This is a genomic window from Pseudomonas sp. AC016 (genome assembly GCF_979253365.1).
In genome coordinates this window covers 5,157,627-5,215,297 of the sequence record NZ_CEEDCC010000001.1, presented here as the reverse complement: position 1 = coordinate 5,215,297, position 57,671 = coordinate 5,157,627, and the positions used below count along the sequence as shown (strand labels likewise).

The window sequence follows — 57,671 nt, the reverse complement described above, 5'->3', positions numbered from 1 at the left end:
CAGGTGCCAGATCCCGACGAGCAGGCCGGGATGGGTTCAGAGGTTCGGATCAAGCGATCAGGGGGAAGGTGCAGCGCGTGCCCGCGGGATCAATGTGCTGTCGTGCGTGGACACAGATTGAACGGCGAATGAGGGCAGACCTGCAGGAGACGCGTGAAAGCGTGGCTCGCGAGCAGCTGAGGTACGGGAAGGGTCTATGGCGAGGTTGGTCGCGAGAGCCCTGAAGCTGGAGAATGCATACCGCGTGACCACTTGAAACCTCATCTTTCGTTTGAGGGTCAACGACGGGGAATGGCCTGCGCAGGGGTGTCAGCGCCTGGGTTGTCCCGATCGGCTGAGATTGCCCGGCTTGTAGTCATGGCAATCCTTGGCCCGGGTTCGTGACCCGGAGCGCTGGCGATAATAACCATGGATTTAAACGCGAAAGCAAACAAAAAGTGACAAATTCGAAAGTCTTCACAACATCACCCGTTAGATGGGTAACAGACATAAGCGTGGCGATTAAGTGAACTAAGCGGTTCAGAAAAATGATGGCAAAACGCCCTGTACACCGCGTGATTCATACACTTTCACAAAACATCGATCAGGCACTTCGGAACGGCTCAACTCATCGGTCTTTCTGTGAACTTCAGTCTATGCAAAGCGCATAGACCATTGCATCGATATTGTCCAACAACAGGACAAAATACGGGAAACCCGCATTAGCGCCTGTTCGATCTGCAAACATGCAGCGAACGCGTTACGGGAATAAAATGCAACTAAAACGCCATCATCCCACTCTCTCCACCTGATCCGAGCCATGGAAATTCGTTCAATAATTCAAGGGCCTATCACGATAAAAAATAATCCATGATGCGTTATTCATATATAAAAAACTTGTATCCATTCTGAAACAATTCTGTTGCCAAGCGAGTAAGTGCGGACTATGTTCTTACGGCGCTCGATAGGGAGCTAATCAGTTTACAGGTGTGCATGGATGCGAAAGTCGAAAGCCGTCAGTGCTGTCCGTTATTCTATTAAACCTGCTGCAACAGGCGCTCTTTGCGCACTTTCCTTCACGTTTGGCTGTTCTGCCTACGCCGACTACGTCGAACAAGGCAGGTTGGGCGATGCTGCCAGTTGGCGGTCTGCCGAGTTCCAGAGCGACTGGGGACTTGGCCGTATTCAGGCCGAACAGGCATATGCCACAGGCATCACCGGCGCAGGCGTGAAGATCGGTGCGCTGGACTCCGGTTTCGATCCTTCCCACCCTGAAGCCAGTCCGTCGCGTTTTCATGCAGTGACCGCCAGCGGCACCTATGTCGATGGCTCGCCGTTCAGCGTTACCGGTGCCATCAACCCGAACAACGACACACACGGCACCCACGTGACCGGCACTATGGGCGCAGCCCGCGATGGCGTCGGCGTGCATGGCGTGGCTTACAACGCGCAGGTCTACGTCGGCAACACCAACAAGAACGACAGTTTTCTGTTCGGCCCGAGCCCGGACCCGCTTTATTTCCGAGCGGTGTATGGCGCGCTGGCCGATGCCGGTGTACGCGCTATCAACAACAGCTGGGGCAGCCAGCCCTCTGACGTGACCTACGCCACCTACGATGGCATGCGCGCCGCCTATGCCCAGCACTACAACCGCGGCACTTGGCTCGACGAAGCAGCCAACGTCTCGCGCAAGGGCGTGATCAATGTGTTCAGCGCAGGCAACAGCGGTTATGCCAATGCCAGCGTGCGGGCGTCGCTGCCGTATTTTCAACCTGATCTGGAAGGTCACTGGCTCGCCGTGTCGGGCCTGGACGACACCAACGGTCAACGTTACAACCAGTGCGGCATCTCCAAATACTGGTGCATCACCACACCCGGACGCCTGATCAACGGTACCGTGCCCGGCGGTGGTTACGGGATCAAGTCCGGTACGTCGATGTCTGCGCCGCACGCCACAGGTGCGCTCGCGCTGGTGATGGAACGCTTCCCCTACATGAACAACGAGCAGGCGCTGCAGGTGCTGTTGACCACGGCGACCCAACTGGACGGTTCGGTCACCCAGGCACCCAACGGCAACGTGGGCTGGGGCGTGGCTAATCTGGAGCGGGCCATGCGCGGGCCGGGTCAGTTGCTCGGCACCTTCGATGCAACGCTGGGCGCAGGCCAGACCGATACCTGGAGCAACAACATTTCCGATCAGGCGCTGATCCAGCGTCAGGCCGAAGACCGCACCGAGCAAGCCACATGGCAACAGACGCTGGTCAGTAAAGGCTGGCAGAACGGCGTGGCCAGCACGGCCAGTCAGCAGGACCAGACCGATTATGCGGTCGGCACCGCACGGGCGGCCGCCGCTGCACAGCGCCAGTACCAGGGCAGCCTGATCAAGTCCGGCGCGGGCCGGCTGATTCTCGACGGTGCCAACACGTATCGGGGTGACACGCTGGTCAATGACGGACTGCTGTCAGTCAACGGCTCGCTGACCTCTGCCGTGCAGGTCAATGCTGGCGGCACACTGGGGGGTAACGGTCAAATCGGCGAGCTGACGGCTCGCAACGGCGGCAGCGTTGCGCCGGGTAATTCCATCGGCACCTTGCAGGTCAACGGCGACGTGGTTTTCGAGCCGGGATCGACTTACGCGGTCGAGCTTTCGCCGACAGCCAGCGACCGTATCGTTGCCACCGACAGTGCGAATGTGTCAGGCGCCAACATGACGCTGGCGCTGGATGAAACGCCCATCGCTCTGAGCGCCACCTCCGGCCAAACGCTGGAAGGTCGTCAGTTCAATGTGTTGCAGGCTGCCAACGGCGTCAGCGGCCAGTTTGGCAGTGTGTCGTCCAGCTATGCGTTTCTGGGTGGCCGACTCGATTACGCCGCCACCGGCATCGCTCTGAATATCGAACGCACCGCCGCGTTCGACAGCGTTGCGCAGACGCCCAATCAGGCCGCCGTTGCCAAGGCTGCCGAGCAACTGGGCGCCGGAAACGCCGTTTACGAAAACCTGCTGCTCTCCCCCACTGCCGCGTCGGCACGCAACAGCTTCCAGCAGTTGTCCGGCGAGATTTACCCGGCGATCGCCACGGTGCTGATCAACGACAGCCGCCAGGTGCGTGACGCGGTTGGCGAGCGTCTGAACGCCAGCGTGTTCGGCACTGACGGCAACACCCCGGCGCAGGACAATGTATGGCTCAAGGCGCTGGGCGCCTGGGGCAAGACCGATTCAAGCGATGACACCGCTGGCTATACGACGTCTATTGGCGGCCTGCTGGCCGGTGTCGATGGAAACGTGGCCGACGACACTCGTCTGGGTCTGGTCGCAGGCTATAGCGACAGCTCGCTGAACATGGGTTCGGGCACACATTCACGTGCCTCGGTCGACAGCTACCATCTGGGCGCTTATGTCGGCCATGAAATCGGCGCGCTGCGTCTGACACTGGGCAGCGCTTACAGCTGGCACCGTATCGATGCCAAGCGTGATGTTCAGGTCGGCGGCGCAAGTGGCAGTGAGAAGACAAAACACGATGCAGAGACTGCGCAGGTGTTCACCGAAGCTGCGTATCGCGTCCGCTTGCAGCCAGTGACGATTGAACCCTTCGCCAACCTTGCCTACGTGCATCTGGCCACTGACGGCTTCACCGAAAAAGGCGACGCAGCAGCCTTGTCGGCAGGCCGCGATAAACGCGATGCCGTGCTGAGTACCCTCGGCGCACGCGCCTTGAAAACCATCTCCCTCACTGACCAGCAGAAACTCGAGCTGTCGGGCAGCCTCGGCTGGCAGCACAACCTGAGCGACACCGACTCGCAGCAACACTTGGCGTTCGCGTCCGGCGGCGCAAGCTTCGGTGTCGAAAGCTCACCGCTGGTGCGCGATGCTGCACTGGTCGGCGCCCACGCCAGTCTGGCGTTGAGCAAGGACGCCCGGGTGAGTCTGGATTACAGCGGCCAACTGGCCAGTCGCGAAAAAAACCACGGTGTCGGGCTGAGCCTCAACTGGCAGTTCTGATGCTGTAACGCCTCTCGCTTCAAAAAAGAACAACGCGCATGCCCATGTATGCGCGCGGGGTTTTGTGTGCGTCAACTAAGGACGGTAGTTTCATGAACGATGCGTTTATCACCCGACAGGCCTCTGTCAATTCTCTTCGTCAGTCCATCAGAGCGATCAATCGCGCCTCGTGCGGCGCACTGGCGGTCTACCTCGCGACCATGAGCATTGCGCAGGCTGCGCCTTACGTGGAGGCCGGACAATCCGGCAATGCCGCCAGCTGGCGCAGTGCCGAATTCAACGCAGACTGGGGACTGGGAGCCATCAATGCCGATCAGGCCTATGCGGCGGGCTACACCGGCAAGGACATCAAGCTGGGCATTTTCGACCAGCCGGTGTACGCCGCTCACCCGGAGTTCTCAGGCACCGGCAAGGTCATCAATCTGGTCACCAGCGGCATCCGCGAATACACCGACCCGTATATTCCGGTGAAGGCTGGCGATGCGTTTCGCTACGACGGCGCACCGACCCTGGACTCCGGAGGCAAGCTGGGTAACCACGGCACGCACGTCGGCGGGATCGCGGGCGGCAGCCGCGATGGCGGGCCCATGCATGGCGTAGCCTTCAACGCACAGATCATCAGCGCCGACAATGGCGACCCGGGCCCCGAGGACGGCATCGTGCTCGGCAACGATGGCGCGGTCTATCAGGCCGGCTGGAATGCTCTGGTCGCCAGCGGCGCTCGTGTGATCAACAACAGCTGGGGCATCGGCATTACTGACCGCTTCGACCAGGGTGGAAAGGATCCCGCGTTTCCACATTTCACTGTGCAGGACGCACAACTGCAGTTCGACCAGATCCGTCAGATCCTCGGCACGCGTCCGGGCGGCGCCTATCAGGGCGCAATCGATGCAGCACGCAGCGGCGTGGTGACGATCTTCGCAGCGGGCAACGATTACAACCTGAACAACCCCGACGCCATGGCCGGGCTTGGCTACTTCGTGCCGGAGATCGCGCCGAACTGGTTGACGGTCGCAGCGCTGCAGGTGAACCCGAACGCCGCCGCTGCGGCGAGTACGCCCTATACGCTCAGCACCTTCTCGTCACGCTGCGGGTACACCGCCAGCTTCTGCGTCTCGGCACCGGGCACGCGCATTTTCAGTTCGGTGATCAACGGCAACAGCCTTGAAAACCTGACCACCGATTGGGCCAACAAGAACGGCACCTCCATGGCAGCCCCGCATGTGGCGGGCAGCATCGCCGTGTTGATGGAGCGCTTCCCTTACATGACCGGCGCACAGGTGGCCGACGTACTGAAAACCACCGCCACCGACCTCGGCGCGCCGGGCATCGACGCGCTGTACGGTTGGGGCATGATCAACCTGGGCAAGGCAGTCAACGGCCCGAGCATGCTGGTGACCGAGGCGGATATTCCAGCCGAATTCCGTATCGACGGCGCTTACGGCGACAGTCAGTTCGTCGTCGATCTTCCCGGCGTCGGTGCCGTGGTCGATGCAGGCAAACCCACCCAGCGCACCTGCAGCGGACCGCAATGCGGGCTGGATGTCTGGAGCAACGATATTTCCGGACATGGCGGCCTGACCAAACAAGGTATTGGTACGCTGATGCTGACCGGCGCCAACACCTACAGCGGGCCAACGCTGGTCAATCAGGGTCGCCTGGCCATCAACGGCTCGCTGGCATCGGCGGTGACCGTCAATGACAGCGGCATACTGGGCGGCAATGGCAGCGTCGGCGCACTGACCGCAAATCGTGGCGGCACGGTCGCACCGGGCAACTCGATCGGCACGCTGCGAGTCGCGGGCGATCTGCTGTTGGCACCGGGCTCCACCTACGCGGTGGAACTGTCCCCGGCTGGCAGCGACCGACTCATGGTCGGCGGTCAGGCTACGGTCACCGGTGCAACCATGGCATTGGCACTGGAAACCGATCCGTCACTGTTAAGCAGCAGCCAGACCAACAGCATCCTCAACCGGCCGTTCGATGTGCTGCAAGCAGCGGGAGGCGTTCAGGGTCAGTTTGGTTCGGTCCTGACCAACACTGCGTTTCTGAGCGGAAACCTGGCCTATACCGGCACGGGGATCACCCTGGCCGTCGAGCGTAACGGCAACAGCTTCGCCAGCGTGGCACAGACGTCCAATCAGCGCAGCGTTGCCTCGGCCATCGAGCAATTGGGCGCCGGTAACGCGGTGTATGAGAGCGTGGCGTTGAGCCCTGACACAAGCACAGCGCTTCGCGCTTTCACGCAGCTGTCGGGTGAAGTGCATCCGGCCATCGCGACCCAACTGATCAATGACAGTCGTCAGTTGCGCGATGCCGTGGGTGATCGTCTGCGGGTCGCGGGCCTGTACGACCAGCCGGCACCGGGCAGCGATGACAACAATGTCTGGGTCAAGGCGCTGGGCGCCTGGGGCAAGAACAGCGGCAGCAGCGACGGCGCCAGTTCGACGTCATCGCTGGGCGGCTTGCTCGCGGGTGTCGACGGTCTGATCAGCGAGCACACGCGACTGGGCGCGATGGCCGGTTACAGCGATACGTCGTTGAGCCTGGGCGATGACACCCATTCGCGGGCATCGGCTGACAGCTACCATCTGGGCGCCTATATCGGGCACGAACAGGGTGCAATGCGTCTGACAGCGGGCGCGTCTCACAGCTGGCACCGCATCGACGTGAAGCGTGATTTGCAATTCGGTCCGTTCTCGGACCGTCAGAAGGTCAAGCGTGACGCGCAATCCAGTCAGGTCTTCACCGAAGCGGCGTATCGTCTGAACCTGCAACCGCTGGCCCTGGAGCCGTTCGCCAACCTGGCTTATGTACACCTGGACAGCGACAGCTTCACCGAGAAAGGCGGCGCAACTGCGCTCAAGGGCGGTGACGATACGCGCGACACCGTACTGTCCACGCTGGGTGTACGCGCAGGCAACCGCTTCAACCTCAACGACACGCAGAAGCTGGACGTTTCGGCAACGCTGGGCTGGCAGCACAACCTGAGCGACACCTCGTCCGATCAACATCTGTCATTCGCCAGTGGCGTGAACACCTTCGCGGTGCAAAGCGTTTCGATGGACCGTGACGCCGCGGTCGTCGGTGCGCGCGCAAGTCTTGCGCTGGGCAAGGATGCACGGGTCAATCTGGACTACAACGGCCTGCTGGGTTCGCGTGACAAGACTCATGGCGTGGGCTTGTCGCTGGACTGGCAGTTCTGATTGATGCCTGGCTCATGAAGCACATCATGAGGGTGTGAAACAACGCTACCTCCGTGGGAGGCGCCACGACCTCTTCGACGTAGCGCTGTCGCGCAGCAAACACGGACCGTAGGAGCGCGCTTGCCCGCGATTGCGTCATGTCAGTCGCTGATTTTCTGTCTTTAAGAACCCATCGCGGGCAAGCGCGCTCCTACAAAAATCGCTTTTCTTCAGTAAGTTACAGGTTGTTTGATAAGAGGCGGCTTGCCGGCGATGAACGATGACGCGATTGTTCTGACAAACCGCGTCGACTGCATCGCCGGCAAGCCGCCTCCCACGGTCCGGTGTTTGCCACGCGATAGCGCTACGACGGTGAGGTCGTGGCGCCTCCCATGACCCGCGATAACTCAGCCTATGCATCACACACTCTGAATTTTACCCGCTGCTCATTACCTCCCTCCTTTTCGAAACACCCGCCTGCCCTGATTATTCGCCCACCCCAAGATGTGAAAATTTTGTTAAGTATTTGTCCGCGTAGGCTTTTTCCCACAGAAACAATCTGTCACACTAACGCGAATCGTTCTTATCAACATTATCATGCAGCCACGGAAGGCGTTCAGGGAGTGTCAGGTCATGTCGGGCCAGCAACTGCAAAGCCGTTTTCGTTTCACGCCATGCCTGTTGGCCATCGGCATCGGGATAGCAACCTGTCATGGCGTTTTCGCCGCAGAGCCTCAACCCGAACAAGCGACCGGCACGCTGGAACTCGGCGCTACCGAAATCAGCGATGACCGTCTGGGCACGACCACGGAAGGCTCCGGCTCTTACACCACCGGTGTCATGCAGACCGCTACCAAACTGCCCCTGAGCATGCGCGAAACGCCACAAGCAGTGACGGTCATCACCCGCCAGCGCATGGACGACCAGGCCATGACCAGCGTCAACGACGTGGTCAGAAATACGCCCGGTCTGTTCCTCAGCCAGGCCAGCGGACCGGGCCGACAGACCTACACGTCCCGCGGCTTCGACATCGACAACATCATGTACGACGGCATCCCCGCCTCGTACTCAGGCTTCACGGCAGGCGTACAGCCGAATCTGGCGATGTTCGACCGCGTCGAAGTGATTCGCGGCGCCACCGGTCTGATCACCGGCGCTGGCAACCCGTCGGCAGCCATCAACATGGTGCGCAAGCGTCCGACGGCAGAGCCACAGGTCACGCTCACCGGCAGTGCCGGAACCTGGGACAACTATCGCGGCGAGTTCGATGCGTCGAGCAAGCTGAACGACAGCGGCACCCTGCGCGGCCGCGTGGTAGGTTCCTATCAGGACGCCAACAGCTTTCGCGACAAGGAAGAGAGTGATCACGGCCTGTTTTACGGCGTGGTCGAAGCTGATCTAAGCGACGCCACGACCGCCACGCTGGGCTATTCGCGTCAGGAAGACGAGACCAACTTCTTCTGGGGCGGCCTGCCGCTAGGCACCGATGGTCACCACCTGGACCTGCCCCGCTCCACCTACCCCGGCTCCGACTGGGAAAAGAAGAAGCTGCAGATCGATACGGTCTTCGCCGAACTGGAACATCGCTTCGACAACGACTGGAAACTGCATCTGGCGGGCACTGCCTCTTCACTGGACGCCCTGTTCTCGGGCACCTACCTGTCGCGCTACAACGGCCCGCTGGAGACCACGGCGTATCAGTCGCGCCCCGAAGAAAAACAGACCGCCTTCGATGCCTTCGCCAGCGGCCCCTTCCAGGCACTGGGCCGCACCCACGAACTGGTCGTTGGCACCAGTCGGCGCGTCTATGACAAGGACAGCAAGGAATACAGCCCCTACGACACTGGCCTGCCGATTGCCGCGCCGAAGCCGAACTTCGTACGTGACGGCAACCTGCACAGCGTCGCCACTCAGGAAGGCGTCTACCTCACCACACGTCTGAGTCTGGCCGATCCATTGACGATGATTCTCGGCGGGCGCCTCGACTGGTACGACTACGATGATCGCACCGGCGATGGCGACTACAAGGTCACCAAAAACGTGACGCGTTATGGTGGCCTGATCTACAAACTGGACGACACCTACTCGGTGTATGCCAGCTACACCGACATCTTCCAGCCGCAGAGTTACCAGGACCTGTCCGGTGCGCAGCTCAAGCCCGTCGTCGGCGAGAACTATGAAGTCGGCATCAAGGGCGAGTACTTCAACGGCGCCCTCAACGCCAGCCTCGCGGTGTTCCGCACTGACCAGACCAATCTCGGAACCCAGACCTCGACTCAGGCTGGCTGCCCGGTGCTCACCTGCTACGACGCGTCAGGCCTGGTGCGCAGCCAGGGTATCGACATGGAGCTGCAGGGCGCACTGACCGAGAACTGGCAGGTGGGCGCTGGCTACACCTTCACCCGCGCCCATTACATGAAGGATGCCGATCCGGCGAACAAGCACCAGCGCTTCGACACCGATACGCCTGAACACCTGTTAAAGGTGTCGACGATGTACCGCTTTCAAGGCCCACTGGAAAAACTGCGCGTGGGTGGCAACGTCTACTGGCAGAGCCGCATGTACAACGACATCGCCCTCACCGACGGCAGCTATCGTCTGGAACAGGGCAGCTACGCCGTCGCCGACCTGATGGCCGGTTATCAGGTCAACAAGCATCTGGACCTGCAACTGAACGCCAACAACGTGTTCGACCGGGTCTACTACGCGGCGATTGGTACCAGTTCGGTGTGGGGTTCAACCGACACCTATGGCGATCCGCGCAACTTCACGTTGACGGCCAAATACACGTTCTGATTCACCCTGTTCCGGGCGGCCATGGATGGCCCATCACTGCTCGCGATAAGGCACCACCTCATCCGGCCCCAGATAAATCGGGACACGCCACCCCACATCACGCAGTGACCGCTGGACCTGATCTTCAACCCCCAGCAGCGACGCAAAGATCGCCATGCGTACGGCAATGCCGTTGTCTGTCTGCTTGAAGATGGCCAGCCGTGAGTCGAGATTCAGGTCGGTGCTCAGATCATTGGCATCGGGGCGGGAGTCCCTCGGCAGCGGGTGCATGATCAGGGTATTGGCACCGCACACCGCGTTGACCAGCGCCTGATTGACCTGAAAGTCAGCGCTGTAACCTTCCAGCGTTTCCTGTTCGGCGAAACGCTCTTTCTGAATGCGCGTCGCGTAAACCACGTCGGCACCTTTCAAGCCGTTGGTCAGATCCTGGGTCTGCTCGACGCGATGCCCCTTGTCCGTCAGGTATTGCACCAGATGCTCAGGCAGAGCCAACGCAGTGGGCGAGACCAGCGTGAAAGTCAGGTTGCGATAGAGCGCCAGTAGCTTGCTCAACGAGTGCACGGTTCGCCCGTATTTCAGGTCACCGACGAAGGCGATATGTGCGCCATCGACCAGTTTGTCGAGCCGTGAAAATTCGCGTTGAATGGTGTAGAGGTCCAGCAGTGCCTGGCTCGGATGTTCGCCCGGACCATCGCCCGCGTTGACCACCGGAACGTGAGTGGCTTCGGCGAACTCGGCGACCGCGCCCAGTTCGGGATGGCGCACGACGATGATGTCGGCGTAGCCGCTGATGACGCGGCTGGTGTCGGCGACAGACTCGCCTTTGGCCATCGATGAAAAAGTGAATCCGGTGGTATCGCACACCGACCCACCCAACCTGGCGAACGCCGAGGCGAAACTCAGTCGTGTGCGAGTGCTGGCCTCGAAAAACAGATTCGCCAGCACAGCACCTTCGAGCACGCGAGTGGTTTTCTGGCGGCGGGCCACCGGTTGCATCATGTCGGCGATACGCAGCAGTTCCTCCACCGACTCTCGGGTGTAGGTCTCGACCGAGAGCAGATGCCGGGCAACTTCCTCATTGCCGTGCGGCCGCGAGTCTGCATGCTGCGAGGCAACTGCACCGCCCTTCAGAATCTCCAGAACAAAGCGTTGCGCGATGTCCGGCATCTTGCGCATTTCGGCGGACTCGTCAGGCAGCAGCCAACTGTCCAGCGCACGGCGTGAGACACCAAGACGCTGGGCGAGCCCGTCGCGGGTGAAATTGAGACGACGCATGGCGTCGCGAAGGAAGACTTGCTGGGACATGAGGAAGACCGATCCGGATATACACGCTGCGTATGCTCAGCTCCTTTCAGACACAAATCAAGCGTACATGCGCATATAGTCGGAAGCGTTGAGTACGCTGGACGCGGAGCGTCCCAAGAGGCATTCCCACGCGGAGCGTGAGGAACGATCACCTCAAACTGATCATGCCCACGCTCCGAGTGGGCATGCAGCCCGGGACGCTCTGCGTCCCAATTGGAACTGGCGACGCAGATGGTTAGCTGGCAGCTTTGAGCACGCTGGACGCGGAGCGTCCCGAGAGGCATTCCCACGCAGAGCGTGAGGAACGATCACCTCAAACTGATTGGCGACGCAGATGGATCGGTGATCAGCGCAAGACCTCAGACAGGAGAGATCGGCAATTCACGTTTGTGGGCGGTCTTGCGGTAAGCCGCTTCGATGATCGCCGCAGCCGACGCCGACACGTCCTTGCCCAGCAGGTAGTTGTCGATGTCGTCGTAGGTGCAGCCGTAGGCCACTTCGTCCAGCTTGCCTGGGGCCAGGTCTTCAAGATCGGCGGTCGGGGCTTTGCTGACGAGGTGGGCCGGAGCACCCAGTGCGCCTGCGATCAGACGGACCTGTCCTTTGGTGAGGCCACTCAGCGGTGCCAGGTCGCAGGCGCCGTCGCCGAACTTGGTGAAGAACCCCATCACGGCTTCAGCGGCGTGGTCGGTCCCGACCACCAGGCCTCCAACGAAGTTGGCAATCGCATACTGCGCCAGCATCCGGGTGCGGGCCTTGACGTTGCCCTTGGCGAAGTCGGTGAGCTCCGGGCTCGGCTCCAGACCTTCGATAGATATTTCGCCCATCACGCTGTCGACCGCACCAGCGATGTTCACGCTGGTGATCAGGTCTGGCTGGATGAAACCGAGCGCCGCCTGAGCATCGTGTTCATCGGCCTGAGTCTTGTAAGGCAGCCGCACGGCGACGAACTTTACTGCGTGCCCAGCTGCTTTCAGTTCGTTGACGGCGAGCTGACAAAGGCGTCCGGTGGTCGAGGAATCCACCCCGCCACTGATGCCCAGCACCAGCGCTTTCGCACCGGACTTGAGCAGCACGCCTTTGATAAAGCCAATACGTCGGGCGATTTCGGCGCTTGCGCTGTCAGCGTCGTTGATGCCTCGGTCAATGCCAAGGGCTGACTGGATCTCGGTTTGCAGAATGGTTTGCGTATTCATGATGTCCTCACTCCTTGACCTGAAAAACCTGCTTGAGGTACGACAGAAACTCTGGCGATTCGCACTGGCTCTTGCCCGGCGCATCGGAAATCTTCGCCACGGGCTGACCTTGGCAGTTGACCATTTTCATCACGATGCTCAGCGGCTTCACGCCCTCGACACCGTTGGTGAGGTCGGTGCCGATGCCGAACGAAACGTTGATGCGCCCCCGGAAGTGACGCAGGATCCGCAGCGCCTTGTCGCCCAGATTCAGGCCGTCGCTGAAGATCAGCGTCTTGGTCTGCGGGTCGATGCGCAGTGATTCGTAGTGCGCGATCATGCGGTCGCCCCACACCAGCGGATCACCCGAGTCGTGACGGCAGCCGTCGAACAGCTTGGCGTAGTACGAATCGAAATCGCGCAGGAAGGCGTCCTGATTGATGCAGTCGGCCAGGGTCAGCCCCGGATCACCGCGATACTCTTTGATCCAGCCATCCAGCGCCGCCTTCTGGCTGTCGACCAGACGCGGCCCCAGTTGCTGGTGCGCCTGAAACCATTCGTGAGCCTGTGTGCCTACTGCGCGGATATTGAATTCGCGGGCCAGTTGAATGTTGCTGGTGCCGACGAACTCACCGGGAAAGTCGCGCATCATGGTGCGTACGACCTCTTCCTGCGCCAGGTAGGAAATCCTGCGACGCGTACCGAAGTCAGCCACCTTGAACGCCGCCAGCTCTTCTGTAGTGGCGTTGACTTTCAACCAGTCGAATTTCTTGTAGAGACTTTCACGCACCTGCTCCAGAGACAGATCCGGGTAGACATGGCGGTTACGGATCTCGCTGACGATGGCCAGAATCTTGACCTCGAACGGCGATACGCCAACCCACGGACCGCGCGCACGGATTTCCAGCTGACCGTCTTTCTCTCCGACTTTCACGAAGCGCGGCTTGAGGCGGAAGTCCTCCAGATAGTCGATGTAGTCGGTGCTGATGTAAGGAATGCCACGCAGATGACGCAGCATGTCCTGACTGCTTTCCAGCTCCTGAAGCTGATCGACTGCCTCGCGGATTTCGTTGATGTACGGCGTCAGATCGTCCTGAGAGCGAACCCGCAGCGCCCATTCGGTATCGGCGCTGGGATAGGCGTGATAGATCGCCTGCCCCATCGACAGCTTGTACATGTCGTCGTCAGTCGGCGAACGAACAATCGGTTTGCTGAAGTCGTAAACACTTTCCATGTCTGTCTCCCAGGCCTCAGGCCAGTTCGGTCAATTCTTGCGGATTATTGGCAATCAGAATGCCGGCTTGCGCCATCTCGGCCAGCGCCGCCAGCGAACCCTCTTCGCTGATGCCCCGGCAGGCAGGCACATAAAGCACCACGACAAATCCGGCTCTGGCCAACTGCAGGGCGGTGGTCTTGACGCAGAAGTCCAGCGCAAGGCCGCCCACGATCACGCGCTCGATGCCGTTGGCTTTCAGGTATTCGATAACGCCTGTAGACAGTTTTTCATCCAGATCATGCCAAACCGCTCCGTAAGGATGCAGATCCGGCTCTACGCCCTTCCAGACGAAGTAATCGTATTCGAGCGGTTGAGGCAACACATCCAGCAACTTGAAGCCTTCGGTGCCCGGTATGCAGTGGCTCACCCAGGTCAGGTCGGCGTGCTTCAGTCCGGTTGGCTGGAGCATGCCTTCATGGGTTTCAACGATCCAGGGTGCATTCACCGCGTGGGCATCCTTGCTGCCCAGACGCAGACGGGCAAGGGTCGCCATGAAGTTGAGCGCCTCACCAATCTGATCGCCCCCGCTGACGGGCAGCTCGTCAGGGCACAACGGCGTGAAGCTTTTTTGAGCATCGACATCGAACGAAGCAGTCTTGATCTTGTTGGCATTCATGGTGTGTTCCTCGTTTGCATGACCACAAAGTACACCTGATGTACTTTTTGGTCAACGCTAATTTCAATTTATTCTCACGTGAGCTTCCTTAATACTTTTGATTGGGATAAGCGAACCGTGCAGATGGGATGCCATGCAAAAACGTCGATTGATCATTAAGTACATCTAGTGTACTTTTTGACTCAAAGGAGAACGCCATGTACGAGATCGCAGTCTATGGTGGAGCATTCAATCCACCCCACGCCGGCCATGCCAATGTCATGATTCACGCCTCCCGACAGGCAAGGTTCACGATGGTGGTGCCGTCTTATCAGCACCCTTATGGCAAGGTCATGGTGGATTACGACCTTCGTCTTCAATGGCTGCGCCTGATTACAGACAACGTTCGCAATCAGTGCGGCGGTGAGCTGTCGGTCAGCGATATCGAACGTGAACTCTTCAGCCAGAGCCCGGGGCCAGTCTACAGTTTCAACCTGCTGACCTGCCTTGCGGACACTACAGGCTGCGCGCCGAAAAGCATCGCACTGGTGGTCGGTCAGGACGTGGCTGACGCCCTGCCCGGCTTTTATCTGGGACCCGAGCTGCTTGAAACCTTCTCGGTGATCATCGCCCCCGAACAGATTGGCGTACGCAGCACTGCCTTACGCAAGCAACTGCTGGAAGGCGCCCCGCTCCCCACGCACTGGATTGCGCCGGGGCTTGATCCGTTAAACTACGACATTTACGCATCAGGTGCCGTTTGACATGAGCCAGACCGAACACGACACCCCGCCGAAAATGGACTATCTGCACACCATCGACCTCGTGGTCCTGCGCTACTGTCGCAAGACCCAGGCGCTTGAGGTTCTGCTGCACAAACGCCCCAGCGAGCCTTTTGAGGAAAGCTGGGCGCTGCCAGGCCTGGTACTCAATGGCGAGGTGCGCGATGTGTCGATGGACGCCGGGGTCAAGCGCCTGATCGAGTCGGAAAAGATCGGCGTCAGGCTTGGCTTTATCGAGCAGGTCGGCACCGTGGGCAATGCGTTTCGCGACCCCAGATGCTGGTCATCCTCGACGTTCTACCTCGCCATTCTGGATCAGGACGCCAACCTGAACGAGCGACAGAAATTCGTGCCGCTTCAAGCGCTGCTGAGCCGTGAAAGCCTGCTGCCCTTCGACCACAACGACCTCATCGACCAGACCGCTGAACGTTTGTATTCGAAGTCGCTCTACTCCAGCCTGCCCCTGCTGTTTCTGGGGAGTGAATTCAGCGCGCCTGAAGCGACAGCCATTTACTCTGTGGCGCTGGGTCGTCCGGTCCTCAAGTCGAGCATGCGCCAGCGGCTGATCAAGCTGACGGAAGAAGGCTACATAAAGGAAACCGGGCGCAAGAAGTCCGGCGAAGGCATCAAGGCGCAGGCCACGGTCGAGAACCTCAAGCCTGGCAGAATCTTCTACTTTGATCGTTCGTTTGCCTGAAAAGACATGATGAGCCAGCCAAGGACATGCACATGAGCGCACCCACGAAAGAACCCGTTGTCACCACCCTGTTGAGCACCCGGTTCTTCGACGTTATCGACGTCAATGACGGAACCCGGCCCGAAGGCCAGGGCTACAAGATCATCAAAGAGCCCAATCCCATCAACGGCGTAGTGGTCGTGCCCGTTCTGCCGGACGGCCGTGTGGTGCTCGCGTCGCTGATGCGTCGCGCCATCGGCCAGATGTCCATCGAGTTCCCGCGCGGCAAGATCGACGATGGAGAAACGGCGGTCGAAGCGGCCGTACGCGAGTTACTTGAGGAGACCGGCATGGTGGCCCTGAAAACCACCGAGATCGGCAAGCTGCACAGCAACACCTCACTGCTGGCCAGCGCCGTGTCGGTGTGCATCGTCGAGGTGTCGGGCGACGTCAGCGGAGAAACCGACGGCGAGGTGGATAACATCATGATCAAGAGCCTCAAAGACGTTCAGCACATGATCCTCAGAGGTGAAATCACCGATGGCCACACGCTGTCAGCCTTGACCCTGCTGAGCTGCCACGCCAATACCTGATGATCACCCTTTCGCTGCATTTCCGGATCCTGCCCGAATGAAAGCACCTCAACGTCTGCGCCTTGTCCTCGGCGATCAGCTGTCTTTCGACCTGGCGTCGCTGCAGGATCTGAACGCAGAAAGCGACACGGTTCTGCTGGTCGAAGTGATGGAAGAAGCCACCCATGTGCCGCATCATCCGCAAAAGATCATCCTGATCTTCAGCGCCATGCGCCACTTCGCAGACAGCCTGCGCGAACGCGGCTTTCAGGTGCAGTACGTCGCCCTTGATGACCCGGACAACACAGGCTCGGTGCCCGGCGAGCTGCGCCGCTGGCAGTCGCTGTTGCAGGCTGACAAAGTGCACATCACCGAATGCGGCGACTGGCGTCTGGAGCAGTCGATCAAGGACACGGACCTGCCGATCCAGTGGCATGTCGATGGCCGCTTCCTGTGTTCGCGCACCGAATTCTCGAACTGGGCACAGGGCAAGAAGCAGCTGCGCATGGAATTCTTCTACCGCGAAATGCGCCGCAAGAGCGGGCTGCTGCTCAATGGCGACGGCACGCCGGTGGGCGGCGCCTGGAACTTCGACGCCGAAAACCGCAAGGCGCTGCCCAAAGGCGTCACCGCCCCCTACCCCGCACGCTTCGCGCCAGACGCCATCACCCGGCAGGTCATGACGCTGGTGAAGGAACGCTTCGCCAGCCACTACGGCGCTGTGGACACATTCGATTACCCGGTCACCCACGCCGATGCCCAGGCGCTCTGGGCCTACTTTCTGGATTTCGGTCTGGCCGCCTTCGGTGACTATCAAGATGCAATGGCCAGCAACGAGCCGTTCCTGTTCCACGCCCGCATCAGCGCCGCACTGAACATCGGTCTACTGGATCTGCGTCAGGTGTGCAGCGATGTGGAAGCCGCTTACTGGTCGGGGCAGATTGCCCTGAATGCCGCCGAGGGCTTCATCCGCCAGTTGATAGGCTGGCGCGAGTACGTGCGCGGCGTGTACTGGCTGAGAATGCCGGAATACGCCACCGGCAACCGGTTCGGCAACACCCGGCCGCTTCCAGAGTTCTACTGGACCGGTGACACGAAGATGAACTGCATGCGTCATGCCATCGGCCAGAGCCTGGAATACGCCTACGCACACCACATTCAACGCCTGATGGTGACCGGCAACTTCGCCCTGATAGCTGGCATCGCACCGACTGAAATCTGCGAATGGTATCTGGCGATCTACATGGACGCCTTCGACTGGGTGGAGCTGCCCAACACGCTGGGCATGGTCATGCACGCCGACGGCGGGTATCTGGGCTCCAAGCCCTACTGCGCCAGCGGCCAGTACATCAAGCGCATGTCCAATTACTGCCGCGACTGCCACTATAAAGTGAGCGAAAGCACCACTGAAGACGCCTGCCCGTTCAACGCGCTGTACTGGCATTTCCTGATGCGCCACGGCGACCTGCTACGCAGCAATCAACGCCTGGGGATGGTGTACAAAAACCTCGACCGTATGAACGAAGCCAAGCTGGACGCCCTTTGGGATCGAGGCCAGACGCTGCTCGCCAGACTGGACGCCGGGGAGTCGATTTGAAAAAGAGCGAGCTTCCAGTCAAGACCTGCGTCGTGTGCGGGCTACCGTTCACCTGGCGGAAAAAATGGGCGCGCTGTTGGGATGAGGTGCGCTACTGCTCGGAGCGCTGTCGACGGCACAAAGCAAAACCTGCCTCGACGGACTGATGAAGATCAGATTGAACCGTCTGGTACAAAGTGGTTCAGAACCTCCATGACTGATCATTCATTCACAGGAGAAACCCCATGACCCAGACCGCTCTGGTTGTTGGCGCAAGTGGCATTGTCGGCAGCGCAATCACGCAATTGTTGCTGGAAAACAATTGGCAGGTTGCCGCCCTCTCCCGTAGCCCTTCTTCCGTGCCCGGCGTGATTCCGGTGGCTGCCGACCTTCAGGATCCGGCGTCGGTGAACGCAGCACTGAAAGACCTCAAGCCGACTCACGTATTCATCACCACCTGGTCGCGTCAGGCCACCGAAGCCGAGAACATCCGCGTCAACGCAGCCATGGTGCGTAACGTGCTGGACGCAGTCCGCCCGGCCAAAAGCATGCAGCACGTGGCGCTGGTGACCGGCCTCAAACACTACCTCGGCCCGTTCGAAGCCTATGGCAAAGGCACGCTGCCCCAGACACCGTTCAGGGAAACCCAGCCGCGCCTCGATATCGAGAACTTCTATTACGCGCAGGAAGATGAGGTCTACGCCGCTGCCGAAAAAGACGGCTTCACCTGGAGTGTGCATCGTCCGCACACCGTGACCGGTGTGGCAGTCGGCAACGCGATGAACATGGCGACCACCCTCGCCGTCTACGCGACCATCTGCAAGGCCACAGGCCGTCCTTTCGTGTTCCCTGGCTCGCGCGTCCAGTGGGACAGCCTCACCGACATGACCGACGCCCGCCAGCTCGCTCAGCAACAGCTGTGGGCGGCGACAACGCCTGAAGCAGCCAATCAGGCCTTCAACATCACCAACGGCGACGTGTTCCGCTGGAGCTGGATGTGGGGCCAGATCGCCGACTACTTCGGCCTGCAGGCAGCCGACTTCCCTGCGCAGCCCGCGCCGCTGGAAGAGCAGATGGCCAATGACCAGAAGGCCTGGACCGACATCGTCAGCAAACACCAGCTCAAGGAAGGCGATATCAATCGCCTGATCTCACCGTGGCACACCGATGCCGACCTGGGTCGTCCGATTGAAGTTGTCACCGACATGTCGAAAAGCCGCAAACTGGGCTTCACGGCGTTCAAGGCAAGTGATGATGCGTTTTTCGAAGTGTTTGAAAAACTGCGTCGTGAGCGTTTGATTCCTTGAACCAAGGCCTGAACCGACACCGGTCGGGCTGACTGTCCGGTGTCTCAAATTAATAGCGCGCTGCCAGTATCGTCATCAATCAAACGGAAGATTAAACTGCCACCACCTTCGACGACCTGCATCAAGGATGAGACATGATTCGACCTTCGTTCTCCAGCGCATGGGCTGCTTCTCAGCGAATATATGATGCCCAGAACTCGTCCGAAAAAGTGGCAACCGTCATCGGCGGTAACGTCGCGATCAACGTCAACAGCCGTGACCCCAAGCGCAGATGGGTAAACACGTGCGCCGTTCGCATGAGTTATATCTTGAATTATTCAGGTTCGCTCATTCCAAACATCGCTGGAGAGACCGTGTCGGGCGCGGATAAGCGCTGGTACTTTTTCCGCGTCAAAAACCTCATTTCCTATCTTGAACGTCAGTGGGGTGAAGCCGAGACCGTTAAATACCCGGCGGCCGATGGAGGCCCACTGGCAGGTAAAAAAGGACTTATCCTCTTTGAAGTATCCGGCTGGTCAGATGCTTTGGGACACGCCACCCTGTTCGATGGCAGCATGTGCTATGACCATTGCTATTTCAACGAAGCGGGGACGAACTATCAGACTGACCGCGCAAACTTCTGGAGCCTGCGTTGATGAGATACGTGTCCGCAATGGTAGTACTGGCTCTTGCGACCATCCCTTTCATCAGCCAGGCCAAGGATGACACGGTCCACGCTCCGCAAGCAGGCGGCCGCACTTATGCGCAGAACTATAAGGACATGGTGCTCGCAGACTGCATTGCTACTGCCTACCAGAACGAACCGCAAGCGGCCAAGGATGCCGGAAGCAGCGCCAGTGCCCTGATGGACTGGACCTACTTCGATCTGGAAAAAGCCCCTACCGCAGGGAAGCCCTTGATTGATCGTTTTCTTGCACGGGATTATCAGAATCCATTGGTGGAGTCCGAGATGAAGGGCGTTCGTTTTGAATTGCTCAAATGCCTGGACCTTTACCACAGCAAGGACTTGGACAACCAAGTGAAGCAACTGGTAATCAAGCCGAGCCATACTTACCGCCAGGATAATCCGCCCTCTGTGGAAAAGAACTGATCCTGGATTTTACACAAAACGTCGGCGTGGGCGTTCAACTAGGGGAGTTACACGAAAAACCATGAGAATCCTTGTAGCCGCAGCCTTTGCGACACTGAGCCTGAGCGCCCTTGCGGCTCAACCCGCACCGACGCTGTCAGGTTGCAACCTTGTCGAGCAGCGTGCACTTGAAGGCAGGACCGGCGGCTCGATCACCGACAGAAATGAAGCACATATTTCGACACGAGCCAGTGTTTTGCAGGCGGACATCGGTAGCCTCTACAGAGCCGGACATCTGCCGCAAAAGCAGGCTGACCAGTTGTACAACCGCATCGAGAAAATTCGCTCCGACAGCGCAGGTTTCGTGAAGACCCAGGGTTTTCTCAGTGCCGGAGAGCGCGCCAGCTATGACCGCGAGCTGGATGCGATAGCGGGCAGTATCTGCAAACCTTGAACGCAACCTAACCTTTCGCTTCCTGCTTGCGCTTGCGAAACTCGGCCACCTTGTGACGATTGCCGCACAGCGCCATGCTGCACCAGCGACGTTTGTGCGATTTGGTGCGGTCGTAAAACATGAGCGAACACTCATGACTTTCACACTTGCGCAGCAGCGATGAGTCCCCTTCAGCCAGCAATTGCGCGGCCCCGAAAGCGATCTCGGCTACAACACGATCCGTGGCATTCGGCTGACAGAAACGGTCCAGCTCAGGCGCCTTTGACGGCTCCCACACCAACTGCGGAACAGCCCTGAGCAGAAAGGCATTCAACCGTGACGGATCCGCAACGCTGTTCTCCAGACGCGCCTGGACAAGCTGTTCGATGCTCTCGCGCAGTTCTCGCAGCTCATCGAGCAAGCGCTCATCAAACGCACCACTTCCCAGACCAACCTGTTCAAGCCATTGAGTCGCCGACGCGTGACTGGTGAGCAGATCGCGGCGCTGCCCATCAACCATCATTCGGGTGTTGAGCAGATCCAGCGCGGGGTGGTCGGCGAGTATCAAAGGGGCCGGAAGCTGGGCGGTCGAGCCAGAGGGGGTCATTACAGTACTCCTGAAATTCTGGCGGCTATTGTAACCGATAAACACCGTACTAATAGTTACAGAGTGCAAATCTGGATTTTGATGAAATCGGCGCCTGATATGATCCTGGCCGTCAATGGCTGAAGCGCAAGACTTTGCGACCCAGTATCAGAACATGCCATGACGCCGTCGAAATTGTTCCGGGACGCAACCGACCTCGCGCTTGAAAAACTTCACGAAATTGGTTGCTTCATCGAATCCAAGTTGCTCGCTGATCGCTGTTATGGTCATTGTTGTATGAGCGAGCAGCCGCTTCGCCTCAAGACTGATTCGGGCAACGACAAATGCTTTCGCGCCAACGCCTGCTATTTCGCGGGTTGTACGCAACAAGGTTTTTTCCGAACAGCCTAGTTCAGACGCGTACGCAGCTACCTGATGACGCGTGGTGAAATGGGCATCCACCAGCCGAGCAAATCGATTGAAGCGGAGTCGAACTTCATCGCGCGCGCCGTCGCGAGGCGAGTGTTGAGCGTGCGCAGCATGCACCCGAAGCAATAAGGCATAAAGTTGATGTCGCAACAAAGGTTCCACTATGTCGCGCGGCAAATCGGATTCCGCATCAGCGTGCATGCGTCCGATAGCACTAGAGACTATGCGCAGTTCACGCGCATTGAGTAAAACATGCGGCGATTCCGAACCCGACGCCCTCCCCATGGAATACACCGTTTCCTCAGTCTCGGAACGAATGAACTCAGGGCGGAAAAATACCATCCATCCATCCCAGTCGGTCTCGCGACCAAGATCGTGAACCTGTCCAGGTCGTAGCGCGAGAAATGTGCCGGCACTGCAGGGTTCGGTTTCAAAATCCACAATCTGTCTACAACTGCCGCGCGTGACGCACAGCAGCATGTGCGCGGTATGACGATGCGCGGTCGAAAGACCGTGCCCCTGAACACGACGACGCAGTACGGATAGCTTGCAGATCTCTATGTCCAACTGGCCGGGCGAGGCTGGTTCATACCAAAGGTCAGGCGGACGGATGACAGGTGAGATCGTTGATCCGTGCGCGCGCCCAGGTCGAGCAAGAGGTGAGCGAGACATCGATTTGTCCGAAAAACACCATGAATTATCGGAATTCTACCGTGCCCTGAAACGGGAAGTGCTGAATAATATTCCCCTACTAATGCGCCATCAGGCGCCCTCACGACGGTGAATTCAGACATGGGTTACGCAACCAGTTTCGACGGCACGCAACTTTGGTTCGATACGTTGGGCACAGTAGGTACGCCGATTCTGTTGATTGCCGGCAATGGGTGCGACCATGATGCATGGCGCATCGCGTTGCCTGAATTGTCACGCGCACATCGTGTCATTTATTTCGACCATCGCGGTACGGGGCGCAGCGATGCGGCTTTTCCTGATGAGTGGTCGACGCGCGATTTCGCGCGTGACGCAGTCACGATTCTCGATGCGCTCGGCATTCAGCGTGCGCATGTCTACGGCCATTCGATGGGGGGACGTATCGCGCAGTGGTTCGCTATCGATTACCCGGAAAGGGTTGGCGCGCTCATACTCGGCGCAACATCCCCCGGCGACAGGCATGGAGTAGCGAGAACTGTTGAGGCGACTGTCGCATTATCCAGTGGTGATCCAGTTTCAATGCAGCGATTGTGCTTCACTGAGTCGTGGATTGGCGCGAATCCCGAGCTTGCAAGGAGCGGTGCGCCAAATCCGCGTGACCGGCGGGCATTTCAGATGCATCTCACCGCATCGACCGAACACGACGCTTGGCGTGCACTGCCGACGATCGTTGCGCCAACGCTCGTCATTCATGGCTCCGATGACACGCTGACATTACCGACCAATGCTGAGCGCCTTATCGACCGCATACCAGGCTCACGGCTGTTGATGATCGAAGGCGCGCGACATATTTACTGGGCAGGTTTTCCTGAAGCTCATCAGGCTGTCTTGCAACTCGTGGATCAGCATCCGCTTTAATGCTCTGCGCTGAGCCTGCGTACATTTCAGCATTGCCTGCAGGCACGCGCAAACGCTTCAGACAGCGGCTGCCACCCATTTCCGGTGCCATTGATCCTTCAACACATTTCGACATGAAAACTCACTGAACTATCGCTTTGGCGGCACGATCCTTTCCTATGCGCAGTCAACGCGACCCCGGCGGCCGGTAAATTCGTGCCGTGACCTGGCCGGGCATCGCTGAACGATAAGGAGCCGCTATGACCGTTACCGCCCATCCCGCTTACCGAAGGACACCAGGCCCGCTTCACGCGATCCTGCTGGCCGGGACCGTGCCGTTGTTTCTTGGTGCATTGTTGAGTGACATTGCCTACTACCAGACCTTCCAGATCCAGTGGGCCAATTTCGCCGCCTGGCTGATCGCCGGGGCGCTGGTGTTCTGTGGTTTTGCGCTGTTGTTCGCGCTGGTGAATCTGGTCCGTGCAGAGCACAAGTCCGGGCGTCCGGTGCTGTATTTCCTGCTGTTGCTGATCACTTGGGTGCTGGGGCTGGTCAACGCGTTCGAGCACGCCAAGGACGCTTGGGCTGTCATGCCTTCGGGCCTGGTGCTTTCAGTCATCGTGACCCTGCTGGCTGTCGTGGCCGCCTGGATCGGACTGACCAACCTGCGTTCGGGAGATGAGCAATGAGACCTCAAATCGCACTGACAGCCTTGAGCATGGCGCTGCTTCTGAGCGCCTGTGGCGGTGAGCCGGACAGTACTCAGGCGCGCGGCCCGGACCCTAAACTGCCGGAACCGCAACGCGGCCTGCTGCCGAGCATGAAGATTGCCGAGCCCGTGGCCTGGGGTGACCAGAAGCCGACCGTACCTGAAGGATTCAAGATCACCGCTATCGCGACCGACTTGCGCATCCCGCGTCAGACCCTGGTCCTGCCCAACGGCGACATTATCGTGGCCGAAGGCCGCGGTGGCAGCGCTGCCAAGCTCAAGCCGAAGGATGTTATCGCCAGCGTGATCAAGGCCGAGGGCAACACCAAGGTCAAAGGCGGCAACCGCCTGACATTGCTGCGTGACGCTGACGGCGACGGTACTTACGAAACCAAGACGGTGTTCGCCGAAAACCTCAACGCGCCTTACGGCCTCGCGTTTGCCGATGGCAAATTGTATGTGGCCAATCAGGACGCGCTGGTGCGTTTCGATTATCAGGAAGGACAGACCCAGGCCAGCGGCGCGCCGACCAAAGTCACCGACCTGCCCTCGGCCATCAACCATCACTGGACCAAAGCGTTAACCGTCAGCCCGGATGGCCGCTTCCTGTACGTCGGCATCGGCTCCAACAGCAACGTCACCGAACGCGGCATGGAAGTAGAGATCGATCGTGCGATGGTGTGGCAGATCGATGCCGCGACTGGCGCGCACAAGCCTTACGCCACCGGCATTCGCAACCCGACCGCGCTGACCATTCAGCCTGAAACCGGGCAGTTGTGGGCCGTGGTCAATGAGCGTGACGAACTGGGTCCGGATCTGGTGCCCGATTATCTGAGTTCGGTGAAGGAAGGCGGTTTCTATGGCTGGCCTTACAGCTACTGGGGCCAGAATGTCGATACCCGCGCCCAGCCGCAAAATCCGGAGAAAGTCGCCGCCGCGATCAAACCGGACTATAGCCTTGGCTCGCACGTAGCCGCACTGGGCGTGGATTTCTCCATCCCGGAAATGGGCGACAAGTTTGCCAATGGCGTTTTTGTTGGCGAACACGGCAGCTGGAACCGCGACAATCCGGTCGGCTACAAAGTGATCTTCGTACCGTTCAGCAATGGCAAGCCTTCGGGCGAACCGCTGGACTTCGCAACGGGTTTCCGTGGCGACGATGGCAAGACCCGAGGCCGCCCGGTCGGTGTGACGGTCGACCCGAAAGGTGCGCTGATCATTGCGGACGACCTGGCCAACACCGTGTGGCGAGTGACGCGTAACCAGTAACCCTCAACGCTTCGGGCCGCTTGAGTTCAAGCGGCTCGAAGACTGTCACCGTTCACAATAACCTCCCCTCGCCTGTCACTAAGATCAATGCGGCTTGATGCCCGCAAGCATCGTCAACACCTCGCCAAACGAACCGTTCGCCTCGGCAAACCGCAGCCCCTTGGCTCGCTCGACAACCAGTTCGGATGGCGTCGGCTTGATCTCGAGCAGACCGAATATCTCATCCAGAAACTCCTCCAGCGGCATCGCGCGTTCGTCATTTTCCTGACCGAGCAGCGACGTGCGCACACCCGGTGGCGCCAGCTCGATGACTTCTACAGAGGAGTCCGCCAGTTGCACCCGCAGGCTTTGCGTGAACGAGTGAACCGCCGCCTTGGTTGCACTGTAGGTCGCGGTTGCTGGCAGCGGTACGAAGGCCAATGCCGAGCTGACGTTGATGATGGTGGCGTGAGGTTGCTTGAGCAGCCGGGGCGTCAGTGCATACACCATGCGAATCGTGCCGAGCAGGTTGGTAGTCACGATGTCTTCGGCCGTGCCGAGGTACGCAGGGTCGGTCAGGTCTTCCCAGTGCATGATGCCTGCGCTGTTGATCAGCACGTTGAGGTCCGGATGGCTGCTTGCGAGCACGTCGGTAGCCTGTTGAATCGACTCGGGACTGCTCACGTCCAGTACCACCGAATCGATGCCGGGATGTTGCGAGGTAATCTCGTCGAGAATCTCTTTGCGTCGCCCGGCAACGATGACCTTGTTGCCCGCCTTGTGCAGCCGAAGCGCCAGACCCAGGCCGATGCCTGACGTACTGCCTGTGACCAGAATCGTGTTACCTGTACCGTTCATAGTAAACTCCGTCATCGCCATAAGCGGACAAATGTCCGCTTGAGCAAACTACCGGACAGTTGTCCGCTTTGCAATACGAAGAAAGGGATTGTCCATGAGTGACGACACGTCAATGCGTTCCGACGCCAGAAAAAACCGGGAACGCATATTGAAGGTCGCCGTGGCCGAACTGACGCTCGACCCTGCGGTTGCACTGAGCGTGATCGCGAAAAAGGCAGGCGTCGGCCAAGGCACGTTCTATCGGCACTTCGCCAGCCGCGAGGACCTGGTGTTCGAGGTCTATCAGTTCGAGATGCAGCAAGTGGCAGCGCTGGCGGAACAGTATCTGGCCGACCGACCACCCGAGCAGGCCCTGCGCGACTGGATGAACAGCCTTGCCGAATATGCGATGACCAAGGCAGGGCTTGCGACCGCCATCCGCCAGGCTGCCGCCACGCGGGAGTTTCCAGGCAAGTCAGGGTACGCACCGGTGCAGAACGCAGCCGAGCTTCTGCTGAAAGCCAACGAAGCGGCCGGAACGATTCGCGCCGGAATCACTACGGATGACTTCTTTCTGGCGATTGCCGGCATCTGGCAGATCGACTCACAGCGAGACTCGCAGTGCGACTGGCGCCCGCGTCTGGCCAGGCTGATGGATTTCGTGATGATCGGACTGTGCGCAGGAAGCCCACGCAGCCTCGGCGAGAAAGACGCTTGAGGCATTCATGAGCACTGTTCACAAGTGCATTCTGGATACAGGCATTATCAACCGCCGCTCTATCCCATAGCCTCATGTTCACAGCATGGGCGGCTTTTCCAACCCAACCAAGAAGGTGGCTGCAGCCAATACACGCGCAAAAAGGAGATGTTGATGAACCCTCGAACTCCATCCGGCGACGGGCTCAGACTGTCGCGGCGACAGGTTCTGATCGGTACGGCAGGATCGGCCGTGACAGCAGCGTTGGCATCAACCGAGTTCGCGCAAGCGGCTCAAGACACCTCTGCAGGGTCAGCAGACGCGCCCGCCAGCAGCCACGTAGCGTTCACGCTCAACGGCAGACGCTACAGCCTGGACGTCGACAACCGCACCACGCTTCTGGATGTTCTGCGCGAGCGCCTGCACCTGACCGGCACCAAGAAAGGCTGTGACCATGGCCAATGCGGGGCCTGCACGGTGATCGTCGAGGGGCGCAGGATCAACGCATGTCTGACGCTGGCCGTCATGCATGAAGGCGACACCATTACCACCATCGAAGGCCTTGGCACCCCTGAACGTCTGCACCCGATGCAATCGGCGTTCGTGAAGCATGACGGCTACCAGTGCGGCTATTGCACGCCCGGTCAGATCTGCTCGGCCGTCGCCATGCTCGATGAAATCAAGGCGGGCATCCCGAGCCATGTCACCCAGGACCTGAGCGCCCCGCTGATCGCTTCCACTGCGGAGATGCGCGAGCGCATGAGCGGCAATATCTGCCGTTGCGGCGCCTACTCCAACATCATCGAGGCGATTGAGGAAGTCGCGGGAGCGTCGGCATGAAGTCATTCACCTACGAGCGCGTGACCTCGGCGGAACAGGCGGTCGCAGCGGCCGCCAGACAGCCAGGCGCGAAATTCATTGCAGGCGGCACCAACCTGCTGGACTTGATGAAACTGGAGATTGAAACACCCCAGCACCTGATCGACGTCAATGGGCTGGGCTTTGACACCATCACCAAAACCGCTGACGGCGGACTGAGGATCGGCGCGCTGGTGCGCAATACGGATCTGGCCGCAGCGCCCGAGGTCCGCCGTGACTATGGCGTGCTCTCACGATCACTGCTGGCAGGCGCTTCCGGGCAATTGCGCAACAAGGCGACCACTGCAGGCAACCTGCTGCAACGCACACGCTGCGCCTACTTCTACGACACGAACCAGCCGTGCAACAAACGTCGCCCCGGTGCCGGTTGTGCGGCACTGGGCGGGGTCAGTCGTCAGCAGGCAATCATTGGCGTCAGCACGTCCTGCATCGCCAGCCATCCGAGCGACATGGCGGTGGGCATGCGTGTACTGGGTGCCCACGTGGAAACCCTCGGCGCTGACGGCCAGGTTCGCAGCTTTCCGGTCGAGGCACTGTACAAGGCCCCGGGCGACACGCCTCATCTGGAAAACACCCTGATGCCGGGAGAACTGATCACCGCCGTCACGCTGCCAAAACCGGTGGGCGGCAGGCACATTTACTACAAGGTACGCGACAGGGCGTCCTACGCGTTTGCGCTGATCTCGGTGGCGGCGATTGTGCAGCCGGACAAGACCGGTCAGATCGCGCTGGGTGGCGTGGCCTACACGCCCTGGCGCAGTGAAGAGGCCGATGCACTCCTGCCGCAGGGCGCACGCGCCGTGGCAGCCCGGTTGCTGGCCAACGCACAGCCGACGCCGCAAAACGCCTTCAAGGTGAAACTCGCGGAACGCACGATCGGCCTGGCACTGACGCAAGCCTCTGCGTAAGCCAACCCGTTCTTAAGCCAGCAGCGTCAGCCCGCATGAGCGGCTGGACGTCAGTCCGTTTGATCAGGAAACCTGACCATGAAATTCGATACGCCTGCCAGCACCAATCCCATCGATCAGCTCAAGGTCATCGGCACGCCTGCGGACCGCATCGACGGCAAGCTGAAGACCACCGGAACCGCGACCTACGCTTACGAGCAGAATGCGGCCGTGAGCAATCCGGCTTACGGCTACGTGGTCGGCGCGGCCATCGGCAAGGGACGGATTTCCTCGATTGATTCGAGCGAGGCGCGCAAGGCATCCGGCGTGATCGCCATCGTCACCCACGAAAACGCCGGCAAGCTCGACCGGGGTGAGTTTTACGTCGACCGTGCATTGGCGGGGCCTCAGGTGGATCATTACCATCAGGCCGTCGCCGTTGTGGTCGCAGAGACTTTCGAGCAGGCGCGCGCCGCGTCCGCACTGCTTCGGGTGTACTACGTTCGCGAACCCGGCTCGTTCGAATTGGCGGCGACGCTGGACTCAGCCAAGCCGCCACCGCCTTCAGGTTTCGGGCCGCCGGCACAGACCCGCATCGGCGATTTCGAGGCGGCATTCAGCGCAGCCGCATGTACGGTCGATGAGCGTTATTCCACGCCTGACCATGCCCACGCCATGATGGAGCCCCACGCCACCATCGCCCAATGGAACGGCAGCAAACTGACGCTCTGGACCTCCATCCAGCAAATGAACTGGGGTGTGCGGGACCTGGCGAAAACGCTGGGTATTCGCAAGGAAGACATCCACATGATTTCTCCCTATATAGGCGGAGGGTTTGGCGGCAAAGGCACCATTCTGTGCGACGTCGTGCTGGCGTCGCTGGCCGCACGCGAGGCCAGACGCCCGGTCAAAGTCACCCTGCCCCGCTCGCTGATGTTCAACAACCTGACCCACCGACCGGCGACCATTCAGCGAATTCGCATCGGGGCGGACAAGGACGGCACCCTCACAGCAATAGGCCATGAAAGCTGGTCCGGCAACCTGCCAGGCGGCAGGCCCGAAGCAGCTACCGCATCCACACGCGGGCTGTATGCGGGCGCCAACCGGATGACTCGCCTGAATCTGTCCGTGCTGGACCTGGCAGAAGGCAGCGCCATGCGTGCGCCGGGCGAAGCGCCGGGGATGATGGCGCTGGAAATCGCCATGGACGAGCTGGCGGATAAGCTCGGCATCGACCCGGTGAAATTTCGGGTCATGAACGACACTCAGGTCGATCCCGAACAGCCCACGCGGCCCTTCTCCAAACGCCAGCTTGTCGAGTGCCTGAACACCGGTGCCGAGCACTTCGGCTGGAACAAGCGCAACCCTGTGCCGGGCAAGGAAGTGCACGACGGCTGGCTGATCGGCATCGGCGTGGCTTCGGCGATCAGGGGCGCGCCAACCACCAAATCAGCCGCCCGCGTCCGGCTCGATCGTCAGGGTATCGTGACGGTCGAGACCGACATGACCGACATCGGAACAGGCACCTACACCATCATCGCCCAGACGGCAGCGGAGATGATGGGCGTGGACATGGACCGCGTGGTCGTGCATCTGGGCGATTCACGGTTTCCGGAATCGTCCGGCTCGGGCGGCCAATGGGGCGCGGCCTCATCAACGGCGGGCGTCTATGCCGCCTGCGTCAAACTTCGAGAAGCTGTGGCCCGCACACTGGGACTCGATCCGCAGAAAGCCGAGTTTGCCGAGGGTGAAGTACGCGAAGGCGACACGCGCCTGCCTCTGGCTCAGGCTGCGGCGCAGGGCGAAATTCAAGCCGAGGACTTCATGGAATACGGCACCTTGGCCAAGGACTACGCTCAGCAGACCTTCGGTGCGCACTTCGTCGAAGTCGGCGTCAACGCGGCGACAGGCGAGGTACGGATTCGCCGCCAGTTGGCGGTATGCGCAGCGGGCAGGATTCTGAACCCCAAGACCGCCCGCAGCCAGATCATCGGCGGGATGACGATGGGCGCAGGTGCTGCGTTGATGGAAGACTTGGTCGTGGACCACCGCCTGGGATTCTTCGTCAACCATGACCTTGCGGGCTACGAAGTACCAGTGCATGCCGACATCCCGCATCAGGACGTGATCTTTCTCGATGAAGTGGACGTGTACGCAACGCCGCTGAAAGCCAAGGGCGTGGGCGAGCTGGGCATTTCCGGCGCTGCTGCAGCGATTGCCAATGCCATCTACAACGCGACCGGCGTGAGGGTTCGGGACTACCCGATCACCCTGGACAAACTCATCGATCATTTGCCCGAAATCGTCTGATCCCTCACCTCGCCCATGGAGTCCTGAATGCAACTGAGCCGCGCAAATCTGGCAGACATCGTCTATTTCCTCGCCATTGCGCGACATCAGAGCTTCAGCAAGGCGGGCCTTGAAGTCGGCATCAGTGCCTCGGCCCTCAGTCATGCGATGAAAGGGCTTGAGGCGCGACTGGGTGTGCGTCTGCTCAACCGCACCACCCGCAGCGTGACGCTGACGGTGGCAGGCGAAGAACTGCAGGGACTGATCAGTGCCCCTGTGCATGATATCGGGCAGGCACTGGAAGCGCTGAATCGCCTGCGTGACGAACCCGCCGGACGTATCCGCCTGAATGTCCTGAGCGATGGGGCCGAATTGCTGCTGGGGCCGGTCCTGCCGGTCTTCATCGAACGCTACCCGGACATCGAAATCGACCTGACCGTGACCAACAAGATGGTCGATGTGATCGGCGACGGGCATGACGCGGGCATCCGCTTTGGCGGCACCGTCCCGGAAGACATGATTGCCCAGCGGTTGTCGCCCGACATTGCCTGGGCGGTGGTCGGCACCCCTGAGTACCTGCAGCGTTTCGGCACACCGACGCATCCCGAGGACTTGAAACAGCACCGCTGCCTGCGCATTCGTCTGGGCAATGCACGGCTCTACGACTGGCAGTTCATGAAGGATGGCCAGGCACTGGAAGTCGAGGTGCCGGGCACCATAACGATCGATGAAACACGTATCGGCGTTGCACTGGTCACCCGTGGCGCGGGGCTGATGTACGTGCCGGCCGCCATCGTCGAACCCTACACTGCAGCCGGCTCATTGCAGCGCGTGCTGGAAGACTGGACGCATGTGGATCCGGGGTTTCACGCTTATTACGCAAGCTTCAGGCAGGTGCCCGTCGGACTGCGTCTGCTGATCGAACTGATCCGCGAACTGCAGCCGATGGGTGCCCTGCCCTGACACTGCCCCTAGCCTTCCTGACGCTTGCTGAACACGTCCTTGAACACCGGCACCGCCGAGAACGTGTTGGGCCAGCCCGCATAAAACGCCAGCTGCGTGAGCATTTCGGACGCTTCGCTCTGCTTCAGGCCATTGTCCATGGCGCGATTGAGGTGAAAGGTCACCTGCGCTACCTGCCCGTTGGCGACCAGCGAGCTGACGGTAATCAGGCTGCGGTCCCTGGGCGCCAGACCCGGCCGCAGCCATAGGTCGCGAAACAGCGCCCTGGTGGTGTATTCGACAAGTCCAGGCGCTACTGGACCGACGTTCTTGTCCACCTGCGCGACGCGCGCCTGTTCAGTGGCCTCGTCGAGCGGCAACCGGGTCGGCGAGACCGGAGCCAGTTGATCGGCACCAATGTTGCGTGCGGCAAACACATCCTTCGCGACCAGAAGTGTCGCCGTGGCATTGCCCCAGCCCGAGTAATACGCCAGGTGATTGATGGTTTCCGAAAGCTCCAACGGCGTGACGCCATTGTCCAGCGCCCTATTGAAGTGGTACGCCATCTCGACCGTCTGACCTCGCGAGATCAGCACGGCCACGGTCACCAGGCTTCTGTCGCGCGGGGACAGACCGGGGCGTTTCCACACCTCGCCCAGCAGCAGTACATCGGTAGTGTGGGCCAGCGCCGGAGAAACGGCGCGTGCGTCGTCGGGCGTGGGAACTGCAGGTAAATTCATGCTGGAAAGTCCTTTGTCAGTGGCGGCACAGGCGGTGAGCAGAACGGCGAAGGTCGAGAGCATCAGTTTGACGGCCGTCATCGTCTGGCCTCGTACTGGGCATCCGTGACCGGCTCCAGCCATTCGACGTTCTTGCCGTCCTGCGCTTCCTGAATGGCCATGTGCGTCATGCCGGTGGTGGACGTCGCCCCATGCCAGTGCTTGACGCCCGGCGGTGTCCAGATCACATCGCCCGGCCGGATCACCTGCTTCTCGCCACCCTCCTGCTGTATCCAGCCCGTACCGGCGGTCACGACCAGGTTCTGTCCCAGCGGATGGGTGTGCCACATGGATCGAGCGCCTGGCTGGAACGTCACGTAGGCGGCGGATACGCGTGAAGGCGCGCTTGCGGGAAACAACGGATCGATACGGGCTGCACCGACAAACGTTGCCGGTGCACCCGCGATGGATGCCTGCGCGCCATTGCGAACAATGTTCATGGTCGACCCGCTGGACGCATCGGCGGCGTTTGCGCTCAACGGTGACATCAGGATCGAGGCCAGGGTCGATAACGCTGCGAGTGTTCTCATCGGTAAGCTCCTGCTAACGGGTAATCGATACCCACGTTAGTGGACAGCCCACCATGCGACTACCGGCCCCCTGTCTCATGAACCGATGAGCCGCACTCATCAATCAGACGGTTTCTGCCGCACGTCACGCTGGGGTGCTCAAAGAAGGCTTCAAGGTAGTACTTGCAGAAGACGTGATAATTGGTAAATCCGCACAGTGCGGCAATCTGTCTGGGGCTATGATGGTTACTGGAAGCGGACAGCAGACGCCGTGCTTTATTTATCCGCACGTATCTCAGAAACGCGATAGGCGTGGTGTTCCTGTAACGCTTGAACCCGGATTGCAGCGAGCGCACGCTGAGACCGGCGTGCACCGCCACTTCTGCGACCGTCAGATGAGGGTCGGTATTGTGCTCCATGAAATCCATTGCCAGCTTTATCGAATGCGGCGTGGGTGTGGTGTTGGCCGACGTGCCTGTCATCGCCCGGCTGTAATTGTTGTCGAAATTGGACAACACGAAACCGATCAGACTTTCCTTCAAACTGTTTGCCACATTGATCAATGGCGTTCGCGAGTGGGTCATTACCTCGAACAGCGTATCCACCAACTTCAGAATGATAGTGATCTGTGCGGCACTGGCGGCGCCCCGACTGAAATAGATCCGTGTTTTAGGAGGGGCACCGATGAGTAACGTCAGGTACTTGAGCATGTCTGAATGGGCAAAATAAAGGGTGGTGTAGCGCACGCCAGGCGCATACGCGGCTTGGAACACCTCCCGCTGATCCACTAACGCTATCGAGCCGGGTGCAACTTTATAACGGCCTGTCCGTGTCTGCCAGTTGAGCGAACCTGCGTGAGGAATGGTCATCAGAAAACCGTCCATGACATTGGTCGTCTGGTAACCCCAGCCAGACTGACTCAGCGAGTTGGCAACAAAGGAGTTGCCCAGCAGGCAGACACGTTTGCAGTAATCGAAGCGGCCCTGTTCGCCGGGACTGATTGACATAAAATTGTCATAAAGCTGGAAGTGCTCGGATGCTCTTTCGACGTCCCGAATTTCAAGCCCGGTTAAATAATACGTATCCACTTACCCACATGACCCCTGCGTTCTCAACCTGCGTCAGTGTACGCCGGAAACTCTGACAGAAAACCATCCCGATCATGTGACCGCTGTAACGAAAGTCCGACATCAAGAAAAGCGCACGCTTTCAAGAAAAGCGCGGGTTTAATTGTTCCCAGGGATAGCGTCTTACAGGGCGTCGAGATAGCGTAGATATCAGAAGGCCACTAACTGAAGACGGGAGCCGTTCATGATGAAGTCCACTTGTTATGACGATGAGGCTGCTATTCGATACCGACAGTTTACTGACCAGATCATCAATGAAGTCAGCGCTATCCTCTTTTCGGTGCGCACCCTGGAAAACCGGTTTTCGTTGATCAGCCAGTCCGTAACCCAAACCATCGAAACCCTGAGCAGGCACGATCAAGACCTGCCCGCACTGATTGCAAGGCGTGATCTGAGGCGATTCCTGACTTCACTGGAAGCTTTGAAAGACAAGGTGAGGCTCAACCTGACGCTGGTGATTCAAAGTGCAAGGGCCTCGATCCGATTGACCCTACAACAACTCGACGAACTGTCGGGATCGGAAAACATCGCGGTGGACACACAGCGTCAAGCCAGGCTGCTGGAGTGCATCGCCGTGCTCAATCGGCTGGATCATGAACTCGTGAACGCGGCTATCACCTGACACTTTTGTCCGTTGCACGATTGCAGGACATGCACTTGACGCGCTCTACCAGTGGCCAAGTCTTTTTATAGCGATCGTTTTATCACTCATTCTATTTATGCCGGAGAGCACCATGTTTTTAATGAAGAAAAACAAGAATAAGGTCACCCCCTCGCCTGAAGATGCAGCCGGCCGGGAAATCATTGCGCAGGCCATTAACCAGACCATGGCGATGGCAAGGATCGACATCAACGGTTTTATCACTCACGCCAATGAAAAGTTCGCAGATGCACTGGCCTGCACGGTCGAACAGGTCGTGAGCATGAACGAAGCTGACTTTCATGTTCGAAAACAACCTTGCACCGGATTTCGAGAGGCGTTCGCACTTGGCAAGTGTATTTTCGGCACATTCAGAAGAGTGGCAAAAACAGGAGTTTCTGTCTGGTTCGAGGGCAGCTATACGCCGCTGCGCACCGAAAAGGGCTCGATCGACGGTGTCATCTTCTACGGTATTGATATTTCCGGCACCGTCTCGCAGGAGCTGAAGGCCCGCAGCGTTATGAATGCACTGAGTCTGGCGACGGCAATGATTGAATTCGATCCACAGGGAAACATTCTTGAAGCCAATGAAAACTTCCTCAAGGTCATGGGGTATTCGGCCAACGACCTGAACGGCAAACATCATCGACTGTTCTGCGACCGAGAATTCGTCGACAGCCCTCAGTACACAGACTTCTGGGACACACTGCGGACGGGGCGTTTTTCAAGCGGTCTTTACAGGCGGCTGGACAAAAAAGGCAATACCGTCTGGCTGGAAGCTTCCTACACCCCAGTCTTCAACGCTGACGGCGAACTTTACAAGGTGGTCAAGTTCGCCAGCGACGTCACCACCCGCGTGCAAAAAGCCGAAAAAGAGTCCCACGGCGCATCCCAGGCCTACCTGATCAGCAGAAGGACCGAGACGCTGGTGGAATCGGGGTCAACGATCATCAACGACACCGTCAGCGAGATGCAGAAAATCTCGCAAAGTATCGAACACTCCGCGCAGCTCGTCGCCCAGCTGGGAAGCCGCTCCGAACACATCACCAAGATCGTCAACACGATCAAGAACATTGCAGACCAAACCAACCTGCTGGCACTCAACGCCGCCATCGAAGCCGCGCGCGCAGGCGAGCAAGGACGGGGATTCGCGGTCGTGGCTGACGAAGTACGGCAACTGGCCAGTCGTACCAGCCAGTCCACCACGGAAATCGCCAAAATGATCGCCGTTATTCTTCAGGAAACGCGCACGGCAGTGGACAGTATCAACCTGTCCAAGGACGCAGCAGAGCGCGGGGTCCAACTGGCCAATGCGGCAGGCGATGCAATGGCAGGCGTGCGGGAAGGCACACAGAGTGCGGTAATGGCAGTCAGTGCAGTTGCCAATAAAGCAGGCGCCATTACGCCCTGAGAGCAGACGTCAGAACGTCGTCCATCAGCGAGCCGTGCTCGGCCGCATTGCACTGGGACGCAGCCATTCACCACCGTTCGTCGATGATGCCCGGATCCGACTAAACCACCAGGCACGTGTCTTTTCTACACCCTCATCTGATCATTGAATCAACGAGGTGATTAATAATGAAAGCCATCAGAATTGCAGCGTTCGGCGGACCTGACGTGATGTCGCTGCAGGACGTGGAAAGACCCCGGGCGCAGCCGGGCGAAGTGCTGGTGAAAGTCATCATGGCCGGCATCAACCCGGTCGATTACAAGATTCGCGAAGGTCAGTACACCGAAGTCAAAGAAGATCGCCTGCCGCTGACCCTTGGCCGTGAGGTGGCTGGAGTGGTCGTGCAGACAGGCGACGGTGTGCTGGAGCTCAATGAGGGAGACCGTGTATTCGGCATGATCGGGGCAGACGGTGGCTACGCTGAATACGCCCGCGTGCCCGCCGAGCATCTGGCGCGCATTCCCGATGCACTGGACTGGCAGACCGCGGCTGGCCTGCCACTGGCGGGGCACACCGCCTGGCAGGCGTTGGTCGAGCATGGGCATATCGAACAGGGACACAAGGTGCTGATACACGGTGGCAGCGGCGGCGTCGGACATCTGGCAGTTCAATTCGCCAAGGTCAAAGGTGCCGAGGTCTACGCGACCGCGTCGGCCGAGGGCCTGCAGTTTCTCGAGTCGCTGGGGGTGGATCGCGCCATCAACTACAAGGACGAGCGCTTCGAAGACATCTGCAAGGATTTTGATCTGGTGATCGATCTGATCGGGGGTGAAACCCAGTCGCGTTCATGGCAGGTGCTGGGCGAAGGCGGACGGCTGGTCTCGACGCTGGAAATGCCCGACGCCAATCATCCGCAGGCGGCCGGCAAGACCGGAACACGCTTCATCGCCGATCCTCGCGGCCAGGAGCTTGCCGAGATGGCCGGGTATGTTGACGCTGGCGAGGTATCGGTAGTGATCGCGAAGACGTTTGCGTTGGAGCAAGCCAGGGAAGCACTGGATTACCTTGCCAATGAGCATGTGCATGGCAAGGTACTGCTGCAGGCTCACGAAGCATAGGTCTCTGACCTTTCTTATCACTGACCGGCAAGGCAGCGACGAATAGCGTCAAGTCGTCGTTGCCACTGCGACGGTGGTCCGTCTCACACGACGCTGGCGCGCTGCAGGCTGCTTTTATGACCGACGCCTGCAGACTGCAAACGACTGACCAGATCCTCGCGCGCCGCTCGCCCGCCCGAACGTACATATTCAAGTTCCGCAGCAGTGATCAGCACGATGGGCACCAATGTCACGGGTGACAGCGGCATGTCTTCGATCCGCACGGAGAAATCTGGCTCGGGACCACCGAGCAGCACACCTGCACAGTCGTCCTCGGTCACGAATAGATCAGGGATCTGGTCGCTCATCGAATGGGACTGACTGAAGCCGGGCAGTTCAAGCGATAACACGCCGTACTGTGCGAGCTGATGAGTGACACCGCCCGCGTCCGCCACTGTCTTCGCTACATGCTCAAGCAGTTCGAATGCCCAGCTGCGCTTGAAAGGATCGACGTCTCCTGCTGCTCCGCGGGCATGATCTGGAATATCGGAGGTTTCCAGAAACAGCTCCATCTCGAACCCGTTGCCTGCGCCTTCAACATCGTCAAAAGGATCTGATAACCCGTCCGTGGCAAGAATGATCGCGGGGTCACGGCGCACCACTCGATAGGCTTGCCGGGTCGAAGGCCAGTATGGCCCGCCATTGAAGCTCGGACTGATGAGGTAGGCAATGACGTCTTGCTCGACCTTGCCAACGGTTGCCCAGTGGCGGTCCAGGCACTCACTGCTGGCCTGACGGACGGATTCATTGTTCGACTCGGCATCGCCTGAAGACGTTTCGAACGATTCTTCAAATTGCGTTGTGCTCTGAGTGTTTTGAGGCGCAGACGTTTTCGACGAACCAAAAAGCTTTTTGAAGAAATTCATATGCCGTCCTTGCTGGGTTTCGGAGTTTATCAGTCGAGCCATTATCTTCCTTGAAGAAGACGATATATCCCGATAGAAGTTTCCGACGCAAAGGCGTAGAGGGTTGTCGCACACACGGCCGAACATCGCGGAATCACATCGCCCAAACGCAAAAAACCCGCCGAAGCGGGTCGTTTTGCGAAACATGACCATCCCGACATCCTGTCAGTAGCCTCCTGGCAATGGTCGATCCTCCCTGATCGCTGCACCGCTCCTTCGCTACAGCTGTTGAATTGGATCCTACCTATGCTTGGGGTCGGTGCAAAGAGCCAATGACGTCTACGCGTGTAAGCTTTTCGCCATAGCGCTGCAAATGCTCATTCACACCGCACGCAGATCTGCTCGAACCAGGACGAGAAATCCGGCCATTTCTCATCGGTAGGTCCGTTGTGAGACCAATATTTGACTTCACCTTTCTGTGAAACACAGAAATAGTCGCCATTGTCTTCAATAAAGGGCAGCCATTTTTTCGGGAGCTTGAATTGATTCCATGCCACTTGGGCAATCTCGAACAAATCGACATGGCTGGAACCGGGGAGGATAACGGCCGGTTCGAAACTGGCATTCGCGACGTTACTCCCGCTTTTGAGAAAATCTATGTAAGCGGCCGGAAAAGGAAAATTCAAGCTGCGCTCTGCCTTGGCGATTTCAGCATCTGTGGGTATACGAAACGGGTCAGTGGTCAAATTGAAAGTACCTTCCTGAAAACTACACTCCAGCAGCTTAGCAATAACTGCCTGGGTGAATGAAATTCGTAGATCAGGAACCTACCTTATTTATCGAATGCATACGCCCGCCTTTATCAAAACCCTGACTGCTGAAGAAGCACTGACATCTGCTTCTGCCCGCAGGGCGTGGGAGCTATCGGAGGTTACGACGGCAGCGATGGGCTGCGCAGCGGCCCCAGATTGCATCTGACACACCGAATGCGCAGGTTTCTGCGGCACTACGTCGAAGCCGCGGTGGGGCCTCCCGTCAATATTGAGCCCCTCACAAACCCGGTGCTACCATGCGCGACCGCCATGCAGGCAAGGGAATATCCGGTTCATGAGCAGCATTCGCGAGCGCAATAAAGAACTCATCCTGCGCGCCGCCAGCGAGGAATTTGCCGACAAGGGCTTCGCTGCCAGCAAGACCAGCGATATTGCCGCCAAGGCCGGTGTCCCCAAGCCCAACGTCTATTACTACTTCAAGTCCAAGGAAAATCTATACCGCGAGGTGCTGGAAAGCATCATCGAACCTATCTTGCGTGCTTCCACGCCCTTCAATCCCGAAGGCGTGCCGGCCGAAGTGCTCAGCCGCTACATTCGCGCCAAGATCCAGATTTCCCGAGACCTGCCGTTTGCGTCGAAAGTGTTTGCCAGCGAGATCATGCACGGCGCGCCGCACCTGACCCCGGAGCAGATCGAACAGCTCAACGGACAGGCCCGGCACAACATCGAATGTATTCAGGCGTGGATCGACAGCGGACAGATTGCCCCGCTCGACCCGCACCATCTGATGTTCACGATCTGGGCTGCGACCCAGACGTACGCCGATTTCGACTGGCAGATCGCAACCGTGACCGGCAAGGCCACGCTGGAAGACAGCGATTACGAAGCGGCGACCCGGACCATCCTGCGTCTGGTGCTCAAGGGCTGTGAGCCAGACAGGTAGCGCTGCAAAAACGCTTTCCCCAAAACGCAAAAAACCCGCCGAAGCGGGTCGTTCCTGCACATGTCCATCCCGACATCCTGTCAGTAGCCTCCTGGCAATGGCCGATCCTCCGTGATCGCTGCACCGTTCCTTCGCTGCAGTTGTTGAATTGGATCCTACATTCACTCAGTGGCATCCGATAGAGCCAATGACGCCTGTTGGTGTAAGCCTTTCGCTATGGTGCCCAAAAAGTTCCGTAACCCTGCAAATAAATGTGACGCTTATCTCATGTTTGGTCATGATGCGCCGAGAAGCTGGAGAGGCCCTGATATCAGGCGTTGGCGCCGGTCGGTCTGTCAGTTTCAAAGAAGAAAAAGAAAAAATAACGTATGGGGTCGAGATCATGAATATGCGCAGTCTTTCCATCAGCCGTCGGTTATGGCTGATTCTTATCGTTTCTGTGCTGATGCTCTTTGTCCTCGCAGCCACCCTGCTCAAGCAGATTCACGACGATCTGTATCAGGCCAAGGCCGAGAAGACCATGCACGTGGTCCAGACCGCCAGTGGCATTCTTGCCTACTATCAAGGCCTGGAAGCCGCTGGCACCATGCCGCGCGAAGCCGCCCAGCAGCAGGCCTTGAAAGAAATCAAAGGATTGCGTTACAGCCAGAATGACTATTTCTGGATCAACGACCTGCAGCCCGTGATGATCATGCACCCGACCAACCCCAAGCTCGAAGGCCAGAACCTGTCGGCCATCCGGGACCCGGACGGTTTCGCGGTGTTCAACGAAATGGTCACCGTCGTCAAAAGCAAGGGCGCCGGTCTGGTCAACTATCGCTGGCCCAAGCCAGGCGCCACCGATCCGGTGAAAAAAACTTCTTACGTCCAGCTGTTTCAGCCCTGGGGCTGGATCCTCGGTTCCGGCGTGTACGTGGACGATGTGGCCGCAGAGTTCAAGGCGCAGATGTGGAACGCCGGGATCTTCATCGCGGGCATCGTGGTCGTCATGATCCTGATGCTGACCCTGATCGTGCGCAGCATAGTGCGTCCTCTCAGAGCAGCGGTCAGCGCGATGGGCAATATTGCCAGCGGCGAAAGCGATCTGACCCGCACCCTGGAAACCCATGGCAGCGACGAGATCACTGAACTGGGCACTCATTTCAACGCCTTCATTGCCAAGCTGCGCAACGTGGTGAGTCAGTTGCAGAGCTCTGCCGTGGCACTCGGGCAGGCGTCCACCGATCTGGGCAGCAACGCCGAACAGGCGCAGAACCGCAGCCAGCAGCAGTCTCAGCAGATGGATCTGGTGGCCACCGCCGTCAACGAAGTCACCTATGGTGTGCAGGACGTGGCCAAGAATGCCGAACACGCTGCCAGTGAAATGCGCAATGCCGAGTCCCAGGCGCAGCAGGGTCAGGTCAACATCGACAACAGCCTGCGCCAGATCGAACACCTCTCGGGTACGATCGGTCAGGCGGTGGAAGTCATGCATACGCTGTCCAGCGAGAGCACCCAGATTGGCGGTGTGCTGGAAGTGATCAGCTCGATTGCCGAGCAGACCAACCTGCTGGCTCTGAACGCGGCCATCGAAGCGGCACGCGCGGGCGAACAGGGTCGCGGCTTTGCCGTGGTGGCAGACGAAGTACGCCTGCTGGCGCAACGGACCCAGAAATCCACAGCCGAAATCCAGGCGATGATTGAACGTCTGCAGCGGCACTCGGACGCGGCAGTCAAGGTCATCGGCGACAGCAGTCGCTCCTCGCAGCTGACCATCGAACAGGCCAATCAGGCGGGCCAGAGCCTGAGCTCGATCAGCCAGGCCTTGCGCAACCTCAACGGCCTGAACGCCTCCATCGCCAGCGCCACGCTGCAACAATCCCACGTGGTCGATGACATCAACCAGAACGTCACCCAGGCTGCGCAACTGTCGCAGAGCACCGCGCTGGCCGCCGAACAGTCCACCACGGCCAGTCAGCACCTGAGAAGGTTGAGCGATCAGTTGAACGACCTGCTGAAGCAATTCCGCGTGTAATTGATCGGTTGGAAGGTCTGCGTGGGAACCTCCAGCAGACCCCGTTGCCTGAGACCTGTTCACTAACTGCAGGGGGTCACATGCGCACACTGGAATTGGCAGGCAGAACCGTGCCAGTGCTGGGTCAAGGCACCTGGCACATGGGTGAAAAAGGTCATTTACGCTCGGCCGAGATTGCCGGGCTGTGTCGCGGCATCGAACAGGGCCTGACCCTGATCGACACCGCTGAAATGTATGCCGACGGCGGCGCCGAGGAAATCGTCGGGCAAGCCATTGCCGGGCAACGCGACAAGGTGTTCGTCGTCAGTAAGGTCTATCCGCACAACGCCAGCCGTACCGGAATTCCAAAAGCCTGCGAAGCCAGCCTGCGCCGGATGAATACCGATTACATCGATCTTTATCTGTTGCACTGGCCGGGCCAGTACCCGCTGACCGAGACCGTCGAAGCGTTCGAACGTCTGCGCGAGGAAGGCAAGATCGGTGCCTGGGGCGTTTCCAATTTCGATGTGCCGGACATGATCGAGCTGGACAACCCGCGTTGCGCCACCAATCAGGTGCTGTACAACCCGGAGCAGCGTGGCATCGAGTTCGACCTGATGCTGTGGAGCGCCAATCGTCACCTGCCGCTGATGGCATACTGCCCGATCGGCCAGGCGGGTGATCTGCTGTACCACCCTGCCCTGCATGAAATCGCCAATCGCCACAGCGCCACGCCTGCGCAGATATCGCTGGCATGGGTGCTGCGCCAGGACAACATGATCGCCATTCCGAAAGCGACCGACCCCGAGCACATTCGCCTGAACGTCGCAGCCGAACAGATCAGGTTGACTGAGCAGGACCTGGCCGATATCGACCGCGCCTGGCCGACGCCAACCCGGAAAATGCCTCTGGCGATGGTCTGATCACTTGGGATCTTGTCGCCACTGCCGGCCACTTCCTGAACGGCACTGGCGGCGAGTCTCACATCCTCCTTATTGTCGCTGGTGTTTTGTTGGTGCCGCCCGGTACGAACGCTGCGGACCTGCCCGGCTGGTGGACGAAACTCGGGACTGCTCATTCGCGTGAATCGCAGGTGATCAAGCTACTCATCGGGGGCACCTGGTTGGAAAAACAGCAGCATCGGCGTCGAATGATCCCAAAAATCGCCTGATTCCAGCGGTGCGAGAAAAGAAAGATCCAGTAACAAACCGTCACAAATATGAAATAACCGCTTGTCATCATGCGCACTTCGCCTGCCCGTCCGGGCCTGGCCGCACGTGGACTGCCATGAACAACAGCATCGCGCACCATCATCAGGACTCGGATCTGTTCGGCCTGCTTTACGGCTTCCGCTTTCGCCCCGGAGAAAGTGGTCAGGAAATCGGCTCGGTCGCGGCGCTCGATTACCTGCAGAACCCGACCGACAGCAATGACTTCATCTGGCTGCACCTCAATCTCTCCCACGCCGCCTGCGAGCGCTGGATGAAGACCCAGCTGGAACTGCCCGAAGAGTTTTTCGAGGCCCTGCACGAAGGCTCGCGCTCGACCCGTATCGAACATGTGGACGCCACGCTGCTGGCGGTGGTCAACGATGTGGTGTTCGACTTCAACCGGCTCTCGACCGACATTTCCACCCTGTGGGTCTGCGCCCGCCAGCGCCTGCTGATCACGGCCAGGCTGCAACCGTTGCGTTCGGTGGACAAGCTGCGCTCGTCCGTCAAACGCGGCGAGCAGTTCGACTCGCCGCTGGAGCTGCTGGCTCATCTGTTGAGCGATCAGGGTGAGGTACTGACCCAGTTTCTGCGCAAGACCAGCGTCAATGTCGACCGTATCGAAGACCAGTTGCTGTCCCAGCGCCTGAGCAACAACCGCTCGGAACTGGGTGCGATGCGCCGAGTGCTGGTGCGCCTGCAACGTCTTCTGGCGCTGGAGCCGGGTTCGCTGATGCGCCTGCTGCATCGCCCGCCACAGTGGCTGCGCGAGCAGGATGTGCAGGCGCTACGCCAGTCCATCGAGGAATCGTCCTTGGTCATCAACGACCTGACGGCACTGGGCGAACGCATCAAGCTGCTGCAGGAAGAGATCGCCGCCAACCTCAACGAGCAGAGCAGCCGCACCCTCTTCACCCTGACCGTCGTGACGGTGCTGGCCCTGCCGATCAACATCGTCGCCGGTTTCTTCGGCATGAACGTGGGTGGCGTACCACTTGCCACTGACCCGGAAGGCTTCTGGATTCTGGTGGCCCTGGTCGCGACCTTCACGTTGGTGGCGGGTCGCTGGGCCTTTCGCAAGCGCGGCGATTACTGACGCTTTCTTCAGTGAGCTGACGATGCCGGTGATCAGGAAACCTGTCTGAATAACCGATGAATTGACCCGTGTCGCATCTCTGTCACATTTTGCAATGACCATGGCAGTAATCTTTCAATCAGGTACTGCACACATGGCTATCAGCTCACTTTCCCCCGATGCCTCTGGCGGGGCGAGCCTGTCGGCAACCCAGTTCGGGCGCAAACCCGGTCGCCTGACCATGACGATTTTCTTCGCCATCCTCATCGCAGGGCTGGCGTTCACCGGTTACAGCCTCAAGCAGGATGTGGATGACATGGGCACGGTGGTCACCACCTGGACGCCCTTCATCCTGCTGGGCGTGGCATTGCTGATCGCGCTGGGCTTCGAGTTCGTCAACGGATTCCATGACACGGCCAACGCCGTGGCCACCGTGATCTACACCCACTCGCTGCCGCCGGGCTTTGCGGTGGTGTGGTCAGGGTTCTTCAATTTTCTGGGTGTAATGCTGTCCAGCGGCGCGGTCGCCTTTGGCATCATTGCCCTGCTCCCTGTAGAGCTGATTCTGCAAACCGGTTCGTCAGCCGGTTTCGCGATGATCTTCGCCCTGCTGATCGCTGCGATCATCTGGAACCTGGGCACCTGGTGGCTGGGGCTGCCCGCGTCGTCTTCGCACACGCTGATCGGCTCGATCATCGGCGTCGGCATTGCCAACGCGCTGATGCACGGGCGTGACGGCACCAGCGGTGTGGACTGGTCGCAGGCGACCAAGATCGGTTATTCATTGCTGCTTTCGCCGCTGGTGGGTTTCGGCTGCGCAGCACTGCTGTTGCTGGCCATGCGCATGTTTATCAAGAACCGCGCGCTCTACAAAGCGCCAGAAGGCAACGCCCCGCCACCGTGGTGGATCCGCAGCCTGCTGATCGTCACCTGCACCGGCGTATCGTTCGCCCACGGTTCCAACGATGGGCAGAAAGGCATGGGGCTGATCATGCTGATTCTGGTCGGCACCCTGCCGATGGCCTACGCGCTGAACCGCACCATGCCTGCCGATCAGGCAACGCAGTTCGCGGCAGTGGCCGAAGTCACGCAACAGGCGCTGATTCGCAGTGCTCCACTCCCGGCCCCGAAAGACTCGCGCCAGACGCTCTCGGACTATCTGGTCAGCAAGGAAGCGACGCCTGACCTGATCCCGGCGCTGGCGGTGATGGCGGGCAAGATCGGCAATGAAGTGCGCAGTTACGGTTCGCTGTCCAAAGTGCCTGCCGAAGCGGTCACCAACGTTCGAAACGATATGTACCTGACTTCGGAAACCATCCGTGTGATGGAGAAAAACAAGGTCGGAAACTTCGACGCAGACACCCAGACCAAGCTGGAAGCCTTCAAGAAGCAGATTGATGACGCCACGCGTTTCATTCCGACCTGGGTCAAGATCGTGGTCGCGATTGCGCTGGGTCTGGGCACCATGGTTGGCTGGAAACGGATCGTGGTGACGGTAGGCGAGCGGATCGGCAAGACCCACCTGACCTACGCCCAGGGCGCCTCGGCCGAAGTGGTAGCAATGTTCACCATCGGCGCAGCGGACATGTACGGCCTGCCGGTTTCAACGACTCATGTGCTGTCTTCCGGCGTGGCGGGCTCGATGGTCGCCAATGGCTCGGGATTGCAGATGCGCACCTTGCGTAACCTGGCAACGGCCTGGGTGCTGACACTGCCTGCGGCGATTCTGTTGTCGGGGTCGTTGTACTGGGTGTTCAGTCATTTGTTTTGAATGAGCATCTGGCGCGCTCATTCTTATACATAAATCCGCCTCACCACTGATCGTGCCCACTCTGCGTGGGCATGCATCCCGTGACGCTCTGCGTCACATTCAAGAGCGGACGCGGAGCGTCCTGAGCGGCATTCCCACGCGGAGCGTAGGAACGATCAGCGTGATCTCAAGCACGCCGATCATGCCCACGCCTGTGCTCAGCGTTATACCCGAGTCTTGCTGCGACCACGGACTGTGGGATCAAGGCATCACCGGATCCGGCGGCACGTCACCTTCGGTGCTGGTGTCGATACTCACCACCACCGACATCCCTGGCCGGAGCCGTTCGAGCAGCGGTTGGTTGTCATCGACCACGATCCGCACCGGTATACGCTGGGAGATCTTCACGAAGTTGCCGGTGGCGTTATCCGCAGGCAACAGGCTGAACTCGGATCCGGCGGCAGGCGATATACGCTGCACGCGGCCATGCATGGTCTGGTCATCCAGCGCATCGACGGTAAAGCTGACCGATTGCCCCAGGCGCACGTCGGCCATCTGGGTTTCTTTCATGTTGGCGATGATCCAGCGTCGTTCCGGCACCAGTGCCATCAACTGCGCGCCGGAATTGACGTAAGCCCCGAGGCGCACACCGATCTGTCCCAGTTGCCCGTCACGTGGTGCCACGATGCGGGTGTTGTCCAGGTCGATACGTGCCAGCTGAATCGCCGCCTCGGCGTTGGCGACCGAAGCCTCCAGTGAACCCCGGTTGACGATCACCGTTTGCAGGTCCTCGCGGGCGATCTGCAAGGTTGCCTTGGCTTCAGCGACCGCGGCACTTGCCTGGGCATCGGCGGCACGGGTCACGTCCAGCTCGCTTTTCGAAACCGAGCCATCGGTCACCAGCGCCTGATTGCGGCGCAGGTCGGCGGCGCTCTTGCGGCTCTGGGCGATGGTGTTCTGCAACTGGGCCTGACGCTGAACAATGGTCGCCTCGGCGCTGCGCCGCTGTTGCAGGTTGTTGGCCAGCGAGGCCTTTTGCACGTCCAACTGGGCCAGCGCCTGATCCAGACGCTGCTTGTAAATACGATCATCCAACCGCACCAGCAGGTCGCCCGTCTTGACGAACTGGAAGTCCTGCACCGGCACCTCGTACACGTAGCCGCTCAGTTGCGGGCTGATCAACGTGGTCTGGCCCCGCACCTGCGCATTTTCGGTGCTCTGGATCGGGCTGGTGAACGGAGGCAATTGCCACGCATACAGAACGATCAGCACACCGGCCAGCGCGACGGCTCCAAACAGAACTGAGGAGATGATGCGCTTGCGTCGCGAACTCGGGCGGCTGGTAACCGGTGATTTCAGCGGTGCAGGAGCCGGTCCGTCAGTGCGCTTCACGGTTTCGCCACTCGCAGCAGCGCTGCGCTCGGCATCTGGGTTGGGGTTAGGCGTGTTGGGTTCGGTCATGAAGGTTGTGCGCCGGTCGGTGATACGGAAGGCGGAGCGGCTGGTGCAACAGGGGCCAGCGCCTGAGGTTGAGTGGTCATTTTCAGCCAGATGACCCGAAAGGAAATCCAGACCATGGTCAGTACCGCAATCAACGCGATCAACATGAACACGTCGTTGTACGCCAGCACGTTGGCCTCGCGGGTGGCCGCCGTGGCCATGGCGCGGATGCCCTGAACGTTGCGTTGCGACGGGTCGGCGATCACCGAACCGTAACTGGCGCCGTAGCTCTGCAGCCGTGACTGCACCAATGGGTTGATCAACGTCAGGTGCTCGACAATGTGGCTGGAGTGAAACTTCTCGCGCACGATCTGGAACGTGCCCAAGGCAGCAGACCCGATGAGGCCGCCAATGTTCTGCGTGATCCCGAACAGCACCGAAAAACTGATCATGTTACGTGGGTTGGCAAGCACGCCGCTGATGCCCAGCACCAGCGTCGGCCCCAGAAAGAACGTACCCCCGAAGGCCAGCAGGAACTGGCTGAGGTACATGTTCGACTGGCGGGTAACGTTGGTCGAATGGCTGTCCATCCACGCCCCGACCGCCATCATCGCCAGCGAGATCAGCAACGGCTTGATCAGATGCGCCGGATTGATGGTCAGGGCGCTGGCCACCAGTCCCGCGACACTGCCCAGCAGCATCACCAGATAAAGCGTGTGCAGTTGCTGACTGCCCATGTTCAGGGCCTGAAGAAAGCCCACCGCCCCCACCGATTGTTCCGACAGCACGATGCGAAACAGGATCACTGCAAGCCCCAGTCGCAGAATCGAGCCGCTGCCCAGCCAGCGAGTGATCAGCAACGGGTTGCTGCGATTGTGTTCAATGGCAAGGCCCGCGCAGATCAGCGCGATGGACGCTGCCGAGGCAATGCCGATCCACGGTGCTTCCAGCCACCACTCGATGCGACCGAGCGACAACACCGCACACAGCAATGCGAACCCCGGCGCCAGCAGGCCAAAGGTCAGGAAGTCGAGCTTTTCGAACGCCTTGAAACGATCCCCCGGCGGCAGTTTGAGCATCAGCACGCAACCCAGCGAAAGCATCGCCATGCCCAGTTCGAACAGGTACAGGCCGCGCCATTGAGCAATCTGCAGCAGGTCCTCGGAAACCAGACGCGCCAGTGGGGTGGCCAGTTGCGCAGTGCCCAGGCCGAGCACCAGTGCTTTCAGGCGCCATTTTTGCGGGAACGCCTGGATCATGTAATACAGGCCCAGCGTGCTGAGCGCTGCACCGACCATCCCGTGGGCTGCCCGCACCGCGATCGCCGAATCGATGTCGTTGACGAACAGATGCGCCAGCGTCACCAGCGCATACAGCACCAGAAACAGCTCGGTGAAGGCACGCAGACCGAACTGCTGCCGGAACTTCACCAGCAGCAGGTTCATCGACACGTTGGTCATGATGTAGGCGGCCGGCAGCCAGGCGATGTCCTGAGAAGTCGCGCCCAATGCACCCTGCAGATAAGGCAGGTTGGCGATGACCAGTGCATTGCCCAGGCCGCCGGTCAGCGCCACGATCACGCCGACCAGCGCGAACGCCCAGCGCCTTGCGTTGGAGTGCAAGGGCGTCGACGGCGAACCCGGCATGGTCGGACGTTCATGGGGCGCCCATTCGCGTGGGGCGTATTTATCGCTCAAAAGAAATTGTTCATGGCAGGTCGTTCATGGAAATCATTCGTTGAAGGGCTTGAGGAATTCCATGTGTGACAGTCACAGCAGCCAGAATACTCATGAGCGCCGCGATGATTCATGTGCAGGCAGATGGATTAAAGCTCACGGCGTCGACCAGGGCCGCAAATGATGGCAATTTGAAACTTGGGGCTATGCTTAAACGCAGTTTTGCTTTGCACATTTGCACTGCTACGATCGGCTGCGACGCCGGGAACGTACAAGAAGAAAGCGCAAACGAACAAGGAGTTCAGAATGAGTTCACAGGCTTCATCCGCCCTGCCGGTCAGACGGTCCGCCAATCGGGGGTCGATTCTGGTCGAAGTACGCAATCACATTGGTCACCTGACACTCAATCGTCCTGCAGGTCTGAACGCTCTGGATCTGGAGATGGTGCGCACGCTCAGGCAACAGCTCGACGCCTGGGCCGATGACGAGGGCGTCCATGCCGTGGTGCTGCGCGGAGCGGGCGGCAAGGCGTTCTGTGCGGGCGGCGATATTCGCTCGCTGTACGAGAGCCACCGCAACGGACTGGATTTGCACCAAATGTTCTTCGCCGAAGAATATGCGCTGGACCTGAAGATTCATGGCTATCGCAAGCCGGTGATGGCGCTGATGGACGGTCTGGTACTGGGCGGCGGCATGGGGCTGGTTCAGGGCGCGGATCTGCGCGTGGTCACCGAACGTACCCGACTGGGCATGCCGGAAGTGGCGATCGGCTATTTTCCCGATGTGGGCGGCAGCTACTTTCTGTCCCGCCTGCCGGGCGAGATTGGCACCTGGCTCGGCGTGACCGGCAGCCAGATCGGGGCGGCCGATGCGCTGTACTGCGGTCTGGCCAACTGGTCGATGAACAGCGAAATGCTGCCGCGCCTCAATCACATGCTCGATCACCTGAAATGGAAATCGACCCCGCTCAAGGACCTGCAGGGCGCCATGGCCAAGCTGGGCACCCAGCGCCTGCCCTACCCGCCCCTGGAACTGCTGCGCCCTGCCATCGACCACTTTTTCGGTCTGCCGGATATCCCGAGCATTCTCGAGCAATTGCAGGAAGTGACCATCGCCGACACTCGCCAATGGGCGCTGGACACGGTCAAACGCATGCAAGGCCACTCGCCGTTGGCGATGGCCGTGACTCTGGAACTGCTGCACCGGGGACGCCACCTTTCCCTGCACGCCTGTTTCGCCATGGAGCTGCATCTGGACCGTCAATGGTTCGAGCGCGGCGACCTGATCGAAGGCATACGTGCCCTCATTATCGATAAAGACAAGAAGCCGCGATGGAAACACGACCGTGTGCAGGACGTCAGCGCAGCGCACGTCGAAAGTTTTTTCAGCGGCCAGGAGACCTGAGTCATGCACGACCTGGAATTGACCGAAGAACAGATCATGATTCGCGACATGGCGCGCGACTTCGCCCGCAATGAAATCGCCCCGCACGCCCAGGCCTGGGAAAAGGCCGGCTGGATCGACGATGCACTGGTCGGCAAGCTCGGCGAGCTAGGCCTGCTGGGCATGGTGGTGCCCGAGCAATGGGGTGGCACTTATATTGATTACGTGGCCTATGCGCTGGCCGTCGAAGAAATTTCTGCAGCCGACGCGGCCACCGGCACCCTGATGAGCGTTCACAGCTCGGTAGGCTGCGGGCCGATTCTCAACTACGGCACCGACGAGCAGAAACACACCTGGCTGGAAAAGCTCGCCACCGGCCAGGCCATCGGCTGTTTCTGCCTGACCGAACCCCACGCAGGTTCCGAAGCACACAACCTGCGCACCCGTGCCGAGTTGCAGGGCGATGTTTGGGTCATCAATGGTGCCAAGCAGTTCGTGAGCAACGGCAAACGGGCAAAACTGGCCATCGTGTTTGCCGTGACCGATCCCGAGCTGGGCAAGAAAGGCCTGTCGGCCTTCCTGGTGCCCACCGACAATCCCGGTTTCGTGGTGGATCGCAGCGAACACAAGATGGGCATCCGTGCCTCGGATACCTGCGCGGTTACGCTCAATAACTGCCGTATTCCGGCCTCCAGCCTGCTCGGCGAACGCGGTAAAGGGCTCGCCATTGCGCTCTCGAACCTGGAAGGCGGACGCATCGGCATAGCCGCGCAGGCCCTGGGCATCGCCCGCGCTGCGTTCGAAGCCGCTCTGGCCTACGCCCGCGAGCGCGTGCAGTTCGACAAGCCGATCATTGAGCACCAGAGCATCGCCAACCTGCTGGCCGACATGCACACCCGCATCAACGCCACCCGCCTGTTGATCCTGCACGCGGCCCGACTGCGCAGTGCCGGTCAGCCCTGCCTGTCAGAAGCATCGCAGGCCAAGCTGTTCGCCTCGGAAATGGCCGAGTGGGTCTGTTCCAAGGCCATACAGATTCATGGTGGCTATGGTTATCTTGAGGACTACCCGGTCGAGCGTTATTACCGGGACGCACGCATCACCCAGATCTACGAGGGATCGAGCGAGATCCAGCGCCTGCTGATCGCCAGGGAATTGCGCCACTATCTGGTCTGAAGCAAGGGTCTGAGCTGTACGGGTTGAATGAACCGAAATGGCGGCTCTGATGAACATCATCAGAGCCGCCCGCTTAACGAGCGAACCGCTCCCTGCCGAGCAAGGTCACCAGCAACGTCAGTGAATCGGCATTGCTGAGCATGATGTCCGTACGCTTATCGACATCGGCGTAGAAAACATCGCGCGCTTCATCCAGTGTCTTTTTGCCCGTGATGTGCAGGATCGTCTTCTTGCCATCGCCATCGGCGCGCTTCAGATCCCGCCATAGCCCGTCTTCCAGCTGCTTGAACAGTTGGCTGCGATCCGTCTGATAGGAAAGGACCTTTTGCTGCAGGGCTATCTGCTGATTGCGAATGCGCAACCGGTAACCTGCCGTGTCTTCCAGCAGATCGGCAAAGGGCGCCTGAGAGTCAACGTAAGCGATGTCTTCGGTCTTGAGCACCTGATGAGACAGCTCGTGAATCAGAATGGCTGCTCGATAATGGGCGCCAAAGTGGAAACTGCCTGAACGCATCGCCTTCATCTTGAACCGGTAGGCAGGAAGCCGGAAGAACTGCTCGGTCAGGAAAATCCTTTTTTGCGGATCCGCTTCGAAAACGAACGCACTGCATTCCTCACGACCACTCCTGTTCACGCCAACCACGAAGCGCGGCGAGTCAATAGGCGAAAGAGTCGGATCCATGAGTGCGTTGTACAGTTTGGTCACCGACTGCCTGACAACATCGTAAGCACGGGCATCAGGCGAGCTGGTTCCGAAGAATTCGCCAATGATTCCCTGCGCACGAGCATCCACCGAATTTTCCGGCAATCTGAGGCGCAGGTTGTCCAGACAGTTTTCCAGATAGCGCTGCGCCTGTGCATGCCCCTCCTCAATGGCCAGCGCCATTCCCCTGAAGGTACGGCGGATATCCAGCATACCGCTCGAATCCACTGCCAGTGCTTCATCAATGCTGATATCGAGCTGGCTGTTCTTGAGACGCGTGACGATACCGCCGCCGCCCTTGAGGCCCATCTGCAGATCCAGCTTCCAGCGCTGATCCTTGTCCAGTACCACTGGCGGGCCAGCCATGTCTTTCGAGGCAATGAACCAGCCATCCCGGTCGGAGCGCAACTCATAGGCGTTGCCGTCGATAGCGGCATACTTCTTCCCGCTGACCGGATCGTTGTAGGTGTTGAACAGCTCATCCTTATGCAGGGATTCAAGCGCTACGTCGTGAACCTCGAACTGACGCAGCCGGGTGCGGATCTGCTGGGTCAGGGAATTATTCGACCAGGAAAACTCGGGAAAAGGTAGCACTTCTCCAGGTTCTTCCTCCTCAGCCTCGGGTTCTACCTGCGCAGACTGATCGCCTGCGTCATCATCCAAATTCGATGTACCGTCCATCTGCACGTTCAACCCCGATGAGATCAGCATGCAGAGGGCTGCCATGAATTCCGCCACGGCCTGGCCCCAGTGTTGCTCCCCGGCCGAAGCGGCCGATCTGCTCAACAGGCTCTGCCCCTGCAACACCCCGACCAGCGCCCCCAGCCGACCCGGCAATAGCGCCATGACCTGTTCGGCAGCCAGTCCGAAAAGGTATCGCGTCGCGGTACTTCGCAACTCATCGCTGGTCACGGTCTGTTGCCGTACCTGAAGCGTGAGAGATTGCAGCGTGCCTTTGAACAACAGGTCCAGCGCATTGCCTTTGTAGGGTCGCACCTGCAGCGTCACCGGCTGCGGGCGCACCAAAGGCAGATCGAAGGAAGACTCGACGCTGAACGGCAGATGCGGCTCCATAAAACCGCCGTTGTCATAAATCTTGCGATGGTCCGGCTCGATGCGATCAAGGATGAATGCCTGGAGGCTCTCGGAGGTACGAATCTCAGTTAACAGCCCGTCAAGGTCAACGTACTCCCGAAATACAAAATCTCCGTTCAGCGGTGCGTAAAGCACCCATGGACCCGGTGTGGTACTTGAAGACTCGGCAGGCCCGATAATGTACGTATTGACGACCGTGGTAGGCGCCCACCCCTCAGTGGCCGGTAGCAGACAGAGCGGACTGATCATCACCTCGCGCCCCATGGCAGGCAGGCGGGCAAGACCATCAGGCATGTTCAGAACGTGGTTGATAAAGACGAATGCGTCTTCAGACAGCTCCTTCTTCAAGGTCGATGTAAAAGCACTGAGCAGCCCTGTCGCCGGCATCTGTTCGGAGAACAGTTTTTTCCGGGTGAGGTAATCGGGGTCACTCTCGACCAGCTTCGCCCCCAGCAAACGCCGATAACCTTTCGCAATATCGAGCGAGTCTGTCATGTCACGGACGTAAGCCGCCGTGAGGGAAGGATCGAGCGTCTTTCCCTTGTTCGCCGCAAGCGTAAGAACCCCATCCTGCCGGGACATGAATCGGTTCACGGCGTATTCACCAAGACTCTCACTGACCCGCTCGGTCGCGGCTGGCAGTGCGGTGATCTGGCCGGGCGGCACCGGCGCGGGAATGTAATGCGTCAGGGTGACCGTAATATCGTCAGGCTCGATGGCCTGCTCTGGAAAATCGTGCATCAACCTGAGAATCAGTTGTCGGCGGGAATACTCATAGAGGCTGGGGATACCGAACAGAAAATCCTTCTGCGCGACGCAGTTCACGTAGAAACGCTGAAGGATATCGATAAGAACCACTTGCTCCTGCATCGAGGCGTCGCTGATCCACTGGGGCACGATGGTCTGGTAGACGACCGACTGAATGATGACACCCAGATGGTTCAGGGCATGGCGATTGGTGTCGTCACGCTCTACCGAATCCAGGAGGTGGCTGAACACAGTCGGGGCCAATTGTCGCTCAACGGCCTGCTGGTAAAGGCTGGTGATCGTGTGGCGCTGCCGTTCGATCTCCTGCTCCTGAAGCGTCTCGATAAAATGCCCGCTGATGAAATGCAGATCGATCCTGACATCAGGCGCACGCGTACCACTCAGGTACTCAAGCATTGCCTGCCTGTCTGGCTCCGATAACAGCCCTCTCAGTCCGGTGGCGGGTAAGGATGTCATCTCCAGCGTGATCTGTGCCTTCAATGCCGTCAGTGATTCGAAGCTCCTGAGTCCATGAGTCGGCGACCATATGACCGGATGATCGCCTTGCTGCTTTTTGCATAAGACGAACACATTGGGAAGCGTGATGCGACGCTCCGGGCTGCCGTACCGGGCAGACACGGTATAAGCCTCGACTCGAGCCTGACCCAGTTCCTGCCTCAACGCAGGCAATGGCCTGTTGAGGACCTGCTCCAGACTGTCCAGCACCGGTCCGGAGACCTTGCCAAGACGCCTCTGCATGGTCAGCTCCAGGCGCAGGCCGTACTCCCGGACAAGCCTCATCACTGCACCGGGTTTTACATACGTATTCAGATAGCGCGTCTGATGCGTATAGAACTCGTCAATCTGACGTTCATAACGCGAGGCAAAATCGGCCAGCACGCAATTGACCATCTCCTCGATTATCGTCACAGGCAGGCTCTGCGCCAGCGAACGGGGCGATGGAGGAAGCTCGCCACCCACAACGAGCGCACCGGTCAATGCCCCGCCTGAATGCCCGCAAACCCTTCCGAGCGCCCATGAAAGCAAGGGCATCGAGTCTTCATCACCCGAAAGGGAAGCCACGCGGAGTTCGCGAGAATCCAGATTGGCATCACCCACAAGGGCCAGATAAAAGTTGAGTGCGCTGCGCATGCAGCCGTCCACGCCGGGGTGCAGCAGTGACACCTCTCGGAACAGCAACTCCATTTTTTCCAGTTTGCCGGCCCAGGTACCCACAGATTCGAAACTGACATCGTGCACGACAGCAGTACTGGTTTGCCAGATACGCTCGAACGCACTCTCACCCGAGCGCCAGCGACCCGGTCCATGCAAACCCATCAAACGGGAGTCCAGCAGAACCCTGATATCCAGAGCATCATCGACTCGGACCGGTGTTCTCGCATGTCCGAGCGTCGCCAACCCCAGGGTATACCGGAGACTGCGCTTTTGCAGGGCAATGATCAGGTCCAGACAATGGGGAAAGAGCGACGCCGTCAGTGTCTCCGTATGCGATTCGACCTGACCGGGCGCCTCAATCAGCGGCTGATCGTTCAAGGACGAAAAAAGCAGCAGATCTGAACGCCCCTGACCATCGGAAAGGTACGCCTGGACCTGATTCGAATCGGCAAAATGCCTGAAACCTCTCAGAAAGGAGTAAAGGTAAACGCCACTCGGCTCCCCCTGCTCGAAATCGATCATGAACAGTCCGGTCAGCTTGACCGGCTCGTTGCTGCCAACGACGACCGACAGCCGTCGAAGCCTGATCGATTCGGACTGCGGCGACGTACCGCACGACGGTATGAGGCAGCGCAAACGGCGAAATTCGGCGGCGCTCAACGAGCCGTTGCTGCGGCTCGACAGCAGATGCTGACGAAAGGATTCCGTCAGCGCCTGAACGCAAACGTCGCGAACGGCCTGGCCATCGCTTCGCGTGGATGCCCAGAAATCCGTCAGCGATTGCTCATACGTTCCGACAGCATTTTTGATCGTCTGCGAAATGGCATTCGTGCAGCGTTGCACCTGCCCGTCGGATAACATCCGCCCACGCGCATCCAGATACTGGCGTTTCAGGCCGGTCGGCAGCGTGCGGGAAACATATTCATCCAGCACGACTTCATCCAGACGCTGGACACCGACGACGCTCATTGACTGGGTCGTGTCGACCAGTTGCACAGGATGGCAGAAGACATCGACATGGAATTCGGGGCTCAGCGCCTGCAACCTTGCGTCGAGCCCCTGCCCCAGCACGCTCCGCAAGTCTGGCAGCGCATGCAATTGTCCGGACAGGCTCTCGATGTGTGCAGCCTGCTGAATCATGATCAGGCGCGATTGCGTCTCGAACAGTGGGGTCTGCACATGCTCGGCGTCGATTTCAACCGACTCGAAATCGAGCTCCGGGAATCGCTTCTTCAACGCCATAAGGAGTGACACGCGATTGTCGAACGACTCGATACCCAACAGCAGCGTGCTCAGGAAAACCGGAGCATCGGAATCGACAGGATCACTGATCAACAGCGCACCGGCCAGTTCGGCCAGCTGCACTCTGGTGCCGCTGAGGACCAGTTTATCGACTCTGGGCAACGCCGACTCAGGCAATGTCGGGCCTTCGGTGTCTGCCAGTCTCGTTAGCCAGTCGCGTTGAGCCAAGGTGATTCGGGAAGCGTCAGCCGCTTCCTGTACATCGCTTACGAACTGCGACCTGAGTGATTCACTGAAAAAATAGGGAGGTGACGCGGGCATGTACTGTTTCCTTGAAATCATGCCCTGTACACGCTGCTCGACAGCGTGCACAGGGACAAAAGGGAACAGCTTATTGATTGCAGCCGAAGGACTGCGTTACATAAGGCAATTCGTCAGCCCGCCTGAGCGGAGACCAATCAGCGCACGGCACTCAAGCCTTGTGGTTCTTTTCAACCCAGGCGACGAACGCGTCGATGAAGCTCTGCAGAAAGGGTCGTGTCTTTTCGGACAGCGTACCGGCCTCATCGAAAAATGTGCCGGCATTGCCCAGATAGGCTTCCGGCTGCTGCAGGCAAGGCACATCCAGAAATACCAGTGACTGGCGCAGGTGATGGTTTGCAGCAAAGCCGCCGATCGCGCCGGGGGACGCACTGATGACCGCACCCGGCTTACCGCTGAACGCACTTTTGCCGTAAGGGCGCGAGCCTACATCAATGGCATTTTTAAGAGCACCTGGCACCGAGCGGTTGTACTCGGGCGTCACGAAAAGAAACCCGTCAGCGGCCGCGAGTTGCTCGCGAAATGTGGTGTAGGCAGGCGGAGCAGATTCGCCATCGATGTCTTCGTTGTACAGCGGCAGATCGCCAATTTCGACGATATTCAGCTTTAAATTCGCAGGGGCCAGCTCCGCCAGAGCAAGGGCGATCTTACGGTTGATGGACGCTTTGCGTAGACTGCCGACCAATACGGCGATGGAATGAATCTGGCTCATGGAAATATCCGTCATCTGATTCATGAAAGGG

46 protein-coding genes and 2 pseudogenes are annotated in these 57,671 nt (G+C 59.3%); 32 read left to right on the top strand and 16 right to left on the bottom strand.

Annotation, left to right across the window (positions count from 1 at the left end; all coding sequences use genetic code 11):
• Positions 1 to 976 precede the first annotated feature (976 nt).
• From eprS to AC0IXS_RS23535, 3 genes are all read left to right on the top strand, one after another.
• Complete coding sequence (gene eprS, locus AC0IXS_RS23545; RefSeq protein ID WP_471825819.1) at positions 977 to 3,979, top strand: autotransporter serine peptidase EprS; 3,003 nt, start codon at positions 977 to 979, stop codon at positions 3,977 to 3,979.
• Positions 3,980 to 4,071: 92 nt separating this feature from the next.
• On the top strand, positions 4,072 to 7,185 hold the full coding sequence (locus AC0IXS_RS23540) for an autotransporter domain-containing protein (protein WP_137202428.1): 3,114 nt from the start codon (positions 4,072 to 4,074) through the stop codon (positions 7,183 to 7,185).
• A gap of 612 nt (positions 7,186 to 7,797) precedes the next feature.
• Positions 7,798 to 9,960 carry a TonB-dependent siderophore receptor gene (locus AC0IXS_RS23535; RefSeq protein ID WP_471825817.1) on the top strand — a complete coding sequence of 721 codons (2,163 nt, stop codon included), beginning with the start codon at positions 7,798 to 7,800 and terminating at the stop codon, positions 9,958 to 9,960.
• 33 nt (positions 9,961 to 9,993) lie between these two features.
• Here AC0IXS_RS23535 and AC0IXS_RS23530 read toward each other — a convergent pair whose 3' ends face one another.
• The 4 genes from AC0IXS_RS23530 to AC0IXS_RS23515 all read right to left on the bottom strand — a co-directional run bounded on the left by AC0IXS_RS23530 (position 9,994) and on the right by AC0IXS_RS23515 (position 14,332).
• Positions 9,994 to 11,265 (bottom strand): aspartate carbamoyltransferase, encoded by a 1,272-nt coding sequence (locus tag AC0IXS_RS23530; RefSeq protein WP_471825815.1) that lies wholly within the window; start codon positions 11,263 to 11,265, stop codon positions 9,994 to 9,996.
• A gap of 359 nt (positions 11,266 to 11,624) precedes the next feature.
• On the bottom strand, positions 11,625 to 12,461 hold the full coding sequence (nadE, locus tag AC0IXS_RS23525; protein WP_122671021.1) for an ammonia-dependent NAD(+) synthetase: 837 nt from the start codon (positions 12,459 to 12,461) through the stop codon (positions 11,625 to 11,627).
• Between the two features lie 7 nt (positions 12,462 to 12,468).
• The gene (gene pncB / locus AC0IXS_RS23520) at positions 12,469 to 13,674 is read right to left on the bottom strand and encodes a nicotinate phosphoribosyltransferase (protein ID WP_122428990.1); all 1,206 of its coding nucleotides are present in this window, start codon (positions 13,672 to 13,674) and stop codon (positions 12,469 to 12,471) included.
• A gap of 16 nt (positions 13,675 to 13,690) precedes the next feature.
• Positions 13,691 to 14,332: a nicotinamidase gene (locus AC0IXS_RS23515; protein WP_004882888.1), complete on the bottom strand. Its 642-nt coding sequence runs from the start codon at positions 14,330 to 14,332 to the stop codon at positions 13,691 to 13,693.
• Between the two features lie 197 nt (positions 14,333 to 14,529).
• Here AC0IXS_RS23515 and AC0IXS_RS23510 point away from each other — a divergent pair, with 197 nt between their 5' ends.
• From AC0IXS_RS23510 to AC0IXS_RS23470, 9 genes are all read left to right on the top strand, one after another.
• Complete coding sequence (locus AC0IXS_RS23510; RefSeq protein WP_122667544.1) at positions 14,530 to 15,075, top strand: adenylyltransferase/cytidyltransferase family protein; 546 nt, start codon at positions 14,530 to 14,532, stop codon at positions 15,073 to 15,075.
• A gap of 1 nt (position 15,076) precedes the next feature.
• The gene (locus AC0IXS_RS23505) at positions 15,077 to 15,790 is read left to right on the top strand and encodes an NUDIX hydrolase (RefSeq protein WP_137202424.1); all 714 of its coding nucleotides are present in this window, start codon (positions 15,077 to 15,079) and stop codon (positions 15,788 to 15,790) included.
• 32 nt (positions 15,791 to 15,822) lie between these two features.
• Positions 15,823 to 16,362, top strand: coding sequence for an NUDIX hydrolase (locus tag AC0IXS_RS23500; protein WP_137202423.1), 540 nt, complete (start codon positions 15,823 to 15,825; stop codon positions 16,360 to 16,362).
• A gap of 37 nt (positions 16,363 to 16,399) precedes the next feature.
• A complete protein-coding gene (locus AC0IXS_RS23495) occupies positions 16,400 to 17,938 on the top strand; it encodes a cryptochrome/photolyase family protein (protein WP_122667547.1) in 1,539 nt (512 codons plus the stop codon).
• On the top strand, positions 17,935 to 18,084 hold the full coding sequence (locus tag AC0IXS_RS23490) for a DUF2256 domain-containing protein (protein WP_074454589.1): 150 nt from the start codon (positions 17,935 to 17,937) through the stop codon (positions 18,082 to 18,084). The genes AC0IXS_RS23495 and AC0IXS_RS23490 overlap by 4 nt, the downstream gene beginning before the upstream one ends.
• A 78-nt stretch (positions 18,085 to 18,162) precedes the next feature.
• Positions 18,163 to 19,224 (top strand): SDR family oxidoreductase, encoded by a 1,062-nt coding sequence (locus AC0IXS_RS23485; protein ID WP_471825811.1) that lies wholly within the window; start codon positions 18,163 to 18,165, stop codon positions 19,222 to 19,224.
• Between the two features lie 134 nt (positions 19,225 to 19,358).
• Positions 19,359 to 19,859: a type VI secretion system amidase effector protein Tae4 gene (locus AC0IXS_RS23480; protein WP_057410034.1), complete on the top strand. Its 501-nt coding sequence runs from the start codon at positions 19,359 to 19,361 to the stop codon at positions 19,857 to 19,859.
• Complete coding sequence (locus AC0IXS_RS23475; RefSeq protein WP_122689439.1) at positions 19,859 to 20,314, top strand: type VI secretion system amidase immunity protein Tai4; 456 nt, start codon at positions 19,859 to 19,861, stop codon at positions 20,312 to 20,314. Before AC0IXS_RS23480 ends, AC0IXS_RS23475 begins: the two co-directional genes overlap by 1 nt.
• Positions 20,315 to 20,375: 61 nt before the next feature.
• On the top strand, positions 20,376 to 20,747 hold the full coding sequence (locus AC0IXS_RS23470; RefSeq protein WP_471825808.1) for a hypothetical protein: 372 nt from the start codon (positions 20,376 to 20,378) through the stop codon (positions 20,745 to 20,747).
• Between the two features lie 7 nt (positions 20,748 to 20,754).
• On the opposite strand, the gene AC0IXS_RS23465 is transcribed toward AC0IXS_RS23470, so the two are convergent.
• Positions 20,755 to 21,333, bottom strand: a complete 579-nt coding sequence (locus AC0IXS_RS23465; RefSeq protein WP_471825806.1) for a CGNR zinc finger domain-containing protein — start codon at positions 21,331 to 21,333, stop codon at positions 20,755 to 20,757.
• A gap of 147 nt (positions 21,334 to 21,480) precedes the next feature.
• Positions 21,481 to 22,413, bottom strand: coding sequence for an AraC family transcriptional regulator (locus AC0IXS_RS23460; protein WP_449125169.1), 933 nt, complete (start codon positions 22,411 to 22,413; stop codon positions 21,481 to 21,483).
• A gap of 120 nt (positions 22,414 to 22,533) precedes the next feature.
• On the opposite strand from AC0IXS_RS23460, the gene AC0IXS_RS23455 reads away from it, so the two are divergent.
• The 3 genes from AC0IXS_RS23455 to AC0IXS_RS23445 all read left to right on the top strand — a co-directional run bounded on the left by AC0IXS_RS23455 (position 22,534) and on the right by AC0IXS_RS23445 (position 25,267).
• Positions 22,534 to 23,310: an alpha/beta fold hydrolase gene (locus AC0IXS_RS23455; protein WP_449125168.1), complete on the top strand. Its 777-nt coding sequence runs from the start codon at positions 22,534 to 22,536 to the stop codon at positions 23,308 to 23,310.
• 239 nt (positions 23,311 to 23,549) lie between these two features.
• Complete coding sequence (locus AC0IXS_RS23450) at positions 23,550 to 23,978, top strand: DUF2231 domain-containing protein (protein ID WP_217662498.1); 429 nt, start codon at positions 23,550 to 23,552, stop codon at positions 23,976 to 23,978.
• Entirely contained in the window at positions 23,975 to 25,267 is a 1,293-nt protein-coding gene (locus AC0IXS_RS23445; protein ID WP_004882903.1) for a PQQ-dependent sugar dehydrogenase, read from the top strand. The genes AC0IXS_RS23450 and AC0IXS_RS23445 overlap by 4 nt, the downstream gene beginning before the upstream one ends.
• 84 nt (positions 25,268 to 25,351) lie before the next feature.
• On the opposite strand, the gene AC0IXS_RS23440 is transcribed toward AC0IXS_RS23445, so the two are convergent.
• The gene (locus AC0IXS_RS23440) at positions 25,352 to 26,104 is read right to left on the bottom strand and encodes an SDR family oxidoreductase (protein WP_217662497.1); all 753 of its coding nucleotides are present in this window, start codon (positions 26,102 to 26,104) and stop codon (positions 25,352 to 25,354) included.
• Between the two features lie 94 nt (positions 26,105 to 26,198).
• On the opposite strand from AC0IXS_RS23440, the gene AC0IXS_RS23435 reads away from it, so the two are divergent.
• From AC0IXS_RS23435 to AC0IXS_RS23415, 5 genes are all read left to right on the top strand, one after another.
• Entirely contained in the window at positions 26,199 to 26,801 is a 603-nt protein-coding gene (locus AC0IXS_RS23435; protein ID WP_025996375.1) for a TetR/AcrR family transcriptional regulator, read from the top strand.
• A 153-nt stretch (positions 26,802 to 26,954) separates the two neighbouring features.
• Positions 26,955 to 27,620: an aldehyde dehydrogenase iron-sulfur subunit PaoA gene (gene paoA / locus AC0IXS_RS23430; protein ID WP_122438170.1), complete on the top strand. Its 666-nt coding sequence runs from the start codon at positions 26,955 to 26,957 to the stop codon at positions 27,618 to 27,620.
• Positions 27,617 to 28,567, top strand: a complete 951-nt coding sequence (locus tag AC0IXS_RS23425) for an FAD binding domain-containing protein (protein WP_122415571.1) — start codon at positions 27,617 to 27,619, stop codon at positions 28,565 to 28,567. The genes paoA and AC0IXS_RS23425 overlap by 4 nt, the downstream gene beginning before the upstream one ends.
• Before the next feature lie 78 nt (positions 28,568 to 28,645).
• The gene (gene paoC, locus AC0IXS_RS23420) at positions 28,646 to 30,856 is read left to right on the top strand and encodes an aldehyde oxidoreductase molybdenum-binding subunit PaoC (protein ID WP_471825802.1); all 2,211 of its coding nucleotides are present in this window, start codon (positions 28,646 to 28,648) and stop codon (positions 30,854 to 30,856) included.
• 27 nt (positions 30,857 to 30,883) lie between these two features.
• Complete coding sequence (locus AC0IXS_RS23415; RefSeq protein WP_471825800.1) at positions 30,884 to 31,798, top strand: LysR family transcriptional regulator; 915 nt, start codon at positions 30,884 to 30,886, stop codon at positions 31,796 to 31,798.
• Positions 31,799 to 31,806: 8 nt separating this feature from the next.
• On the opposite strand, the gene AC0IXS_RS23410 is transcribed toward AC0IXS_RS23415, so the two are convergent.
• Genes AC0IXS_RS23410 through AC0IXS_RS23400 form a run of 3 tightly spaced genes read right to left on the bottom strand, consistent with a single transcriptional unit; the run spans position 31,807 to position 34,153 of the window.
• Entirely contained in the window at positions 31,807 to 32,598 is a 792-nt protein-coding gene (locus AC0IXS_RS23410) for a carboxymuconolactone decarboxylase family protein (protein WP_122555383.1), read from the bottom strand.
• Positions 32,595 to 33,086, bottom strand: coding sequence for a (R)-mandelonitrile lyase (locus AC0IXS_RS23405; protein ID WP_193557048.1), 492 nt, complete (start codon positions 33,084 to 33,086; stop codon positions 32,595 to 32,597). Before AC0IXS_RS23405 ends, AC0IXS_RS23410 begins: the two co-directional genes overlap by 4 nt.
• A 59-nt stretch (positions 33,087 to 33,145) precedes the next feature.
• Positions 33,146 to 34,153: a helix-turn-helix transcriptional regulator gene (locus AC0IXS_RS23400; protein ID WP_122555384.1), complete on the bottom strand. Its 1,008-nt coding sequence runs from the start codon at positions 34,151 to 34,153 to the stop codon at positions 33,146 to 33,148.
• Positions 34,154 to 34,376: 223 nt separating this feature from the next.
• Here AC0IXS_RS23400 and AC0IXS_RS23395 point away from each other — a divergent pair, with 223 nt between their 5' ends.
• The 5 genes and pseudogenes from AC0IXS_RS23395 (at position 34,377) to AC0IXS_RS23375 (ending at position 37,340) form a co-directional block, all read left to right on the top strand.
• Positions 34,377 to 34,814 (top strand): hypothetical protein, encoded by a 438-nt coding sequence (locus AC0IXS_RS23395; RefSeq protein WP_122555385.1) that lies wholly within the window; start codon positions 34,377 to 34,379, stop codon positions 34,812 to 34,814.
• Between the two features lie 97 nt (positions 34,815 to 34,911).
• A pseudogene (locus AC0IXS_RS23390) lies at positions 34,912 to 35,319 on the top strand (PAS domain-containing protein); the annotation flags it as partial.
• A 33-nt stretch (positions 35,320 to 35,352) separates the two neighbouring features.
• Positions 35,353 to 35,691 (top strand): annotated as a pseudogene (locus AC0IXS_RS23385) (PAS domain-containing protein); the annotation flags it as partial.
• Positions 35,692 to 35,802: 111 nt separating this feature from the next.
• Positions 35,803 to 36,243 carry a methyl-accepting chemotaxis protein gene (locus tag AC0IXS_RS23380; protein ID WP_410200381.1) on the top strand — a complete coding sequence of 147 codons (441 nt, stop codon included), beginning with the start codon at positions 35,803 to 35,805 and terminating at the stop codon, positions 36,241 to 36,243.
• Positions 36,244 to 36,410: 167 nt separating this feature from the next.
• Positions 36,411 to 37,340 (top strand): NADP-dependent oxidoreductase, encoded by a 930-nt coding sequence (locus AC0IXS_RS23375; protein ID WP_471825797.1) that lies wholly within the window; start codon positions 36,411 to 36,413, stop codon positions 37,338 to 37,340.
• An 83-nt stretch (positions 37,341 to 37,423) separates the two neighbouring features.
• Here AC0IXS_RS23375 and AC0IXS_RS23370 read toward each other — a convergent pair whose 3' ends face one another.
• A complete protein-coding gene (locus AC0IXS_RS23370) occupies positions 37,424 to 38,245 on the bottom strand; it encodes a suppressor of fused domain protein (RefSeq protein WP_057410017.1) in 822 nt (273 codons plus the stop codon).
• 356 nt (positions 38,246 to 38,601) lie between these two features.
• Complete coding sequence (locus AC0IXS_RS23365) at positions 38,602 to 38,970, bottom strand: SMI1/KNR4 family protein (protein ID WP_057410016.1); 369 nt, start codon at positions 38,968 to 38,970, stop codon at positions 38,602 to 38,604.
• A 361-nt stretch (positions 38,971 to 39,331) separates the two neighbouring features.
• On the opposite strand from AC0IXS_RS23365, the gene AC0IXS_RS23360 reads away from it, so the two are divergent.
• The 5 genes from AC0IXS_RS23360 (at position 39,332) to AC0IXS_RS23340 (ending at position 45,990) form a co-directional block, all read left to right on the top strand.
• A complete protein-coding gene (locus AC0IXS_RS23360; protein WP_025994315.1) occupies positions 39,332 to 39,940 on the top strand; it encodes a TetR/AcrR family transcriptional regulator in 609 nt (202 codons plus the stop codon).
• A gap of 382 nt (positions 39,941 to 40,322) precedes the next feature.
• A complete protein-coding gene (locus AC0IXS_RS23355; RefSeq protein WP_471825795.1) occupies positions 40,323 to 41,954 on the top strand; it encodes a methyl-accepting chemotaxis protein in 1,632 nt (543 codons plus the stop codon).
• An 80-nt stretch (positions 41,955 to 42,034) separates the two neighbouring features.
• Positions 42,035 to 42,856 (top strand): aldo/keto reductase, encoded by an 822-nt coding sequence (locus tag AC0IXS_RS23350; RefSeq protein WP_025994317.1) that lies wholly within the window; start codon positions 42,035 to 42,037, stop codon positions 42,854 to 42,856.
• A gap of 364 nt (positions 42,857 to 43,220) precedes the next feature.
• Positions 43,221 to 44,240 carry a transporter gene (locus AC0IXS_RS23345; protein WP_025994318.1) on the top strand — a complete coding sequence of 340 codons (1,020 nt, stop codon included), beginning with the start codon at positions 43,221 to 43,223 and terminating at the stop codon, positions 44,238 to 44,240.
• A gap of 133 nt (positions 44,241 to 44,373) precedes the next feature.
• Complete coding sequence (locus tag AC0IXS_RS23340) at positions 44,374 to 45,990, top strand: inorganic phosphate transporter (RefSeq protein ID WP_057410012.1); 1,617 nt, start codon at positions 44,374 to 44,376, stop codon at positions 45,988 to 45,990.
• A 240-nt stretch (positions 45,991 to 46,230) separates the two neighbouring features.
• On the opposite strand, the gene AC0IXS_RS23335 is transcribed toward AC0IXS_RS23340, so the two are convergent.
• Entirely contained in the window at positions 46,231 to 47,430 is a 1,200-nt protein-coding gene (locus AC0IXS_RS23335; RefSeq protein ID WP_449124035.1) for an HlyD family secretion protein, read from the bottom strand.
• The gene (locus AC0IXS_RS23330; protein ID WP_161987292.1) at positions 47,427 to 49,106 is read right to left on the bottom strand and encodes an MFS transporter; all 1,680 of its coding nucleotides are present in this window, start codon (positions 49,104 to 49,106) and stop codon (positions 47,427 to 47,429) included. The genes AC0IXS_RS23335 and AC0IXS_RS23330 overlap by 4 nt, the downstream gene beginning before the upstream one ends.
• 285 nt (positions 49,107 to 49,391) lie before the next feature.
• Between AC0IXS_RS23330 and AC0IXS_RS23325 the strand changes: the two genes are divergently transcribed.
• Together AC0IXS_RS23325 and AC0IXS_RS23320 are read left to right on the top strand one after the other, a co-directional pair.
• A complete protein-coding gene (locus AC0IXS_RS23325; protein ID WP_471825792.1) occupies positions 49,392 to 50,489 on the top strand; it encodes an enoyl-CoA hydratase/isomerase family protein in 1,098 nt (365 codons plus the stop codon).
• Between the two features lie 3 nt (positions 50,490 to 50,492).
• Entirely contained in the window at positions 50,493 to 51,644 is a 1,152-nt protein-coding gene (locus AC0IXS_RS23320; protein WP_191954756.1) for an acyl-CoA dehydrogenase family protein, read from the top strand.
• Positions 51,645 to 51,717: 73 nt separating this feature from the next.
• Here the strand turns inward: AC0IXS_RS23320 and AC0IXS_RS23315 are convergent, their stop codons facing one another.
• Positions 51,718 to 56,928: a dermonecrotic toxin domain-containing protein gene (locus AC0IXS_RS23315; protein ID WP_471825789.1), complete on the bottom strand. Its 5,211-nt coding sequence runs from the start codon at positions 56,926 to 56,928 to the stop codon at positions 51,718 to 51,720.
• A 151-nt stretch (positions 56,929 to 57,079) separates the two neighbouring features.
• Complete coding sequence (locus AC0IXS_RS23310) at positions 57,080 to 57,640, bottom strand: NADPH-dependent FMN reductase (RefSeq protein ID WP_471825788.1); 561 nt, start codon at positions 57,638 to 57,640, stop codon at positions 57,080 to 57,082.
• Positions 57,641 to 57,671 lie beyond the last annotated feature (31 nt).

Bases quoted from the DNA above. Each gene is read 5' to 3' on its own strand.
- eprS (WP_471825819.1), top strand. From the start codon at position 977: ATGCGAAAGTCGAAAGCCGTCAGTGCTGTCCGTTATTCTATTAAACCT.
- AC0IXS_RS23540 (WP_137202428.1), top strand. From the start codon at position 4,072: ATGAACGATGCGTTTATCACCCGACAGGCCTCTGTCAATTCTCTTCGT.
- AC0IXS_RS23535 (WP_471825817.1), top strand. From the start codon at position 7,798: ATGTCGGGCCAGCAACTGCAAAGCCGTTTTCGTTTCACGCCATGCCTG.
- AC0IXS_RS23530 (WP_471825815.1), bottom strand. From the start codon at position 11,265: ATGTCCCAGCAAGTCTTCCTTCGCGACGCCATGCGTCGTCTCAATTTC.
- nadE (WP_122671021.1), bottom strand. From the start codon at position 12,461: ATGAATACGCAAACCATTCTGCAAACCGAGATCCAGTCAGCCCTTGGC.
- pncB (WP_122428990.1), bottom strand. From the start codon at position 13,674: ATGGAAAGTGTTTACGACTTCAGCAAACCGATTGTTCGTTCGCCGACT.
- AC0IXS_RS23515 (WP_004882888.1), bottom strand. From the start codon at position 14,332: ATGAATGCCAACAAGATCAAGACTGCTTCGTTCGATGTCGATGCTCAA.
- AC0IXS_RS23510 (WP_122667544.1), top strand. From the start codon at position 14,530: ATGTACGAGATCGCAGTCTATGGTGGAGCATTCAATCCACCCCACGCC.
- AC0IXS_RS23505 (WP_137202424.1), top strand. From the start codon at position 15,077: ATGAGCCAGACCGAACACGACACCCCGCCGAAAATGGACTATCTGCAC.
- AC0IXS_RS23500 (WP_137202423.1), top strand. From the start codon at position 15,823: ATGAGCGCACCCACGAAAGAACCCGTTGTCACCACCCTGTTGAGCACC.
- AC0IXS_RS23495 (WP_122667547.1), top strand. From the start codon at position 16,400: ATGAAAGCACCTCAACGTCTGCGCCTTGTCCTCGGCGATCAGCTGTCT.
- AC0IXS_RS23485 (WP_471825811.1), top strand. From the start codon at position 18,163: ATGACCCAGACCGCTCTGGTTGTTGGCGCAAGTGGCATTGTCGGCAGC.
- AC0IXS_RS23480 (WP_057410034.1), top strand. From the start codon at position 19,359: ATGATTCGACCTTCGTTCTCCAGCGCATGGGCTGCTTCTCAGCGAATA.
- AC0IXS_RS23475 (WP_122689439.1), top strand. From the start codon at position 19,859: ATGAGATACGTGTCCGCAATGGTAGTACTGGCTCTTGCGACCATCCCT.
- AC0IXS_RS23470 (WP_471825808.1), top strand. From the start codon at position 20,376: ATGAGAATCCTTGTAGCCGCAGCCTTTGCGACACTGAGCCTGAGCGCC.
- AC0IXS_RS23465 (WP_471825806.1), bottom strand. From the start codon at position 21,333: ATGACCCCCTCTGGCTCGACCGCCCAGCTTCCGGCCCCTTTGATACTC.
- AC0IXS_RS23460 (WP_449125169.1), bottom strand. From the start codon at position 22,413: ATGTCTCGCTCACCTCTTGCTCGACCTGGGCGCGCGCACGGATCAACG.
- AC0IXS_RS23455 (WP_449125168.1), top strand. From the start codon at position 22,534: ATGGGTTACGCAACCAGTTTCGACGGCACGCAACTTTGGTTCGATACG.
- AC0IXS_RS23450 (WP_217662498.1), top strand. From the start codon at position 23,550: ATGACCGTTACCGCCCATCCCGCTTACCGAAGGACACCAGGCCCGCTT.
- AC0IXS_RS23445 (WP_004882903.1), top strand. From the start codon at position 23,975: ATGAGACCTCAAATCGCACTGACAGCCTTGAGCATGGCGCTGCTTCTG.
- AC0IXS_RS23440 (WP_217662497.1), bottom strand. From the start codon at position 26,104: ATGAACGGTACAGGTAACACGATTCTGGTCACAGGCAGTACGTCAGGC.
- AC0IXS_RS23435 (WP_025996375.1), top strand. From the start codon at position 26,199: ATGAGTGACGACACGTCAATGCGTTCCGACGCCAGAAAAAACCGGGAA.
- paoA (WP_122438170.1), top strand. From the start codon at position 26,955: ATGAACCCTCGAACTCCATCCGGCGACGGGCTCAGACTGTCGCGGCGA.
- AC0IXS_RS23425 (WP_122415571.1), top strand. From the start codon at position 27,617: ATGAAGTCATTCACCTACGAGCGCGTGACCTCGGCGGAACAGGCGGTC.
- paoC (WP_471825802.1), top strand. From the start codon at position 28,646: ATGAAATTCGATACGCCTGCCAGCACCAATCCCATCGATCAGCTCAAG.
- AC0IXS_RS23415 (WP_471825800.1), top strand. From the start codon at position 30,884: ATGCAACTGAGCCGCGCAAATCTGGCAGACATCGTCTATTTCCTCGCC.
- AC0IXS_RS23410 (WP_122555383.1), bottom strand. From the start codon at position 32,598: ATGACGGCCGTCAAACTGATGCTCTCGACCTTCGCCGTTCTGCTCACC.
- AC0IXS_RS23405 (WP_193557048.1), bottom strand. From the start codon at position 33,086: ATGAGAACACTCGCAGCGTTATCGACCCTGGCCTCGATCCTGATGTCA.
- AC0IXS_RS23395 (WP_122555385.1), top strand. From the start codon at position 34,377: ATGATGAAGTCCACTTGTTATGACGATGAGGCTGCTATTCGATACCGA.
- AC0IXS_RS23380 (WP_410200381.1), top strand. From the start codon at position 35,803: ATGCAGAAAATCTCGCAAAGTATCGAACACTCCGCGCAGCTCGTCGCC.
- AC0IXS_RS23375 (WP_471825797.1), top strand. From the start codon at position 36,411: ATGAAAGCCATCAGAATTGCAGCGTTCGGCGGACCTGACGTGATGTCG.
- AC0IXS_RS23370 (WP_057410017.1), bottom strand. From the start codon at position 38,245: ATGAATTTCTTCAAAAAGCTTTTTGGTTCGTCGAAAACGTCTGCGCCT.
- AC0IXS_RS23360 (WP_025994315.1), top strand. From the start codon at position 39,332: ATGAGCAGCATTCGCGAGCGCAATAAAGAACTCATCCTGCGCGCCGCC.
- AC0IXS_RS23355 (WP_471825795.1), top strand. From the start codon at position 40,323: ATGAATATGCGCAGTCTTTCCATCAGCCGTCGGTTATGGCTGATTCTT.
- AC0IXS_RS23350 (WP_025994317.1), top strand. From the start codon at position 42,035: ATGCGCACACTGGAATTGGCAGGCAGAACCGTGCCAGTGCTGGGTCAA.
- AC0IXS_RS23345 (WP_025994318.1), top strand. From the start codon at position 43,221: ATGAACAACAGCATCGCGCACCATCATCAGGACTCGGATCTGTTCGGC.
- AC0IXS_RS23340 (WP_057410012.1), top strand. From the start codon at position 44,374: ATGGCTATCAGCTCACTTTCCCCCGATGCCTCTGGCGGGGCGAGCCTG.
- AC0IXS_RS23335 (WP_449124035.1), bottom strand. From the start codon at position 47,430: ATGACCGAACCCAACACGCCTAACCCCAACCCAGATGCCGAGCGCAGC.
- AC0IXS_RS23325 (WP_471825792.1), top strand. From the start codon at position 49,392: ATGAGTTCACAGGCTTCATCCGCCCTGCCGGTCAGACGGTCCGCCAAT.
- AC0IXS_RS23320 (WP_191954756.1), top strand. From the start codon at position 50,493: ATGCACGACCTGGAATTGACCGAAGAACAGATCATGATTCGCGACATG.
- AC0IXS_RS23315 (WP_471825789.1), bottom strand. From the start codon at position 56,928: ATGCCCGCGTCACCTCCCTATTTTTTCAGTGAATCACTCAGGTCGCAG.
- AC0IXS_RS23310 (WP_471825788.1), bottom strand. From the start codon at position 57,640: ATGAGCCAGATTCATTCCATCGCCGTATTGGTCGGCAGTCTACGCAAA.